The 53,947-nt window shown below is 59.6% G+C and carries 59 protein-coding genes and 3 pseudogenes (1 of these 62 cut by a window edge); 32 read left to right on the plus strand and 30 right to left on the minus strand.

From position 1 onward, the window contains the following. Nucleotides 1–310: 310 nt before the first annotated feature. Nucleotides 311–844, plus strand: coding sequence for a DUF2062 domain-containing protein (locus OLZ32_RS35375; RefSeq protein WP_264424999.1), 534 nt, complete (start codon nt 311–313; stop codon nt 842–844). A 107-nt stretch (nt 845–951) separates the two neighbouring features. On the opposite strand, the gene nhaA is transcribed toward OLZ32_RS35375, so the two are convergent. Both nhaA and OLZ32_RS35385 read right to left on the minus strand, forming a co-directional pair. After that, nucleotides 952–2,142 (minus strand): Na+/H+ antiporter NhaA, encoded by a 1,191-nt coding sequence (gene nhaA, locus OLZ32_RS35380; protein WP_264395814.1) that lies wholly within the window; start codon nt 2,140–2,142, stop codon nt 952–954. Between the two features lie 296 nt (nt 2,143–2,438). Further along, on the minus strand, nt 2,439–2,753 hold the full coding sequence (locus OLZ32_RS35385) for a hypothetical protein (RefSeq protein WP_017991124.1): 315 nt from the start codon (nt 2,751–2,753) through the stop codon (nt 2,439–2,441). A 165-nt stretch (nt 2,754–2,918) separates the two neighbouring features. Here OLZ32_RS35385 and OLZ32_RS35390 point away from each other — a divergent pair, with 165 nt between their 5' ends. The 3 genes from OLZ32_RS35390 to OLZ32_RS39520 all read left to right on the plus strand — a co-directional run bounded on the left by OLZ32_RS35390 (nt 2,919) and on the right by OLZ32_RS39520 (nt 4,411). Next, entirely contained in the window at nt 2,919–3,143 is a 225-nt protein-coding gene (locus OLZ32_RS35390; protein ID WP_157626704.1) for a hypothetical protein, read from the plus strand. Nucleotides 3,144–3,259: 116 nt separating this feature from the next. After that, on the plus strand, nt 3,260–3,814 hold the full coding sequence (locus tag OLZ32_RS35395; protein ID WP_003547714.1) for an SH3 domain-containing protein: 555 nt from the start codon (nt 3,260–3,262) through the stop codon (nt 3,812–3,814). A 279-nt stretch (nt 3,815–4,093) separates the two neighbouring features. Next, nucleotides 4,094–4,411: a hypothetical protein gene (locus tag OLZ32_RS39520; protein ID WP_157626702.1), complete on the plus strand. Its 318-nt coding sequence runs from the start codon at nt 4,094–4,096 to the stop codon at nt 4,409–4,411. Nucleotides 4,412–4,435: 24 nt separating this feature from the next. On the opposite strand, the gene OLZ32_RS35405 is transcribed toward OLZ32_RS39520, so the two are convergent. Continuing rightward, entirely contained in the window at nt 4,436–4,735 is a 300-nt protein-coding gene (locus tag OLZ32_RS35405; RefSeq protein WP_017991121.1) for a hypothetical protein, read from the minus strand. 275 nt (nt 4,736–5,010) lie between these two features. On the opposite strand from OLZ32_RS35405, the pseudogene OLZ32_RS35410 reads away from it, so the two are divergent. From OLZ32_RS35410 to OLZ32_RS35425, 4 genes and pseudogenes are all read left to right on the plus strand, one after another. Then, nucleotides 5,011–5,396 (plus strand): annotated as a pseudogene (locus tag OLZ32_RS35410) (trehalose-6-phosphate synthase); the annotation flags it as partial. Between the two features lie 240 nt (nt 5,397–5,636). Continuing rightward, entirely contained in the window at nt 5,637–6,131 is a 495-nt protein-coding gene (locus OLZ32_RS35415; RefSeq protein WP_003547710.1) for an invasion associated locus B family protein, read from the plus strand. Between the two features lie 627 nt (nt 6,132–6,758). After that, nucleotides 6,759–6,998 (plus strand): hypothetical protein, encoded by a 240-nt coding sequence (locus tag OLZ32_RS35420; protein WP_157223180.1) that lies wholly within the window; start codon nt 6,759–6,761, stop codon nt 6,996–6,998. Nucleotides 6,999–7,160: 162 nt separating this feature from the next. Further along, complete coding sequence (locus tag OLZ32_RS35425; protein ID WP_264425002.1) at nt 7,161–7,628, plus strand: MarR family winged helix-turn-helix transcriptional regulator; 468 nt, start codon at nt 7,161–7,163, stop codon at nt 7,626–7,628. A 17-nt stretch (nt 7,629–7,645) separates the two neighbouring features. Here the strand turns inward: OLZ32_RS35425 and OLZ32_RS35430 are convergent, their stop codons facing one another. Next, on the minus strand, nt 7,646–7,996 hold the full coding sequence (locus OLZ32_RS35430) for a hypothetical protein (RefSeq protein ID WP_172643625.1): 351 nt from the start codon (nt 7,994–7,996) through the stop codon (nt 7,646–7,648). Nucleotides 7,997–8,435: 439 nt separating this feature from the next. On the opposite strand from OLZ32_RS35430, the gene OLZ32_RS35435 reads away from it, so the two are divergent. From OLZ32_RS35435 to OLZ32_RS35445, 3 genes are all read left to right on the plus strand, one after another. Further along, nucleotides 8,436–8,693: a hypothetical protein gene (locus OLZ32_RS35435; RefSeq protein ID WP_017991116.1), complete on the plus strand. Its 258-nt coding sequence runs from the start codon at nt 8,436–8,438 to the stop codon at nt 8,691–8,693. A 484-nt stretch (nt 8,694–9,177) separates the two neighbouring features. Further along, the gene (locus tag OLZ32_RS35440) at nt 9,178–9,588 is read left to right on the plus strand and encodes a hypothetical protein (protein ID WP_003547705.1); all 411 of its coding nucleotides are present in this window, start codon (nt 9,178–9,180) and stop codon (nt 9,586–9,588) included. 730 nt (nt 9,589–10,318) lie between these two features. Beyond that, nucleotides 10,319–10,453, plus strand: coding sequence for a hypothetical protein (locus tag OLZ32_RS35445; RefSeq protein ID WP_003547704.1), 135 nt, complete (start codon nt 10,319–10,321; stop codon nt 10,451–10,453). Nucleotides 10,454–10,714: 261 nt separating this feature from the next. Here OLZ32_RS35445 and OLZ32_RS35450 read toward each other — a convergent pair whose 3' ends face one another. After that, complete coding sequence (locus OLZ32_RS35450) at nt 10,715–10,924, minus strand: acetyltransferase (protein ID WP_264425004.1); 210 nt, start codon at nt 10,922–10,924, stop codon at nt 10,715–10,717. A 128-nt stretch (nt 10,925–11,052) separates the two neighbouring features. Here OLZ32_RS35450 and OLZ32_RS35455 point away from each other — a divergent pair, with 128 nt between their 5' ends. From OLZ32_RS35455 to OLZ32_RS35470, 4 genes are all read left to right on the plus strand, one after another. Beyond that, nucleotides 11,053–12,396 carry a chloride channel protein gene (locus OLZ32_RS35455; RefSeq protein ID WP_264395731.1) on the plus strand — a complete coding sequence of 448 codons (1,344 nt, stop codon included), beginning with the start codon at nt 11,053–11,055 and terminating at the stop codon, nt 12,394–12,396. A gap of 188 nt (nt 12,397–12,584) precedes the next feature. After that, nucleotides 12,585–12,962, plus strand: coding sequence for a GFA family protein (locus OLZ32_RS35460; RefSeq protein ID WP_264395732.1), 378 nt, complete (start codon nt 12,585–12,587; stop codon nt 12,960–12,962). 553 nt (nt 12,963–13,515) lie between these two features. Beyond that, nucleotides 13,516–13,881, plus strand: a complete 366-nt coding sequence (locus OLZ32_RS35465) for a MarR family winged helix-turn-helix transcriptional regulator (RefSeq protein ID WP_245488677.1) — start codon at nt 13,516–13,518, stop codon at nt 13,879–13,881. An 88-nt stretch (nt 13,882–13,969) separates the two neighbouring features. Next, nucleotides 13,970–14,386, plus strand: a complete 417-nt coding sequence (locus OLZ32_RS35470) for a hypothetical protein (RefSeq protein WP_017991110.1) — start codon at nt 13,970–13,972, stop codon at nt 14,384–14,386. Between the two features lie 71 nt (nt 14,387–14,457). Here the strand turns inward: OLZ32_RS35470 and OLZ32_RS35475 are convergent, their stop codons facing one another. Both OLZ32_RS35475 and OLZ32_RS35480 read right to left on the minus strand, forming a co-directional pair. Then, the gene (locus OLZ32_RS35475; RefSeq protein WP_003547693.1) at nt 14,458–14,775 is read right to left on the minus strand and encodes a hypothetical protein; all 318 of its coding nucleotides are present in this window, start codon (nt 14,773–14,775) and stop codon (nt 14,458–14,460) included. Nucleotides 14,776–14,796: 21 nt separating this feature from the next. Next, complete coding sequence (locus tag OLZ32_RS35480; protein ID WP_017991109.1) at nt 14,797–15,198, minus strand: response regulator; 402 nt, start codon at nt 15,196–15,198, stop codon at nt 14,797–14,799. A 91-nt stretch (nt 15,199–15,289) separates the two neighbouring features. Here OLZ32_RS35480 and OLZ32_RS35485 point away from each other — a divergent pair, with 91 nt between their 5' ends. Together OLZ32_RS35485 and OLZ32_RS35490 are read left to right on the plus strand one after the other, a co-directional pair. Continuing rightward, the gene (locus OLZ32_RS35485; RefSeq protein ID WP_003547691.1) at nt 15,290–15,418 is read left to right on the plus strand and encodes a hypothetical protein; all 129 of its coding nucleotides are present in this window, start codon (nt 15,290–15,292) and stop codon (nt 15,416–15,418) included. Between the two features lie 332 nt (nt 15,419–15,750). Next, nucleotides 15,751–16,084, plus strand: a pseudogene (locus tag OLZ32_RS35490) (MauE/DoxX family redox-associated membrane protein); the annotation flags it as partial. Nucleotides 16,085–16,730: 646 nt separating this feature from the next. Here the strand turns inward: OLZ32_RS35490 and OLZ32_RS35500 are convergent. From OLZ32_RS35500 to OLZ32_RS35510, 3 genes are read right to left on the minus strand one after another with little or no spacing between them, the layout of a single operon-like run. Further along, entirely contained in the window at nt 16,731–17,903 is a 1,173-nt protein-coding gene (locus tag OLZ32_RS35500) for an acetate/propionate family kinase (RefSeq protein ID WP_264425007.1), read from the minus strand. Further along, nucleotides 17,896–18,249 carry a hypothetical protein gene (locus OLZ32_RS35505; protein ID WP_003547688.1) on the minus strand — a complete coding sequence of 118 codons (354 nt, stop codon included), beginning with the start codon at nt 18,247–18,249 and terminating at the stop codon, nt 17,896–17,898. Before OLZ32_RS35505 ends, OLZ32_RS35500 begins: the two co-directional genes overlap by 8 nt. Then, entirely contained in the window at nt 18,230–19,864 is a 1,635-nt protein-coding gene (locus tag OLZ32_RS35510) for an MBL fold metallo-hydrolase (RefSeq protein WP_264425009.1), read from the minus strand. The genes OLZ32_RS35505 and OLZ32_RS35510 overlap by 20 nt, the downstream gene beginning before the upstream one ends. A gap of 215 nt (nt 19,865–20,079) precedes the next feature. On the opposite strand from OLZ32_RS35510, the gene OLZ32_RS35515 reads away from it, so the two are divergent. Continuing rightward, nucleotides 20,080–20,727: a BON domain-containing protein gene (locus tag OLZ32_RS35515; protein WP_264425011.1), complete on the plus strand. Its 648-nt coding sequence runs from the start codon at nt 20,080–20,082 to the stop codon at nt 20,725–20,727. Between the two features lie 78 nt (nt 20,728–20,805). Here OLZ32_RS35515 and OLZ32_RS35520 read toward each other — a convergent pair whose 3' ends face one another. After that, the gene (locus tag OLZ32_RS35520) at nt 20,806–21,312 is read right to left on the minus strand and encodes an Hsp20/alpha crystallin family protein (protein ID WP_003547685.1); all 507 of its coding nucleotides are present in this window, start codon (nt 21,310–21,312) and stop codon (nt 20,806–20,808) included. A 207-nt stretch (nt 21,313–21,519) separates the two neighbouring features. Between OLZ32_RS35520 and OLZ32_RS35525 the strand changes: the two genes are divergently transcribed. Continuing rightward, a complete protein-coding gene (locus OLZ32_RS35525; RefSeq protein WP_264425014.1) occupies nt 21,520–21,963 on the plus strand; it encodes a hypothetical protein in 444 nt (147 codons plus the stop codon). Here the strand turns inward: OLZ32_RS35525 and OLZ32_RS35530 are convergent. Next, nucleotides 21,926–22,669: a response regulator gene (locus OLZ32_RS35530; protein ID WP_264425016.1), complete on the minus strand. Its 744-nt coding sequence runs from the start codon at nt 22,667–22,669 to the stop codon at nt 21,926–21,928. The two genes, OLZ32_RS35525 and OLZ32_RS35530, sit on opposite strands and share 38 nt — an antisense overlap. Nucleotides 22,670–22,791: 122 nt before the next feature. On the opposite strand from OLZ32_RS35530, the gene OLZ32_RS35535 reads away from it, so the two are divergent. After that, a complete protein-coding gene (locus OLZ32_RS35535) occupies nt 22,792–23,526 on the plus strand; it encodes a helix-turn-helix domain-containing protein (protein ID WP_003547682.1) in 735 nt (244 codons plus the stop codon). Beyond that, nucleotides 23,504–25,423: a hybrid sensor histidine kinase/response regulator gene (locus OLZ32_RS35540; protein WP_003547681.1), complete on the plus strand. Its 1,920-nt coding sequence runs from the start codon at nt 23,504–23,506 to the stop codon at nt 25,421–25,423. Before OLZ32_RS35535 ends, OLZ32_RS35540 begins: the two co-directional genes overlap by 23 nt. Nucleotides 25,424–25,458: 35 nt before the next feature. On the opposite strand, the gene OLZ32_RS35545 is transcribed toward OLZ32_RS35540, so the two are convergent. Further along, a complete protein-coding gene (locus OLZ32_RS35545; protein WP_264425056.1) occupies nt 25,459–26,442 on the minus strand; it encodes a zinc-dependent alcohol dehydrogenase family protein in 984 nt (327 codons plus the stop codon). Nucleotides 26,443–26,607: 165 nt separating this feature from the next. Here OLZ32_RS35545 and OLZ32_RS35550 point away from each other — a divergent pair, with 165 nt between their 5' ends. Together OLZ32_RS35550 and OLZ32_RS35555 are read left to right on the plus strand one after the other, a co-directional pair. Beyond that, complete coding sequence (locus tag OLZ32_RS35550) at nt 26,608–26,907, plus strand: hypothetical protein (RefSeq protein WP_264395736.1); 300 nt, start codon at nt 26,608–26,610, stop codon at nt 26,905–26,907. Between the two features lies 1 nt (nt 26,908). Then, complete coding sequence (locus tag OLZ32_RS35555) at nt 26,909–27,319, plus strand: universal stress protein (protein ID WP_003547678.1); 411 nt, start codon at nt 26,909–26,911, stop codon at nt 27,317–27,319. A 12-nt stretch (nt 27,320–27,331) separates the two neighbouring features. Here OLZ32_RS35555 and OLZ32_RS35560 read toward each other — a convergent pair whose 3' ends face one another. Next, complete coding sequence (locus OLZ32_RS35560; RefSeq protein WP_003547677.1) at nt 27,332–27,703, minus strand: hypothetical protein; 372 nt, start codon at nt 27,701–27,703, stop codon at nt 27,332–27,334. 46 nt (nt 27,704–27,749) lie between these two features. Next, nucleotides 27,750–28,208 (minus strand): pyridoxamine 5'-phosphate oxidase family protein, encoded by a 459-nt coding sequence (locus OLZ32_RS35565; RefSeq protein WP_003547676.1) that lies wholly within the window; start codon nt 28,206–28,208, stop codon nt 27,750–27,752. A 129-nt stretch (nt 28,209–28,337) separates the two neighbouring features. Here OLZ32_RS35565 and OLZ32_RS35570 point away from each other — a divergent pair, with 129 nt between their 5' ends. Next, nucleotides 28,338–29,159, plus strand: a complete 822-nt coding sequence (locus tag OLZ32_RS35570; protein ID WP_264425018.1) for a universal stress protein — start codon at nt 28,338–28,340, stop codon at nt 29,157–29,159. On the opposite strand, the gene OLZ32_RS35575 is transcribed toward OLZ32_RS35570, so the two are convergent. Continuing rightward, on the minus strand, nt 29,125–31,017 hold the full coding sequence (locus tag OLZ32_RS35575) for a heavy metal translocating P-type ATPase (protein ID WP_264425021.1): 1,893 nt from the start codon (nt 31,015–31,017) through the stop codon (nt 29,125–29,127). The genes OLZ32_RS35570 and OLZ32_RS35575 overlap by 35 nt on opposite strands. A gap of 28 nt (nt 31,018–31,045) precedes the next feature. Beyond that, complete coding sequence (locus tag OLZ32_RS35580; protein WP_264425023.1) at nt 31,046–31,369, minus strand: TraR/DksA family transcriptional regulator; 324 nt, start codon at nt 31,367–31,369, stop codon at nt 31,046–31,048. 226 nt (nt 31,370–31,595) lie between these two features. Between OLZ32_RS35580 and OLZ32_RS35585 the strand changes: the two genes are divergently transcribed. Both OLZ32_RS35585 and OLZ32_RS35590 read left to right on the plus strand, forming a co-directional pair. After that, a complete protein-coding gene (locus OLZ32_RS35585) occupies nt 31,596–34,277 on the plus strand; it encodes a cation-translocating P-type ATPase (protein WP_264425024.1) in 2,682 nt (893 codons plus the stop codon). 66 nt (nt 34,278–34,343) lie between these two features. Then, a complete protein-coding gene (locus tag OLZ32_RS35590) occupies nt 34,344–35,177 on the plus strand; it encodes a universal stress protein (RefSeq protein ID WP_003547671.1) in 834 nt (277 codons plus the stop codon). Nucleotides 35,178–35,383: 206 nt separating this feature from the next. On the opposite strand, the pseudogene OLZ32_RS35595 reads toward OLZ32_RS35590, so the two are convergent. The 5 genes and pseudogenes from OLZ32_RS35595 to hppD form a co-directional block, all read right to left on the minus strand. Then, nucleotides 35,384–36,703, minus strand: a pseudogene (locus OLZ32_RS35595) (hypothetical protein). A gap of 363 nt (nt 36,704–37,066) precedes the next feature. After that, nucleotides 37,067–37,699, minus strand: a complete 633-nt coding sequence (maiA, locus tag OLZ32_RS35600; protein WP_264425026.1) for a maleylacetoacetate isomerase — start codon at nt 37,697–37,699, stop codon at nt 37,067–37,069. Then, complete coding sequence (locus tag OLZ32_RS35605) at nt 37,696–38,721, minus strand: fumarylacetoacetate hydrolase family protein (RefSeq protein WP_264425028.1); 1,026 nt, start codon at nt 38,719–38,721, stop codon at nt 37,696–37,698. Before OLZ32_RS35605 ends, maiA begins: the two co-directional genes overlap by 4 nt. A 52-nt stretch (nt 38,722–38,773) precedes the next feature. After that, complete coding sequence (hmgA, locus tag OLZ32_RS35610; protein ID WP_264425030.1) at nt 38,774–40,135, minus strand: homogentisate 1,2-dioxygenase; 1,362 nt, start codon at nt 40,133–40,135, stop codon at nt 38,774–38,776. A gap of 61 nt (nt 40,136–40,196) precedes the next feature. Next, entirely contained in the window at nt 40,197–41,306 is a 1,110-nt protein-coding gene (gene hppD, locus OLZ32_RS35615; protein WP_264425032.1) for a 4-hydroxyphenylpyruvate dioxygenase, read from the minus strand. Nucleotides 41,307–41,436: 130 nt separating this feature from the next. On the opposite strand from hppD, the gene OLZ32_RS35620 reads away from it, so the two are divergent. Further along, nucleotides 41,437–41,916 (plus strand): Lrp/AsnC family transcriptional regulator, encoded by a 480-nt coding sequence (locus OLZ32_RS35620; protein WP_003547666.1) that lies wholly within the window; start codon nt 41,437–41,439, stop codon nt 41,914–41,916. Between the two features lie 49 nt (nt 41,917–41,965). Here the strand turns inward: OLZ32_RS35620 and OLZ32_RS35625 are convergent, their stop codons facing one another. Beyond that, nucleotides 41,966–42,427 (minus strand): Lrp/AsnC family transcriptional regulator, encoded by a 462-nt coding sequence (locus tag OLZ32_RS35625; RefSeq protein ID WP_264425034.1) that lies wholly within the window; start codon nt 42,425–42,427, stop codon nt 41,966–41,968. Nucleotides 42,428–42,550: 123 nt separating this feature from the next. On the opposite strand from OLZ32_RS35625, the gene OLZ32_RS35630 reads away from it, so the two are divergent. Next, nucleotides 42,551–43,342, plus strand: coding sequence for a phenylalanine 4-monooxygenase (locus OLZ32_RS35630; protein ID WP_264425036.1), 792 nt, complete (start codon nt 42,551–42,553; stop codon nt 43,340–43,342). Between the two features lie 63 nt (nt 43,343–43,405). Here OLZ32_RS35630 and OLZ32_RS35635 read toward each other — a convergent pair whose 3' ends face one another. Further along, nucleotides 43,406–45,187 carry a peroxidase family protein gene (locus OLZ32_RS35635; protein WP_264425038.1) on the minus strand — a complete coding sequence of 594 codons (1,782 nt, stop codon included), beginning with the start codon at nt 45,185–45,187 and terminating at the stop codon, nt 43,406–43,408. Between the two features lie 687 nt (nt 45,188–45,874). Here OLZ32_RS35635 and OLZ32_RS35640 point away from each other — a divergent pair. Together OLZ32_RS35640 and OLZ32_RS35645 are read left to right on the plus strand one after the other, a co-directional pair. Then, nucleotides 45,875–47,230, plus strand: a complete 1,356-nt coding sequence (locus OLZ32_RS35640) for a S8 family peptidase (RefSeq protein ID WP_264395744.1) — start codon at nt 45,875–45,877, stop codon at nt 47,228–47,230. Next, on the plus strand, nt 47,227–47,457 hold the full coding sequence (locus OLZ32_RS35645) for a hypothetical protein (protein ID WP_017960086.1): 231 nt from the start codon (nt 47,227–47,229) through the stop codon (nt 47,455–47,457). Before OLZ32_RS35640 ends, OLZ32_RS35645 begins: the two co-directional genes overlap by 4 nt. Nucleotides 47,458–47,538: 81 nt before the next feature. Here the strand turns inward: OLZ32_RS35645 and OLZ32_RS35650 are convergent, their stop codons facing one another. Then, on the minus strand, nt 47,539–48,540 hold the full coding sequence (locus OLZ32_RS35650) for a L,D-transpeptidase family protein (protein ID WP_264425040.1): 1,002 nt from the start codon (nt 48,538–48,540) through the stop codon (nt 47,539–47,541). Nucleotides 48,541–48,659: 119 nt separating this feature from the next. Between OLZ32_RS35650 and OLZ32_RS35655 the strand changes: the two genes are divergently transcribed. Continuing rightward, complete coding sequence (locus tag OLZ32_RS35655; RefSeq protein ID WP_264425042.1) at nt 48,660–49,553, plus strand: LysR family transcriptional regulator; 894 nt, start codon at nt 48,660–48,662, stop codon at nt 49,551–49,553. Between the two features lie 13 nt (nt 49,554–49,566). On the opposite strand, the gene OLZ32_RS35660 is transcribed toward OLZ32_RS35655, so the two are convergent. The 5 genes from OLZ32_RS35660 to OLZ32_RS35680 all read right to left on the minus strand — a co-directional run bounded on the left by OLZ32_RS35660 (nt 49,567) and on the right by OLZ32_RS35680 (nt 52,175). Further along, nucleotides 49,567–49,881 carry a hypothetical protein gene (locus OLZ32_RS35660; RefSeq protein WP_264395747.1) on the minus strand — a complete coding sequence of 105 codons (315 nt, stop codon included), beginning with the start codon at nt 49,879–49,881 and terminating at the stop codon, nt 49,567–49,569. 112 nt (nt 49,882–49,993) lie between these two features. After that, nucleotides 49,994–50,575, minus strand: a complete 582-nt coding sequence (locus OLZ32_RS35665; protein WP_264425044.1) for a BA14K family protein — start codon at nt 50,573–50,575, stop codon at nt 49,994–49,996. Then, on the minus strand, nt 50,572–50,739 hold the full coding sequence (locus tag OLZ32_RS35670) for a hypothetical protein (RefSeq protein ID WP_165422411.1): 168 nt from the start codon (nt 50,737–50,739) through the stop codon (nt 50,572–50,574). The genes OLZ32_RS35665 and OLZ32_RS35670 overlap by 4 nt, the downstream gene beginning before the upstream one ends. Nucleotides 50,740–50,787: 48 nt before the next feature. After that, nucleotides 50,788–51,660 carry a DUF1236 domain-containing protein gene (locus OLZ32_RS35675; RefSeq protein WP_264425046.1) on the minus strand — a complete coding sequence of 291 codons (873 nt, stop codon included), beginning with the start codon at nt 51,658–51,660 and terminating at the stop codon, nt 50,788–50,790. A gap of 116 nt (nt 51,661–51,776) precedes the next feature. Continuing rightward, nucleotides 51,777–52,175: a DUF1236 domain-containing protein gene (locus OLZ32_RS35680; protein ID WP_003547654.1), complete on the minus strand. Its 399-nt coding sequence runs from the start codon at nt 52,173–52,175 to the stop codon at nt 51,777–51,779. A gap of 847 nt (nt 52,176–53,022) precedes the next feature. Here OLZ32_RS35680 and OLZ32_RS35685 point away from each other — a divergent pair. Continuing rightward, nucleotides 53,023–53,947, plus strand: the 5' portion of a protein-coding gene (locus tag OLZ32_RS35685) for a sensor histidine kinase (RefSeq protein ID WP_003547652.1). It continues 464 nt past the right edge of the window; 925 of the gene's 1,389 nt are visible here — the first part of the coding sequence; the start codon lies at nt 53,023–53,025; its stop codon lies off the right edge, out of view.

A 53,947-nucleotide genomic window follows, 5' to 3' on the forward strand; every position in this document is an offset into this window, starting at 1 on the left:
GCAAACGCCGTTGCCTCCAGGATTCGAGACGAGGATGGCGTGGCGACCGCAGTCGGCTTCATTGAGGCTGCTGCCAACAAACTTCTGGCACAGCCTTGACCTCCATGAATGGCGCCCTGCCCGATCGAGAGCCCTGGCTTCGTGCCAAACGGACAAGATCAGGAGAAGCCGATAAACTACAGCGGTGCCGCAATGGGCGGGCGCGAAAGATATGCTCGCCTGCACAGATCGATGGCTTGCATTTCAAGTGCGGTTCTCTCGATATATCTATCGATTGTAGGTCCAAGCGCTCATGCGGAAAGGTCAAGGAATGCTGTTTAGGAGACGGAAGCCGCTCTCACTGACTCAGCGCATCCGCTCCGTCTTTTGGCCATCCAAGGGGTTATTGCGGTCCATCCGCTACATTGCCATTCGAGTGCTTCGATTGAAGGCTACCCCTCATGCCGTTGCGGCTGGCGTTGCAGCAGGGGTCGCTGTGTCCTGTACGCCCTTCTTGGGCTTTCACTTCATGATGGCGTTTTGTTTAGCTTTCATCCTGAGAGGCAATATGATCGCGGCTGCGCTCGGGACGGCGTTTGGGAACCCTCTTACCTTTCCGCTGATCTTTGCCGTCGCCTACCGAATCGGCGTCTTTCTGTTGGGCCGGGCACCTGAGAGGGTGGGTGAAGCCAATCTGTTTACCCTGCTCCGGCACCTCGATTTTGCACCGCTTTGGCATCCGATCCTAAAACCGGTGCTTATCGGTGGCCTTCCGCTCGCTGCGTTATGCGGTGCGGTTTTTTATGTATTGACTTGGCAAGGCGTTCGCTTGTTCCAGCTGCGAGGAAAGCGGCGGACTTTGTGAAATCCGCGAGCCGCAGACCCGCGGTCGAACGGGCCGTGTATGTCCGGGGAGGCGTCGCCGCGAGGGGCAATCCACACCGGAGAAACGAAAGGCAGGTTCGTTGATGCCTACGGCCGGCCGATTTTCCTCCGGCTCGCCATCAGCACCGCGGATCCGGCCACGCCAGAGATTGCCGAACCGAGCAGAATGCCGATCTTGACCTTGTCCTGCACGGTTGGATCGTCGAAAGCCAGAAGACCGATAAAAAGGCTCATGGTGAAGCCGATGCCACACAGAAGCGCCACACCTGTCATTTGCGTCCAGTTTGCCATTGCCGGAAGCTGTGCAAAGCGCAACTTCACGAGGAGACGGGCGACAAGGAGAACCCCGAGCAACTTGCCAACAAACAATCCCGCAGCGACGCCAAGCGTATGAGGATCCGCTAAACTCGAGATGGACGTGCCGAGGAAGGAAACGCCGGCATTGGCAAATCCGAACAGTGGCACGATAACGAATGCTACGGGTCGATGAAGGAGGTGTTCGAGCCGGTGCAGAAGGGACTCCGCGTCGCTGGCCTCCGGAGCGCCAGGGGATAGTTTAATTGGTATCGTCAAGGCCAGCAGCACGCCTGCAAGCGTGGCGTGGATGCCCGAGATGAACATCAACACCCACAAGGCGACGCCAAGTGCGATATAGAGCGACAGAGTTCTCACGCCGGCTCGGTTGATGAAAAACAGGAGGGCCAGAACTGCGGCAGCTCCAGCAAGAGCCGGGAGATTGAGGCCGCTGGTATAGAATAGTGCAATGACAAGGACGGCGCCCAGGTCGTCGATAATGGCAAGCGCCGCCAGAAAGATCTTCAGCGACGCAGGAACCCGGCTCCCAAAGAGCGATAGCACTCCGAGGGCGAAGGCAATGTCGGTGGCCGTCGGGATCGCCCAACCGCGGAGGTTTGCTGGCGTACCGGCATTGAAAGCCAGATAGATGAGGGCTGGGGCGAGCATTCCTCCCGCCGCAGCGGCACCGGGAAGGATTCGCCTGCTCCAGGTCGAGAGCTGGCCGTCGAGCATCTCGCGCTTGATCTCAAGACCGACGAGCAGGAAGAACACGGCCATGAGGGCGTCATTAATCCAGTGCTGCAAGCTCAGTGGGCCGACGTGGAGATGTAGGGCCTCGAAATATGCGCCGGCCAGCGGCGAGTTCGCGACCGCAAGGGCCAGTGCAGCGGCGGCCATGAGAACGATGCCGCCAGAGGCTTCGCTATCAAGAAATCGGCGAAGAGTGGATTGAATGCGACCGGTCGCGATCGGCAAGGACATGGTTTCGCGCTCCCTTCTGGAAGGTTGATCTTTGTCTCCGTCGATTTCGGGGAAGCCCGCAGCGCACGCAGCACACGCCATGGCGCAAGGGATAACGAAAAGCATCATGGATTTCCAGACTCCCTCGCCCGCTATATCCACGTCTCAAAACAGCCGACGGCTATAGAAACCCTGTCTCGGTCAGCGCTTCTCGCAATTGCGCTATTGGAAATGGATCGACCGGGAGTTGATCATCGCTCCGCCACCGGATAGCTGCAGGTCACAACAGGAGATGGAACTCGAACAACGCACGGTTATCACTCCGGCATTTCTTCCCACGCGGGCGCAGATCGGCAGAAAAAGCCCGCTCCAGCGGGGAAGCAGGGAGTGAGCCAGATGCCTTTGGCGTTCAAACGCCTCAGCGCGGCGGCCGCCGAAACCCGTTCGCCTCGGCGCACCGCTCGCCCGATCTCGATCAAGCCCCTCAACTCGGCTGCATTTTCGACAAGCCCGTCCAACATCTCCGCTAACGGCAAGGGCAGGGTTTCGCCGCCCACGACCACGACTTCACCGTTTTCGTCGTTAACGCCCCGCAATCGAAGATGCTCAAGACAACTTGAGAGCTCGACCACTTTTGGCGTTCTTTCATTCCATTTCCTCTACTTCGCAGGTCTGCCTTTCCATCCTGGCGGAACACTTCCAATTCGTGAGGGGGTAACGCGTTCTCCGTGTTTTGGGATTTTGGAAGATGGGCAGTTTTTCTAGGGTCATGGATTATCGGCTTGGAGCGAAGGCTCATGATTGACAACATTGACAACGCCGGAATTAGCATCAAAATGTCACAGCATGACATAAAGCGGGAATTGGAAATGGGGCGGATTGCTTTTCTGGCAGCAACATTCGTTGGCTATGTGGCTATAACGTTTACGTTAGCGATAATACGTGCATCTCCGCCGCCACAATCTGCAGGCGCGATTGGCGTAGAAAAAATCAATTATCCGACGTCATCGAGAGCAGTCTGACGCTCTAAGAAGTGACTGTTGCAGCGCGCTCCGCTTAATGATCGACCGGCCAAAATCTCCGCCCGCCATATGGTTCAAGATCGGATACAAACGCGATTTGATTTCAGAGAAAACCAATGCTGTATGGCAAAATACTTCTGCAATACCTGCTGTCCATCGCCGCGATTGTATCATATCACGGGGATTCATATGCAACACCTTCCGCACCGGCGTCGTCAGCTTTGATAAAAAAGGGACGCGAAACCGGTCTTCCCATTCCACGATTCGTGTCGCTGAAGACGGCCCGGGCGCGTATGCGGATCGGCCCGGCGTTCGAATACGCCGTCAAATGGCTTTACCAAGCACCCGGTTTGCCATTGGAGATCACAGAAGAATATGGAAACTGGCGACAGGTTCGCGACAGCGATGGCGTCTCCGGCTGGATGCACCGGTCGCTGCTCTCCGGCAATCGCACGGCGATGATCGGTCCATGGCTCAAAGAGATGACAGCACTGAGAACACAAGCACGGCAGAACAGTTTCGCAAAAGCCGAACTCGAACCCCGGGTGCGCGTTCTGATCCTTTCATGCACACTTTCGTGGTGCAATGTGGCCCTCGACAAGGATCATATTAGCGGCTTCGTTGAGAAGTCCGCTCTCTGGGGTGTGTACCCTCAGGAGGTCGTCAATTGAATGCATCCGAGTAAGGAGGGCAGAGAAAAGAACGAGACGGGGACCACCACGACGGCTAGGAGCCTGTGCTGATCGATCGGGTGGGGCAGCAACGATCCGGTGGGTATGTCATCCGCAACAATGGCTCTTCCTCTCGAGCCTAGCCAGTGGCGCACTGCAGCTTCGCGACGTCAGCCGCGGTGTGACAGATCTGGATAACGTCGCTGGCAAAGTCGCTGCAAGATTTTGCTCCTAGCGAAGCGCTCTCGACAGCTTCCCTCTGAGGAAAGTCATCTCCTCGTGAACGATTGTATCGTCGGCGCCCAGGGCGGCTCGCCAGACCCGATTGCCAAAACAAACCAAAAGCCTACGGAGGCCCTCGTTCTCTTTCGAACCGGTCTCCATCGTGACGGAAATCAACTGCAGCTTTCGATATCTGCGATAGTCCGAAATCGAAAGGCCGAATCGTTCTGCAACGACGGCATCGTTCAAAGTCGGTTCGCTGTCAGACACGCTTACACCCCTCTTCCTTCCTCGAGTACGCTGACCCGTGATGAAAATCGCCACAAAATCAGCTTTGAAGTCGGCGGCTATTCCAATGCCAAGCCGCCAACTTGAAAACAGCTCGATGGCACCTTCTGATTACGATATTTTCGATTTAGCCTCAGACAAGGATTGAGTGGGTTTCAATTCATCCCAATCATCGACCGTGCCAACGCCGCCGCTGACGAAAACATCGCCGCCCTTATTGATCAGCGCGCCCCGGACGATCCCGTGCACAATTGCGACGGCTCCGCGTTCGACGACCAAATCGTGATCGACGACACCATAAAGTTCGAAGCTGCGGCCACGAGGGACGGTGACGGTGCCGGCAATGGTGCCAAAGAAACGAACATCCCGCTCGAAGGCTATCGAGCCGTCTATCTTGATGTCCAGATCCACCACTTCAGTTCCTTTCGTCAATGAGGAAGCTCGATACCAGCGATTACGGCCTTTGCGTCCGACATCTGCCCTTATGATCTAGGTCCGCGATCAAAGGCACTCACCGATTCATCCTTCAATGCACAGGCTTCAGACGTCCCGTTGGATCAGGAATTCGACAATGACGGCGAGTGACTTCAACTCGATCGCGGACCTCCTCCCAAGCACACACGATCATATGTCACGGCATGATATAAATAAAGCAGAAAGTTGTTATGGCGTCAGATTTGCAGAGTTCGAACTCTGTGCCGGATAGTCTCTATTGCCTTGCGGCAATCGGCCCGATAACGCGCGTTGCGCATGGGATGAACATGGTCGCGAAGGAATATGTCGCAGCACAAGATCCGATCGGTGTCCCGGTACTCTCCAGCTTTGCGGGAGCAGCCCGAGAGTCGAAAGGTGCGCTGCATATCGATCTCTACGATGTCGAAGGCACGGCCAACGCGCTTGCTAGGCCATCCAGTCGAAGAACGCCGCGAACGCTGGCGGGATGATGGATCATCTGCTTGAATATGACGTATCTCACTGGTGCGATGGCAGGGACATTTGGCGGCAAGCCTGTTTACATCACCGACGTTTCCGGAAAACGCGTCCGGCTTGTCGGTCCCCGCTTTTATCCTGATCCAGCACGCGGCCTACCCCTTCGCGGCCGATCGTCCATCCTGCAGGCCATTGCTGCCGAGCGACACTGAGGAACTGCCAGAGCGTTTTGACCAATGCTCCGATAGTAACGTCGCCGTGATTTGGCTCAGAAAAACAGCTTCCATTAAGATATCGGTAACCTCGGCCTTTTTGAATGTTGGATATGCCGCCGGCCTATTTCAAAGCCACCACCTCTCAACATTGTCATCGGAAGTACCTCATGAAGCGATTGATGTTCGCCCTTATTCTCACGCACTTATCGATGGATATTGCCAATGCTCAGCCGGTCATGCTCAAGCAATTCGGCGACTGGGGCGCCTTCTCCTATCGAGACGGTACAAAGACCCTCTGCTACATTTTGACCACCCCGGTGACATCGGAGCCCGCTAATGTCGATCACGGCAAGAATTATTTTATTGTCGGTCCCGGGCCTGATCCCCTGATCAAATATGAGCCGCAGGCACAAATGGGCTATCAACTGAAAGACGATTCAAGAATCAAACTCGACATCGGAGATAAAACTTTCTGGCTGTTCAGCAGGGGAAATAACGCCTGGATGCAAAATGAAAGTCGCGAGCCGGAACTCGTCGATGCGATGCGAGCAGGCAGTGACATGGTTTTGAGCGCAACGTCCAAGCGTGGCACGGCGACGCGATACAATTTTTCTCTCAGCGGCGTCAGCGCGGCGTTGAAGCGTATCGCCCAATGTCAGTAATCGAGTTGCTACGCTCCCATGCTACGGCCAGACCAAGCCGCCAGATGTTGCTTGATTGCGAGCACGGGTGTCTCGATCCGAGAGCCGTCGCGATGGGCGAAATAAGCCATTCCTCTGCTGCGAGACCATTGCATCGTGTCTTTTGACGCATCGTCCGGCTGGTATAGCGCTCGGCAAACTTCCTTTGTGACTTATTGGCGCTGAAGACGGCCGGCGACAAACGCGCGCGGCGCCTTGCTGCATGAGGTACACTTTGACTTTCGCAAATTAATCATCCGGTTCGACTTCAGTCGGAATCAACCCGGCATTCCCTCCGTGGAGGCCTGCATCAAGCAGAGGAGAACGCTGGGCCTTACTTATCGACCAACGTCATTATTTGTCTTTCGTTTAAGATATGACTCGCCACCGCCAACGGGCCGAAATGGCGCATCATCGACACCACCAAACAGCCAATCGCCAAAGTCGCACAAAAGGAAAACAAGAATATCTTGAAGCTTCGGTTCAGTAGCCGAGACCCGTGTCTCAAGCCCGAGATATAGTCCATCAAGTGCCCTCCCCAATCGACCGTAGCTCAAAGATATGCCGGGGAGATCGAGTTTTTGCAACTCAATTACAGGGGTTCATTCAATGAACCCTTTCCCGGCATATCGCGGGCGAATGAAGATCGAAGGAGGCAACCCCAGCGCGCTACAGAATACGGGGAGAAATAAAGGCCGTCGAAAGACTGGAATAAAAGCCTTTAAGGACGCCAAATACGACTTCTTTTTGATGGCGCGAATCGTTCTGTGGTCGCAACCGTTTCGCGGGATGATTGCGACAGCAAAGCGGGCGCTATCGTTTGACTGGACGGGCGCCGAGCGGTTGTGATCCCATAGTGCAATCTGTTGTCCAACAGATGCCGCCTTTCATTGCAAAGATCCATGGTGGTGGCGAGCGCGTTGCAATACGACACCGAATAAGCGCTCGCGAATCTCCTCTTTTGTCGACGACACATGATATATCATATTAGGATAAAGCGAGGATCCGAACATGTCAGCGACCAGGAGCGTACCGGTTGCCGACGAAGGCTCTCAGCTTCCACAGGGAGTTTTCGAAAGCCTTGCCGGCATTAGGCTTGCGATGCGCCGCTTCCTCGCCTTTAGCGAAGCGCTGCTTTCGCAATGGGATGTGACCTCCCAGCAATACCAAGCAATGCTGGCGATAAAGGCTAGCGCCTCTGGCCAGATGATGGTCCGTGAGCTTGCCGACATCATGCTCCTGCAGCATCACGGCGCGGTTCAGCTTGCAGACAGGCTAGCAGCCGCGGGGCTGGTGGTGCGCGTCCCGTCGTCGGAAGATAAACGCAGTGTGCTGATCGCCCTGACATCCGCTGGAGACGAACTTCTTACCTCGTTGGCAAAGGTCCATTTGCACGGAATGCTCGCCAACGAACCCCTTTTGGTCGAGTCGCTGGCGCGTCTCGGCCGACTTGCGGAGCTTGGCTCGGGGCTTGTTTAGTTCAAGGGCCGCACTGGCTATGTCGGTTGAGGAACTCTTCTCGAGGTCACGCCGTTCCCGATTGCACAGAGCTGTGCGGAGTCCATGCCTGGAACACTATGATAGGCGAGGCCGCGGCAGGTCGCCGTATAGGGAATGTTTTCGTCGGGAACTTCGGGATCGTAGCGCCAGTTCTCCTTTCCGGTCTTGGGGTCCAGCGAAATGATGATGTTCTTTGGAGTGCAGAGATAAAGGGAATCTCCCACTTTCAATGGGGTTGTTTCCTCTGCGATGGAATCGGCGTCCGCCGCGTCAAGGCAGATGCCGTTATGTCGTTCCGTTGCATAAATGAGTAAAGGGTATCGACAAGCGTCGCGGCTGGAATTCACGGCACCGTGTTCCGCTGTTGATCGAACTTCTTCTTGGTGGTTCGCCGCTCCGCGTGCGCATTACATCATAGGACGGGCCAAGCCGGGTCAGCGGGCGATTCATTCGGCTTGAGATCAGGAGTTTCAACGCCGCGACAGATGGACTCTGCGTCGAAAAGGTGGTTGGCCGCAATGTATTTGGTCCGCCCCCCGGCTGAGTCGAAGTTTGGCGTCTGAGCAGTGCATCACAGCCTTTTGAATGGGTTTCTCCAGCTCCAACCACCTACGGCTAAGCCATTGTTCTCCTGTCAAGATTGATTTTCTCTGCGTCTCGGGCCGCAAATTATGCGTCTGTTCATCCTGTATTCAGAATTGACACAAACCGATTTGCACGAATAATGTCACGACATGATATTTTGTACGGCCGTTGAGCCAATTTTTCATGCAGCGGAGAAGAGCGATGCTCGAGTTCCTTAAGCGAAAGAGATCGGCAATGGACCCTGGTGACCTCGTTGCCCTCAGCGTGTTGCTTGATAAATGGTGCAGAGGGCATGGATTCAAACAAGCCGATGCGATGACGCAGGCGGCTGTGACGCGAATGATTGAGTTGCGCGCCAATGGCGGCACGATCGAGGACCTTAAGGCCACGCTGTCGCCCCATAACAATCAGTCTGCGCCGCCGATCCAGCCGACCGATCTGGTGACGGAACCGCTCTAGCGACTGCCACACCATCCGACAGGACAGAAAAGAATGACGGTATATAGATTTGACTTGGTTTCCGAACAGTCTGCCGGGGAATATCCAGGCCACATCATCTGTGTAGGAGGAGATCGCGAGCGGATAACTGGAACCCTCACGCCCTACGGGCAGGTGCCGGAACTGTCCGAGCAAGCGTTGGAATCTGCCATCTACCGCGCCCTTCTGTTCCGTCAAAGGGACGCACGCCCCATTGGAATCCGAGACAATGGACGATTATGGCCGCGGCGATTGGGAGCCGTTATCCCGTGGGAGCCATCAGAGGGGGTGTAAGCGCGTTTCTGTTTTGCCAACCGCATGATCTCAAAGACGTGGACGGCCATTTTCAGCACCTCATTGAACAAGCTGAGCATCTCGTTGCCTTAGATGGAAAGCAGATCAGGCTTGTATTTTCGCCGAATTATTTATATCATGGCATGATATAAATAAAACAAGGAGAACAGCTATGCCGGACTCAAACGGCTGGTCGGCCTACCGACCCTCCAAGACGCTCTGGATATGGTCGATCGTCGGGGCTTCTGCCCTGACAATGGCGGTCGGCTTCACATGGGGCGGATGGACGACGTCTGGGAAGGCTCAGGTCATGGAAGAAATCGCTGTCCGCAATGCTCGCGCCGAGCTCGTTGCTGATATGTGCGTGCAGAAGTTCATTGCTTCCACCGACGCGGACGCCAAGCTCGAAGCCTTGAAGGCTAAATCGTCGTGGGAACGGGATGACTTTATTCAAGACGGCGGCTGGACAAAAATCGCCGGTATTAAGGACACGGTTCCAAACGCCGCGGAGACCTGCGCAGATCGGTTGATTGACATGAAGGACCTTGCTTCGCCGAATGCGCCCCCCGTGACAGACAGCTAAATGTTCGGCTCGACGTGGTGAGATGTCGTGCTGGAGCGGGCCTGTCCGAAATGATTTCGGGCAGGCCCTTTGCTACCCGTCATATCGGAAAACGCTCTTCGCCAACTCGCAGGGCAGCGGCATCCTGCAGGCGCACAGGCTGATCCTCGCCGGTTCGGAGCGAATATTGCGGCGGCCCTCAATAACCGCTCGTGCATCGTCTTCTGCTGATAATAGAACGGCTGCGTGCCAGGCTCGAAAGCTTCAGCAGCCCGTCCAATGGATCGAGTGGCGTTAACGCCTGGGCGACTTGCGCCCTGTCGGCGTTCGATGTTCTCACACTAAGGCCTCCAGTTTTTTGGCATGCGTTCTCAAATGTCCAGTTTAAGCCAGCTCAGCCACGAGCTCTTCACGGCTCTTGGCCTCATCGCTTCGCAGTCCATCCGCTCCAGTGTCTGTGATGGGTGGTGCTGGCATCGATCGGGCGCGGGGCCAAGTCTTCAATCCCGTCGCGCTCGCATTGCGCGGCTCAACCGACAGGCAGCCAGCACTGCGAATGTCAAAAGCGCAGCTGTCTGTCGACGCGAAGACCACCCTTCCACATCCGCTCGAGCACTGGATCCAACCTCTCCATGTTGCTCCGGCTTCGTTTCGAACTCGATCCCACGACCATCTAACTTGGCGATAGCGACACCCGAGGCGATTGAACCAGGATCCTCAAGCGCTACTTCAATAGAGGAGGAGAATTGCCATGAGTAAAAGGTCGAAAATCCTTCTGTTCGCCTATTCGATCTGTGTTCTGATCTGGTCGGGCATCGCTGTTGTCGGGCTGTCGACGCTCAATGACCATGATGATGTGACCTTGGCCTCCGGCACCGAGCAATGATGTTGTCGCGGGGACACCGGCCCAGTTTCGTAACACCTGTGATTCCTGATAGATCCATATCCATGCTGCAGCGACATCGGGTTACGATGAGCCTTTTCATCGGATTGCTCGCTTTCCGGGTAGCATGGTCTCAAGCTCGCGGGAAATCGGAATCTTTTCGGGTTCGCTCGCCGCGGGTCTCGCGGGGTCCGTGCTGATGGGCTCGGCACGGAAGCGACCAGACTTGAAACCTTGGGTGGCCCGCAGGGTCTCCGGACAGCGTCAGTTCGGGGAAGCAGGAAGCTCGCGCAGACGGTTGCGGTCGGTCACACCGATCCGAAACCTTTTGAGCAGTTCACGCGCGACGTCCCGCGCTACTTCTCTGTCCGGTCTGTTGGCATTTGTCCGGAAGTGTTCCTTCACCAGGCTTTGAACCATGGCGTCGTCGTCCGGCCCGAGGGACGGCGACCCTATTCCGAATGCGTTGAACATGACACTCTCCGCGCTTCGGCATACCTGCGATCCTACCCACATCCGAAATGTTTGGAAATGAAGGGGTGATCTTCCGGCGCTTTTGGCATTAGAAGAGTTCCTGATCTGTGTCATGTATTGAGTCCATCATGCCCATTCCCTATCGCTATTCAAAAGTTCTTCGCCGCTCCCGTGTTCTCTGGGGTTCCTTTTCCCTGTGGCGGCCGAGGCTGGTGTTCTGGTGTGGGGCCTTGGCGATCGGAGTGATCAGCGTTGGCTTCGCCAAGCTTGCGGATTTGGCGCAGAAGGGCTTTGAGTCTCTTACCTCTTCCGGTGAATGGGCCTTCCTGCTCCCACTAGCGCTGACTCCGCTCGGCTTCATGCTGTCGGCCTATCTGGCGGCGACGCTGTTTCCGAATTCTGGTGGTAGCGGCATTCCGCAGGCGATCGCCGCCCGACATCTGAGGAACGAGGAAGATCGGACGCGGCTGCTGTCGCTGAAGATCGCTTTCGGCAAGATTGTGCTGACGGTGCTCGGGCTATTCTCTGGCGCCTCGATCGGCCGCGAGGGTCCGACCGTGCAGGTCGGCGCGTCGATCATGCTCGCCGTCGCCCGGTTCAGTGGCATGGCGCAGGCGCGCGGGCTGATTCTGGCCGGATCGGCGGCGGGCATTGCGGCCGCCTTCAACACCCCGCTTGCCGGTATCGTCTTCGCCATCGAGGAGATGAGCCGGACCTACGAGTCTCGGGCGAACGGGCTGGTGCTCACGGCAGTCATCCTCTCCGGGCTTGCGGCTCTTGGGCTTTCTGGAAGCTACAACTATTTCGGCATGGCATCGGCTGCCCCCACCGAGCTTCGCGACTGGGGGCTGGTTCTGACCTGCGGCATTGGCGGTGGTGCGCTTGGAGCGACCTTCAGCGGCTTTGCTCTGCACTTTGGCCAGAAGATCCGCCGCTGGGCGCAGCCACAGCCGCTGAAGCGCATGTTGGCGCTCGCGGGCATCTGCGGACTGGCGATCGCGGTCATCGGCGTGGTGTCGGGTGGCACGACCTTCGGCACCGGCTACGAGCAGGCACGAGGTGCGGTCGAAGGCAACGCCCTGCCTCTGCTCTTCTTTGTCGAGAAGCTCGTCGCCAGCTTCCTGTCCATGCTGTCAGGTATTCCGGGCGGGATCTTCGCGCCGTCGCTTGCAGTCGGCGCTGGTTTCGGCAGCACCGTCGGCTCCCTGCTCGGCACCAGCATCGCGCTGGCAGCCATCCTCGGCATGGCCGGCTATTTCGCGGGCGTTGTGCAGGCACCGATGACGGCCTTCGTCATCATCCTGGAAATGACCGGCGACCACCAAGCCGTCATCCCGATCATGGCCGTTTCGATGATCGGCTACGTGACGTCGCGCATTCTTTCGCGTGAGCCGCTTTATCACGGCCTTTCGCGGGTCTTCGTTGCTGCGGCGATCCGGGCGCGGCGTGCGGTCGAAAGGGAATCGGAGTAACCCCTAGGTTCCACACAGACGACTGGCCAACATGCGCGCGATTATCTACTGGGTGGTATGCTGCGCGCGTAGGACCTGACGCATGATCGACGCAGTTCGATCTGTCCAGCGGCCTCGCGGGAGCAGCTCCGAAATAGCTATCGGGTCATGCTGTTGCTTTGTCAGATATATTTTGGGGGGAGCACGGGATGAAACGAGCAGCCAGTTGTTCATGCGGCCAGCTTTCCATCTTCGCCGACGGAGAACCCGTCAAAATCTCCGTCTGCCATTGCCGGGCCTGCCAACGTCGCACCGGCAGCGCGTTCGGAGTTGCTGTCTTCTTCCACGCAGATCAAGTGGAGACGTCCGGAGAGTCGAGCAGCTACGTGCGGTTGGGCGAGAGCGGAAGATCGATCGAGTTCAGGTTCTGCCCGACATGTGGGGCGATGGTTTTCTGGATGCCGGAGTTCAGGAAAGATCTCGTAGCCGTCGCTTTGGGATGCTTCGATGAACCATTCTCGCTGGTGCCAACGCAAAGCGTCTACGAGGAAAGTCGCCTGGAATGGGTATCGCTCGATTTCACCTAGCTAGGCGAAGGCGCGTTCACAGTTACGGCCTCTTTTCTCCACGCCACACGCTAGTGCCAGCCTCAACAGTCGTATTGGGCGACCGCGCTCGAAACTGCTGATCTAGCGACCAGGCCATGTCCAACCTGCCAACCAGAACCGCTCGAAACCGCAATCCACAGCTCTTCAGCTTCGGCGGTACGAGGCTCTGTATTCTGCCGACAGCCGGTGAGCGTCGGCTATTGCCAACAGTGTCGTTCAGTTGGTCTGTCTCGCGTGGCACCGCTCCGGATCCATATCCTTAAAAGTCGATAGAATTTTCTCGCGAAGTCACGAAATTGGCACAGTTTTTTTAGCAACATCGGGAGAATATGGCTCGCGAGCTACCGTCGACGCCGTTGCGACCCAACACCTACGGCATCGGCTCAACTTGCGAACCGTTTTCCCAGCGTGCGCCACTGTTTATATCGCATCATGACATTTGAGAAGGACTATTCGTATGCCTCGATCGGGACGCCGGACTTCTGGCCTGACTGACGACGTCTATGAAGGCCTGGCGGGATTCCGGCTAGCCATGAGGCGGTTTTTGTCGTTCAGCGAGGCGGCCCTTGCCGAGGCTGGTGTCACCTCGCAGCAATATCAGGCTCTCCTGGTCGTGCGCACGGCGCCGGGCTGGCAGATCAGGCTTCGCGACCTCGCCGAACAGATGCTCATGCAACACAACAGCGCCGTCCAGCTTGTGGATCGGATGTGCTCGGCAGGCCTGGCGGAGCGGATACCCGCAGAAGATGACAAGCGCAGCGTGCTGATCGGCCTGACGACGAAGGGCGAGCTGACCCTTGAATCCCTGGCGAAGGTTCATGTTGAAGCAATGCTTGCGCACGAGCCGCTGCTGGCTGAATCCTTGTCTCGGCTTCGTCAGGTGACGGAACTGGCCTGACCGTCACTCACCATTTCTTGATCGCGACGCGCTTGACCTCCGAACGCCCTATTGTATCATGGCGTGATATAAAAGGAGGAGAACAGCTATGCAAAGCGGCGAAGGTGGCTGGTCCAGCTACCGACCGTCCAAGACCCTATGGGCCTGGTCCATCGTCGGGGCCTCGGCATTGACGATGGCGCTTGGCTTCACCTGGGGAGGATGGACGACTTCGGGAAGGGCGAGGGTGATGACCGACATCGCCGTCCGAAACGCGAAGGCGGACCTGGTCGCGGGCATCTGCGTCCATAACTTTGTGACGGCGAAGGACGCACAGGAGAACCTCAAGGCCCTGCAGGCGAAGTCGTCATGGCAGCGTGACGACTTCATCACCGATGGCGGCTGGACCAACATCGCGGGGATCGACGGTACTATCACGAACGCGGCGGACGCCTGCGCCGACCAACTCGTGAAGATGAAGGAACTGCCGCAATCGGGAGGAGATGCCGCAGTCACCGACAGCTAGAGTTCAGGCCGGAAGTGATGAGTTATCTGGCCCTCGCGAGGCCCGTCCGAAATGATTTCGGGCGGGCCATTTTACGCTCTGAAATCGCTCGCGCCAGCAGCCCCCGAATCCTGCAATGCCTGCAGAACCTCTCTTGTCATGAGGTGCGCGGCCATCAGGACGGCAGGCGACAACGGTCTGCCGTCGCGCGCGTCCCGGCATATTTTCAGAAGGCCCATCAGCTCGATCGGGTTCTCGATGAATCCGTCCAGCGCGTCTTCAACATCCTTGGGAAACTGCGATCCGTCCTGGGCCACGAGCTCGCCGTCCTCCCTTAGCACTCCCCTACTGATCAGAATGGTTTCCAACCGCCCTATCCAATGACCGAGTTCGGCGCGTCTATCGATCATGTTGTCCCCTCCCTAGTCTGTTCAAGCGAAGAGCCGCATTCCTCCTGGCGGGACGCCTCGTTCGCCTTCGCGGATTGTCCTCAGATATTCGAGAACGTCTCGGATCAAATTTGGATGGGCGGGTTTCGATATCAGGCCGACAACCTTTGAAAGATCGGTTTCAATCAGTTCGGGGCTTCCCGTGACCATGACCACCGAGACGCCGAAATCGCTCGCGAGATACTGCCCGATCCGTGGACCGGTCGCTCCGTCCCTCAGATTGACGTCCACAAGGGCAATCGTGCTGAAGGCGGCGAACTGCTGCGCGGTCTCGAAGCTGTCGGCTATCCCGGAGATCTCATAGCCAAGCGACATAACAATATCCTCAAGATCAGCCGCGATCAGCACATCGTCTTCGACGATCAGTATTTTCTCCCCAGCCATCCGCCCCCCTTTTTTGTTCATGCTGCATTCAGGATTGACAATATGGGCGAACAGCTAAAGAATGTCACCACATGATATAAGGAGCGAACCGATGACCAAGAGCGCCTTCCTCTCCGCCGTGTTCGCCTGCTATGTCGCGGTCATGTTCGCCATCGCCTCCATCCCCGGAGAGACGCCTTCGGAGGTTTCGCAGGCTCAACAGCTACAGGCGGTGAATTGATCTCCGGCGCAGGGTGGCGAAAATCAACTATGGACTGCGGCGTCGGAGTGTAACGATGTCACCGGATAGCAGGTTTTTTTTGGTCGCCGTCGTGCTATTCGTCGCGGCGATATGGGGTGGAGCGATCTACGCCTTCCTCCAGCTCTGAGCCCCAAATACATCATCACGTGACATTTTCTGCTGGAAACGGAACCGTTGCGCGCGCCGCTCATTACTCCTGCGAAGGAGATACCAGATGCAACGCTCGCTGATCCAGCCAGACCACGCCTATGTGTCGCGCGATCCCGGACCACCGCTTTACGTGTCCCGGATCGAAAACGGCATCGTCGCTTATCGCCATGTTCCTTGGTGAGGATTTGCTCGCGCAGCGCTGGGTCGTCTACGCCTATCTCTATCCTTTCGCAGAGGCGCTCGCAGGCGCGCTGATGGTCGCGGACGCTCTCGTCTGGCTTTCCGGCCCCGATCGCATTCTTTATCGGCGCCGTAGGGTCTGGGTCTGTCTTCCAAGCGGTCTACATCGAGAGACGTGAACTGAAGTGCGCCTGCGTTGGCGGCGACAGCAACGTGCCGCCCGGCGTCATCTCGCTTACAGAAAACCTGATGAGGCGATGGCATTGTGGACGATCACAAAATCCGTGGCGCCGTAACAACGATGAAAGGGGTTGAAATGCAGGGCCAACAAGACGAATCCTTTTACGACGTCCGAAGCCTACGGCGCTGCTATGGCATTGGTCGGCACGAGGCGGAGCGGCTTCTTCAGCGGTTTGGCAACTCGAAGCAGGAACTGGATCTGCTCCTTTCCGCCCGTGGCAGGACTCCCAGGCATCGCCTGAAGGAACTTGCGACACCTGAGCAGAGAGCCCCGTTTGGAATAGGTTGAACGCCCTCACTTGCAGTCGGCAACGCGCTCTAGCGCCGCCGTCACCCTATCAGTGAATAGGTATAGGTCGTACGAGTGCCTAGCGCCGACGTCGCATTCAGCGTCATTTGACTGCCGGACCGAACTTCGGGTTCATTGCCACCCCCTTCTCCGTCGGCGCAATCGGGAAATAGTTCTTTCCATGGTCCACATTGGCGGGAGCAGATTCCTCCGGCACCGAAAGCGCGTAGCAAACCCGATATCCGTTTCTCATAAAGGAATACACGCCCCAGTCGCCGCTTTGAGACACCATCCTGGTAGCCGCGTGGGCGGTGCGACGGCAGGTCAACCGATGAATGAGATACGGATAGCCGTGAATAGGCGAAGATGACCGGGCTATCCCGTTAAGATGTCGTCGAACCGCGCGTCGCTGGGTGCAGACATATTTGATCTTCAAAGCTTGTGGCGGCTGATGACTTCGATCGCTTCGTCGGCGATGACCTGTTCCTCGTCGGTCGGAATGACGAGGGCGACGATTTCGCTTTCCCTCGCGCTGATTACGGTCGCGTTCATCTTGTTCGCGGGCTCGCTCAACGAGAGACCCAGCCACCCCAGATGGTGGGCGACGCCATTGCGTATCTCCGGCTGATGCTCGCCGACGCCGGCGGTGAAGACGATGGCGTCCACCCCGCCCAGAGACACGGCCAGCCTTCCTATCTCGCCGGCGATCCTGAAGCAGAAGAGATCGAGGGCTTCCCTGGAGGCCGGATGGAAGTCCTCCAGCAGGACGCGGACGTCGCCGCTTTTCCCGGAGACGCCGAGCAGCCCGCAACGGTTATAGAGGAAATCCTCGAGACGATCTGCGTCGTGACAATTGTTGCGCAGGAGATGGACGACGGCGCCGGGGTCGAGCGAACCCGGCCGGGTCGACATCGGAATTCCGTCCAGCGGGGAGAAGCCCATACTGGTGTCTATACTCACGCCGTCGACCATCGCGCAAAGGCTCGCACCGCTTCCAAGATGCGCGCAGACGACACGGCCAGCGGCCAGGTCGGGATCGTGCTTCCTGAGTTCGTCGGCGACGTACTTATAGGAAAGACCGTGGAAGCCGTATCTCCGGACACCCGCATCATGCAGCGCCCTTGGAATGGCAAGCCGTACGGCAAGACTGCTCTGCGACGAATGGAATGCGGTATCGAAGGACGCCGTCTGCGGTATGTCCGGATATGCGCTCCGGACTGCGTGGACGATCGCAAGCGCCGGAGGAAGGTGCACCGGCGCGAGATGCGTCAGATCTTCCACTTTAAGGACCACCTCGGGCTCCAGCAGAACGGGGCCATCGAAGACCTGTCCGCCGTGGACGATGCGATGGCCGGCCACCACGGGGTCGAATCCTCTGCCGACGATGCAATCGACGACCTGCGAAACTAGCCGCGCGTCGATCGCTGTCCCGGACGGAAGATCGACAGCCTCGTCCCCGCCGGAAAATCGGAAAATGAACGTTGGCTGGTCCCCGAGCGTGGCAATACCGCCTCCCAGCCGGAGTGCTCGACCGTCCTTCAGCCTGAAGACGCCGACCTTAAGGCTGGAGGATCCGGCGTTGAAGGTGACCGCAACCCTATCCATGGCCCGAAGCCCTGGAGCGTGCCGTTTCAGCGGACTTCGCAGCCACCTTCGTTGCAGCCAGCCTGCCTGCCTCCTTGCTTGCCTCTTCGAAGAACTCGCATGCGTACTCGAGGACGGACGTCTCGTCTTCCGACGACAGACCGAACGGCACGCACTGCTCCTTCATGGCCCGCAGGACCTCTTTCTTTAACGCAGCGACCGCAAAGGCATTCTTCGAAGCGAGAACCTCCCGCAGGCAGGTTATAGCGACGACCTCCAGGACGGTAAGCTTGCCTTGCACCTCACCCTGGGTCGGTATCGCGAAGCGTTCTCCGCCGCGCTTGCAGTCACGATCCATGATTAGCATTGCCGTCTCTCCTCCCTTCGACCGCCGAAACATCGTCCGGCTCCAGTGCGCGTCGAAGCCTGCGCAGCACGACCGCGCGGCCCTTCTCGTCGGCGACGGATTTCAGACGATCGGACAGGTCCAGAACGAACCGCTGATAGTCGTTGTTCCAGTCAGGCCTGCCGGGCACGAGCGGCTTGATACGTGCGGGCGTCCTGTCTTCGATGAGGCGTGCACCCGCCGGTGAAAGCTCGTAGGCGTCGTCCAGCGACGGACAGACGACCTTTGCGGAAACTTGCTTCGGGAGCCGCGCGGACATCGCTTCACGAGCGCTCACCTCTCCATGGACCAGGAAGACCGCCTTGCGGATCGGCTCCCGCTCTGCAACCCACGCATCCAGTTCGCTTGCATCCGCATGTCCGCTGTAGGCGTCGAGGGTGGCCATCCTGGCACAGACGTGAATCTCCTCGCCTTGGATACGGACGTCAGTCGCGCCCTCCTGCAAGATACGGCCAAGCGTCCCCGCCGCCTGAAAGCCGACGAACAGCACGGTGCACTCCCTCCGCCAGAGCCAGTTCTTCAGGCGGTGGCGAATCCGCCCTGCCTCGCACATTCCGCTTGCCGCGATGATGATGTGAAAGCCACGGACGAGATCGAGCGCCTTCGACTGCTCGGCCGTCTCGGTGAAGCGGACGTTCGGCGCGTTGAGCGCGCGAAGGAACGCCTTGCCGTGGCTGAGGTCGGCCACATGCTTCTTGAACGCCTCGGTCGCTCGCGACGCGAGCGGCGAGTCGATCATGATGGGGCACCGCGGCACCTCCCCTTCGTCCATGAGGGCGACGAGATCGGTCAGCACCTCCTGCGTCCTCTCTACGGCGAAGGAGGGAATGAGAAGAACTCCGCCGGGGCTGTTCGAGCTCGCCACCACTTCGCGCAGCCGGTTCCGTCGATCCTTCAGAGCGTACTCTTCCCGTTCGCGGTCTCCGTATGTGCTTTCGCAGATGAGGTAATCGATCCCGGAAGGCGCCCGAGGGAGATTTTCGAACAATTTGTTGCTCGCGCCGACGTCGCCGGAGAACAAAATTCTTGTCGCCTCGTCCGCGCCGGACACCTCGACTTCGATCGATGCGGAACCCATCAGGTGTCCAGCATTCCAGTAACGGAACCTTACGCCGCCAACAGTCTCCCGCCACTCGCCGTACTCGACCGCAATGAACTGCGGGAGCATGCCGCGGGCGTCGTCGGCAGTATAGATGGGCTCCACCGTCTCTCGGGCCCGTCTACGATTCCTTCGGTTGAGCTGTCGGACCTCCGACTCCTGGATGTGACCCGAATCCTGCAGCATGATCGTGCATAGGTCGATCGTTGCTGCCGTTGCAAAGATTGGCCCGCCGTATCCCGCCTTCGCGAGCTTCGGAAGCAGGCCGGAGTGGTCGATGTGCGCGTGTGTGAGCAGCACCGCGTCGATCTGCGCTGGTTCGAACGGAAAGGGCTTGTAGTTGAGCTCCTTCTCTGACTTCGATCCCTGAAACATTCCGCAGTCGATCAGAATGCGTGTGCCACCGGCCTCTAAAAGGAAACATGATCCGGTCACCGAGCCCGCGGCGCCGTGGAAGTGAAGGATCGGATTGGCCATGACAACTCCTATGTGTTGACAGGGACTTTAGGGCACCCCGGACGACCGCACGTTGACGAAGGTCAAAGACATGTTCGGTGCGCGCCTGATGTTCGGTCGATTGGGAAGATGCAGGTCGTCGCCGGTTCAATTGACCGAGCGCAACGCCGGAAATTTTGGACGGCGCATCATACTCCGCGAGGCCAACGGGCTTCGGAACCCAACAGGAGGTAGAAATGACGGACTTAGGAATCCAACAGGACATACTCGACGAGCTGGCGTTCGAACCCAGCATCGACGCCGCCCATATCGGCGTCTCGGTGGAAGATGGCATTGCGACCCTCTCCGGTCATGTATCGACCCATGCCGAAAAGCTGACAGCGGAAGACGTTGCAGCGCGGGTGAAGGGCGTCCGGGCGGTGGCTGTAGAGATCGAGGTGCGGTACCTAGGTCACAAGCAGCATGCGGACGACCAGATCGCATCGCGGGCGATCGACATCATCGCCTGGAACACGGCGCTTCCGGAGGGGTCGGTTCATGTAAAGGTCGAGAGCGGCTGGGTGACGTTGTCGGGCGAAGTGCGCTGGCAGTTCCAGAGGGCTGCCGCCGAACGTGCCGTCAGGAAACTCGGCGGCGTGGTCGGCGTCCTCAATCTGCTGACGATACGGCCGTGGCCGACGGTGCCGGACGTCCGCCGTCGGATCGAGGAAGCGCTGAGACGGAGTGCCGAAGTCGACGCTGGCGGCATTTCGGTCAAGGTTCAGGACGACAAAGTCGTTCTCGAAGGTGGCGTGCGCGCCTGGCACGAGCGCGGCGTCGCCGAACGGACGGCCTGGTCTGTTCCAGGTGTTGCCACCGTCGAGAACCACATCCGCATCAACTGAAAAAGAGGGAGGGGTCGCCCCCTCCCTCTCTCCGCGCCCACCTTACGCCACCCCCTCGGCGTTGCGGAGGGTTGACCATCAGGCTGCCTTGACCGTGATCTTCTTGTCGTTCTGCTGCCGCTCGGGCGTCTTCGGCAGCGAGATCTTGAGAACGCCGTTGGAGAAGTTCGCCTCGATCTTCTCGCTGTCCACGCCGCGCGGCAATTCCAGGCTCCGGTGGAATGATCCGTAGCGTCGTTCGGAAAGGTAATAGTCCTTTTCCTTTTCCTCCTTGGTCTCGTTCTTCTCACCCTTGATGGTGAGCACACCGTCGGCGAGCGTGACGTCGAGATCCTTGGCGTCGACGCCCGGAAGCTCGGCCGACAGCTCGAAGGCCTTGTCGGATTCAACGAGGTCGACGGCGAGCATGCCGCGCGAGAACGCGGCCGGCATCCTGCTGAAGGCCCGGTCGAAGATCGACGGGCTTCCGAATTCGCTGAACACGCGGTCGATCTCGGACCGGAGGCTGTCGAGGGGCCACCAGCGCTCGGCCGGCGCCGCCGGCCTTGCTTCTGTCTTTACGGAAAGTTTCGATGCATCTGCCATTGTCATTCTCCTTCACTCAAGAATGCCGTCGTTCGCAGGCGGCGACCCGCACATAGAACAGTCGATTGCATTCGCCGTCTTTGATCACCGTCAATCGCGCTGGCTTTTGTCTTTCGGGCCCTTCCCCCGGAGTCAGGATTGACCTGGGACAAAGCCCCGACCACAGGACCATGCAAACATTCCACTCGATCGACGAGGAAAACCGCCATGACGTCGGAATATTGTGTCCGCCCGCTCCATATGGACGATGCGCTGCGCGCCTACAGCCTAGTCCAGGTGGCGGCTCCGTGCTTTTCTGCCGACGATTGGGCGCAAGTCGTGGCGAGCGCCGATCGGTGGACGCTCGTCTCGTTGAAGGATCCGCCAGGCTATGTGCGCGGGATGGCCGTCTACCGGATCGGCACGCATCCGATCGCCGGGCGATTGATGGATATTCCCCTCTTCGTAGCGGCAAGCGTCATCGACGATGTGACCATCGCGGACGTCCTGTTCACCTCGTTGAGAAGGCGGTCGGCGGGATGCGATTTCATGCGGCTCTGGGGGCGGTTGCCAAGCAATTTCGCGGAGATGGAGAACGAGGACAAATTTCTTCGGTGGGATCATGGCCTGATGGTCAGGGTTGACCGGAAGCAGTCTCCGGCCTTGCTGTGAAGAGATATCCTACTCCACGCACAGATTTGATAAGGCGAGGCTTGGCCGGATCCGTCTCGATCTTGCGACGGAGCCTGACGATCAGCGCGTCGATCGTGCGATCGAAGCCGTCGCGGCCTCGCTTGCGCGTCAGATCCATCAGCATGTCGCGCGTAAGGACCCGGCCGGCATGGGTGGCAAACACGTGGAGCATGTCGAACTCCCCCGTCGACATCGCCACTTCGTCTCCGGCAGGGTTGGTCACCGCCCGCCGTTCCACATCCAGCTTCCACCCCTCGAAGCGGAAAACGTCACCCTCAATCCTGACCGGGTCGCCTGCAGGGCTCCTGCGCCTCAGCACGGTCTTGACCCGAGCCAGCACCTCCCTCAGATGAAAAGGCTTGCCGATGTAGTCGTCCGCACCAACCTCGAGTCCGACGACGCGATCCATGACGTCGTCGCGGCCGGACAGCATGATGATGGGAACGTCCGAACCTGAACGGATTTCCCTTGCGAGCTGGAGCCCGTCGCAGTCTCCCGGCAGGACGAGATCGAGCAGGACAGCATCGAATTTCGCCCCCGCCATTCTGGCGCGCATCTGCGAGCTGTCGCCCGCTACGTCGACGTCGAACCCCTCCTCGCCGAGATACTGCGCGAGCATTCTTTGGATCCGGACATCGTCGTCCACAACAAGTATGCGGGTCCGCCTGACAGTTCCGCTCGTCATCCCAGCATTCTCAAGTTGTTACGGATTGTTACACGATCGCATCAATTCTTACGCTTCTCGCATCCCGGTGTCATCAAGCTCCTGTCAAATCCAGGCCACGCAACGGCAGAGGGAGCCACGACATGCAAGCGGTATCAAACATTCACTCACTCGAACGGCCACGGGCGCACGGAATGATCGACTTCGCGCCGCTGTTCATGCGACAGGCCGTCGAGACTGCACAGTCGGGAACCACGATCTTCTTCGAAGGCGACGCCGCCCGCCATGTGTTTCGCATCGTGCGCGGGAATGTCCGCATATGCCGGTTCCTTCCCGACGGCCGCCGCCTCATCATCGGCTTTCTTGGTGCGGGCGACCTGGTCGGACTGTCTTTTCGCAACCGCTACTTGTTTGCAGGCGAAGCTATCGACGAGGTGGCCTTCACCCGGTTGAACAAGCGGACGCTGGAAGAGGAACTGCAACTCGTGCCTGATTTCCGGCTTCAGCTTCTGTCGCAACTTCGCGACGAAATTTCCGCAGCGCAGGACCACATGCTCCTGCTATCCCACAAGAACGCCGAGCAGCGCGTCTGCACCTTCCTGCTGCATCGGCTGGAACGGAATGAGGGGCGGGACGGCCGGACGATCAGTCTGCCGATGGTCCGCGCCGACATCGCCGACCATCTCGGCATGACGATCGAGACCGTGTCGAGGACGCTTACCAAACTGGTCGCCAAGGGCATACTATTGCCTGTGGAGAAGCATCAGTTCAAGGTTGCCAGCCGGTCGGCACTGGCCCGCACGGCCGACGAAGACCCGGACGACGCCTTCGAAGATATAGACTCAGGAGCACGTTATGCTGGAACACGCTACCAGTGAGACCGACCTGGACCGCATCGTGCGCATGTTCGACGGTGCCAACCTCATCGTCCACGGCTTCGACGGCGTCATCCAGCGCTGGACCTCGGGCTGCGAGCAGCTCTATGGATGGTCCGCCTCGGAGGCCGTGGGAAATGTGGTCCACGATCTTTTAGATACGCAATTTCCGGCCGACGTGGAGGAGCTTCGGACCGACGTGCGTGACAAGGGGTTCTGGACCGGACAGGTGGGGCACCGGCGAAAGGACGGGGTCAGACTGGCGATTGTGACGCGGTGGACCGCTCTCGAACTTGGCGATCCGGATACGCTCATCGTCCAGTCCAACAACGACGTGACCCTCATGCAGCAGGTGGGGGACGAGCTGCGGGAGCGCCAGGCACACCTGCAGTCCATCCTAGCCACGGTCCCCGACGCAATGATCGTGATAGACGACAAGGGTTTCATCGCCTCGTTCAGCACCGCGGCGGAAAAGCTCTTCGGCTACTCCGCCGACGAGGCCATCGGGCAGAACGTCTCGATGCTGATGCCGTCACCCGACAGGGAGGCGCACGACGGATATCTGGATTCATACATCCGGACCGGACGCCGCCGGATCATCGGCTACGGGCGCGTCGTCGTCGGTCTCAGGAAGGACGGAACTACCTTTCCAATGGAGCTCTCGGTTGGCGAGGCGGTCGCCGGCGGCAAGCGGATCTTCACGGGCTTCGTCAGGGATCTGACGAGCCGCCACCGCGTCGAGGCTGAGCTGCGGCAGTCGCAGAAAATGGAGGCGGTCGGACAGTTGACCGGAGGCCTCGCCCACGACTTCAACAATCTGCTGGCCGTCATCAGCGGCAATCTCGAAATGCTGGAGGCCCGCCTTGCCGAACCGGGGCAGTTGTCCCTGTTGCGGGAGGCGCAGTCAGCGGCCGACGACGGCGCGAGACTGACCTCTCAGCTTCTGGCGTTCGGAAGGCGGCAGGCTCTCGCACCGAAGGAGTTGGACGTCGGCGCGCTCCTTGGAGAGTTTTCAGACCTCGTCCAGCGAACGCTCGGCGACTCCGTCGAACTCCGGACGATCATTCCTGGGCGGCGGTTGAGCGCAATGGCCGACAAGGCGCAGCTCCAAAGCGCGCTTCTCAACCTTTCGATCAACGCCAGAGACGCGATGCCTGCCGGCGGCCGTCTGACGATCGAGATTTTAGGCGTCGAGATCGACTCCGACTACGCCGGGATTTATCCGGCGATCCGCCCCGGCAGATACGTCCTCATTTCGGTCACCGACACCGGCACCGGAATGACGTCCGCGGTGAGGGAGAGGGCTTTCGAACCGTTCTTCACCACGAAACCGACGGGCTCGGGAACGGGGCTCGGACTCAGCATGGTCTACGGTTTCGCCAAGCAATCCGCAGGGCATCTGCAGCTCTACAGCGAACCTGGCGAGGGGACGACAGTGCGCCTCTTCCTTCCGCGCGCCGATGGTGGAAAGGATTCCCATCCGGACGAGCAGCAGGTCAAGGACGCCCCCTCTCATGGCACCGAAACCATCCTGGTCGTCGAAGACGACGCGAGAGTTCGCAGAGTGACGATCAGCCGTCTGCAGACGCTTGGCTACGCAGTGATCGAAGCGACGAACGGGATCGACGCGTTGAAGGAGCTGGAGGCGGGGCATGACGTTGCACTGCTGTTTTCAGACGTCGCCATGCCCGGCATGAACGGCGACGAACTGGCCCGCAAGGTCCGCGAGCGCTGGCCGTGGGTGAAAATCCTTCTCACCTCGGGCTTTTCGGAGCCCCATGCTGCGGAGAAGGAGATCGAAGCCGGCGCCGGCTGGCTGAAGAAGCCGTACACGGCGTCGGAGATGTCGACCCGTCTCAGGTTGCTGCTCGACGCGAGGCATGATGGCGCTTCTGCTTGACGGCGGGATTCCATCCTCGTCAACGAGGACGGTGGCTATGGAACGATGACGGCTGCGCCGGTGAGGCGGCCTGCGCGCAGGTCGTCGAGGGCATCGTTCGCGTGCTCGAGAGCGTAGACGCTGGTGACGCATCGGACTCCGGCCGCCTTCGCGATCGAGAAGAATTCGGTTCCGTCGTTCCGGGTCAGATTCGCCACGGAGACCACACGCCGCTCGCCCCAGAGCAGACGGTAGGGCATGCTCGGGATGTCGGACATGTGGATACCGCCGCAGACCACCGTTCCGCCCTTCCGCACTATGTCGAGCGCCATAGGCACGAGTTCGCCGGCCGGCGCGAAGATGATGGCGGCGTCGAGCGGCACCGGCGGCCTTTCACCGGAGAACCCGGCCCAGACGGCGCCAAGGTCAAGCGCGAACGTCCGCCCGGCCTCGTCTCCGGCACGCACGAATGCATACACGCTCTGGCCTCGATGCTTGCATACCTGCACGAGGATGTGGGCGGCCGCGCCGAACCCGTAGATGCCGATCGTCCTCCCCTCGCCCGCCATCTTCAGGGATCGCCACCCGATGAGGCCCGCGCACAGAAGAGGAGCGGTCGCCACAGGGTCCGTATCGTCAGGCAGTTCGAGCGCGTAGCCCGCCTCGACAACCGCATGCGTCGCGAAGCCGCCGTCGATGGTGTACCCGGTGAAGCCAGGCTCGTCGCACAGGTTCTCGCGACCCTCGCGGCAATATTCGCAGTGCCCGCAGGTGTGGCCCAGCCAGGGTACTCCAACTTTTCGACCGACAAGACGACCAGGAGCGCCCTCGCCGGTTGCGATCACGGTTCCCACAATCTCATGCCCCGGAACGAGAGGAAGCTTTGGCTGGGAGAGGTCTCCGTCGCAGACGTGAAGATCGGTCCGGCAGACGCCGCAGGCCTCCACCTTGACGACGACCTGGCCGGGCGGCGCTGGCGGGTCCGGCAGCTCCACGAGACGAAGCGGACGTCGCACCTGTTCAAGTACCATCGCCCTCACGTTTCCCTCCATCGGCATGTGCCACCGCCATGGTCGTATCACCACCTTCCCGACCTCGACTTGATCCCGGTCAAACATCCGGATTGATGCTCGTCAAAGACGGAACACCTCAGGGCAGATAGGCTCCTGGACACGGCGCCACGACCTCATCCAAAGGAGAAGGACATGCGCGAACAAGAAAAGGTACGCAAGACAGCAACCGATGTAGCCACGACCGTTCCTCCGGTCGAGCGAATGTCCGCAGACCTTGTTCTCGGACGTCGAGACGAGGATCGCTGGGAGGTGACGGCGGCGACGCCGCGAGGCCAAGCATGGGCGAGAGACCATTTCTGTTGCGCGCTCCGGCAATCCTTCCCTGGCACCATGTGTCTCGACATCATGAGCGCCGATCGGCTTCTCAAGGAAGCGCATGGCGATGGACTGACCACCGAGTTCATCAGCCTGTCTGGAAAGGACATATACTGACATGTTCGCCACAGTCGTCTGCGCCATCGGCCGAGGATCCCGGCAACGCATGCTCCAGCTCGTCGAAACGGCCCGCGCGCAGCTCGCTCCCAACGGAAGCCTCCACCTCGTTCACGTGGTAGAGGGCCTGCCCTCGTCGGCCTCGCCGGACAGTTGGGCGGTCGAGGTGATGGCCGCCGCCGAGACCAGACTTTCGGAAGCTCTGCGGTCGACCGACACTCCTGCTTCGATACACGTCCGCGTGGGCAACCCGTCTCAGGTCATCGTCGCCACCGTGAAGGAGACCGTCGCGGATCTCGTCGTGGTCGCCTCTCACCGGGATGACGTGCTCGACCGGATCTTCGGCTCGGTCGTGGACCATGTCGTGCAGCGCGCACCATGCTCCGTGCTCGTCTTGCGAACGACCCGGTGACCGCCGCACGCTTCACACGACCGTCTTCGCTTCAGCCTCCCTGACCTGACCGGCCGCGACGTCACGATATAGTTCGGCTGAGTGTGACAACAGTCGTGACCCTGTCTCAAAGAACCGTGCCACCTCCACGGGATATTCCTCCAGCTCGCTCTCGACGAAGTCCGAAAGAACCGCGACTGTATCGCCGTTGTCGATACTGCAGGCGAGTCGCGCCAGGAATTCAGAGCATCGAAGCCCGCGTCGAGCAGCGGACGCCGTCAAATCCGTGGTTACCCTGGCCGACGCGGCGAAGATCTCGTCTTGAATCAGGAACCCCGTGCGAACGATGGGTGCGAGGTTGGAGGTGAATATGGCGCTCGGATGGAGACTGGGGAAATATGGCATGTGATGTTCCGTTTGTGGGATGTGGTTTCGGCTCGAGCATTGACGGTCATTCCGTTCTGATTGCGCCCCGTCCCGACACGGCCGTGACGGCAATGCCGTAGAAGACGTGAGGAGAACCGTCGGGCATGGGGACCTCATGGGGCTTCATAGAGCCGATCTCCCACCAGTCCGAATACTTTTGGAGAAGCGACCACGCATGGAGCCTTTCGCTTCGTCGCGCGTCGCTGTCAGGAAACTCCTCGAACCTGCCTTCGACGACGACGCTCGTCCACCCGCCGGCGCTCGAACGCTGCTCGACGTGAAGGCAGACCTTGTCGTTTCCCCGCATCCAGTCGAGCTTCTTGCCGGGCATGGTGAAGCTATAGGCGACGCCGCTGGAAAAGGCGAAATAGATCGCCGCCACGTAAGGCTGTCCATCCTTGCAGCATGCCAGATGACCGAAGCGCTCATTCTCAAGGATTCGGTAGCACTCACCGGGGTTGATCTCCGTTAGCTTGATCGTCATGGCCGTGTCCTCCAGCTTTAATGAAGGCACGATCATAGGAGCTTCGTTGCGCCGCGGCCTTGACAAAGCTCAATGCGAACTCTCTCTGCGGCATGCACCATGACGGCAGTTTAACCTCAGGAGGCCAGCATGAAGCCGCAGTTCCATCTCCCGTTATCGACCTATCCCGACCCGAGTTCCTTTACCATAGTCGACAACGCGATCGACCTCGCTCGGCAGAACGACGCCGATCTTGTCGCCAGCATCCCGCAAGTCCGGATCCCCCAGGTCCATCAGCCCTTTCCCACTTTTATCGATGTCGACACATGGCGGGCACAAGCAGAGGGGTATAGCCGGGACAGCGGGACTTCGCTGCGGGAACACGTCACCGACGCTATTTCGGAAACTGGCTTCGAGGTGCGAATCCATGGATTCGAGGTCCGGGAACCGTTCGTCTATGCACGCTTTTCCGAAATTGCCAGGTGCCACGACCTCTCCATCGTCGAGGCTTCGGAACTGTCCCGACAGCTTTCCGAGACGCTGCTGTTCGGAAGCGGCCGCCCCCTAGTGCTGTTTCCTGCGACCAGCGTCCGCTCTCGTGTGGACACGATCGCCGTTGGCTGGGACGGCAGCGCCACCGCGGCGCGCGCCCTTTCCTGCGCACGCATCTTCATAGAGCGCGCGACCAAGGTGCAGGTCATCTCGATCACCGACGACAAGGAGATCGACGAGGCGAACCGCGCGCTCCTGATCGCCTCGTTGAAACACTCGGGATTCGACGTGGAAGACGTTTCGATCCAGGCAGGCGGCGATACCGCGACAGCCGCCATCCAATCGGCCGCGCTGGAACGAAAGGCGGACCTTCTGGTCGCGGGCGGGTTTGGCCATTCGCGGCTTCGTGAATTCATCCTTGGCGGCGTTACTCGGGAACTGCTCGTCAAACCCGAGCTGCCGGTGCTTCTCGCCCATTGAGGGCGCGAAGGGCGTTGAGAATGACCGCCACGTCGATGGCCTCCTGAAGCAATGCGCCGCCGACTGGCGGAAGGTATCCCGCTCCCGCGAACCCCATCGCGAGGAGCGAGAGACCTATGCCGGCATAGATGCTTTGAAGCGCGATCTTGCGCGAACGACGCGCAATGCCGATCGCCGTCGCTATCTTGGTGAGGTCGTCCCGGACGAGCACGATATCCGCGGCCTCCGCGGCCGCTGCAAGGTTCTCGACGCCTACCGCGATTCCGACGTCGGCTGCCGCCAGCGCTGGCGCGTCGTTCACGCCGTCGCCGACCATCAGCACTTTCCCGTGGACGCGTTCCTTTTCGATGACTGCGACTTTGTCTGCGGGAGCGAGCCTCGCCGCGACGTCGTCCAAGCCCAGCGAGCGAGCGATGGCTGTCGCGATAGCCAACTCGTCACCAGAAGCCAGGACTACTCGAGAGATTCCTGACGCCCTGAGCTGGGTGACGAGTTGGACAGCGTCTTTGCGAAGCCGGTCTTCGAGCGTGATCGTCCCAGCCAGCGTGCCGTCAAACAGCACCATCACACGCATCGCGCTGCCTGACCCGTTAAGCCCGGACGGCGGCGCCTCTCCGAAATACGTGTCTCCTCCGACGCCGACACGCACCCCGTCGACGACCCCGGAGATTCCGAATCCCGCGGTCTCGGTCACCTCCGATGGGCGGCTCAGTACCAACCCACGTCTATGCGCCTCATCCACCAGCGCGCGTCCTACCACATGGCCCGACGCCTGATCCAGCGAGGCGGCCAGCCGCAGGATCCTGTCGGGATGCTCCGGGCCTGCTATCACGCCGACTTCCGGCTGTCCCGCGGTGAGCGTCCCCGTCTTGTCGAACACCGCCACCGTGGCCTGTGCGAGGGCTTCGAGAGGTCCCGCGCCCTTCACCAGAACGCCCTCCTTGGCGGCTTTTGAAGTGCCGGCCGCAAGTGCGACGGGCACGGCCAGGATCAAAGGACAGGGCGTGGCGACGACCAGCACGGCCACGATCCGAGACATGTCGCCTGACATAATTGCCGAGACTCCTGCAATGGCGATGGTTGCGACCAGGAACCAGACCGAGAACCGGTCGGCGAGACGCATCAGCTTCGCCTTGGAGCGCCTCGATGCTTCCACGAGCCTGACTATTCCGGCATAGGTGCTGTCCTCTGCACGGCTCACAACGCGAATTTCAATCGCGTCCCCCTCGTTCGTAGCGCCGCTCGAAATGTTGCCACCCTTGGCGATGCGCACCGGGAAAGGCTCTCCGGTCAGCACCGACTGGTCGATCGTCGCGACTTCGCCGACGAGGGCTCCGTCGGCCGGTACAACGTCGCCCTTGCGTATTAGGAGCACGTCGCCGACCGCGACCTCCTCGATCGGAATTTCTTCGAAACCGGTTCCGGCAAGCCGCAGGGCCGTCCGCGGTACCTGCGCCAGCAAAGCGGACATGCCCTCGTCAGCGCGACGATGTGCGTATGCCTCCAGAAACTGACCGCCGGAATACATGAGACCGACGATCGCTCCGGCAAGATATTCGCCGAACCACAACGACGATCCCATGGCCATCGCCGCGATCAGATCCAGGCCGTATTCCTGCTTCCGCAGCTTCTTGGCGATCTCAATGCAAAGAGACAGCAGAATCAGGCTGATGCAACCCACCAGGATTAACCGATACCCAAGGCCGTGACCCGCGAGATAGAAGGCGAATGCGGCCGCGAGCGCAAGGAGCGACAACAGTACCAGAAGACCCGACCGGGAGCCCGCCTTCCTCAGTCGCAACATCCCGCCCTGATGCCACATCCACTTACCACCCCACCAAGCCGCCGCTGTAGCCACCTCTCACCCTCCCATCAATCCAGAAGTCTCAGCGGAACGATTTTGCGCAATCGATACAGAACGGCGTATAGGGAACCGCAGTTAGCCGCTCCTTGCCGATCCGATTGTGGCATTTGACGCATTTCCCATATGTGCCGTCGTTCAGCCTACCGATCGCCGCGTCGATGGCCGCGATCTGGTCGTGCCCCTCGGCTTGCATCTCGCGAAGAACCTCATCGTTTTCGACCTGGGTCGCGCGCTCCTCGCTGTCCTTCTCAAGCGCGGCGCTGAGATCCGCACCGATCGCTCCGAGACGACGCACAAGGTCATCCTTCATTGTCTGCAACACGGTCTGTGCTGAGCTTTTATTCATTTTAGTGCCTTCCAATCTTGCCTAACCAATGCTGGCCCCCACACGGCACCGTCGGAAACCGATCCAAGCGCAGCGTCTTCGAAACGCATTGGCCGCGTAAGCCGCGGTCCACAAAACGTCCGCAGCATATCTCAGTCCGGTCGGAGCTCCTTGATCCCGGTCAATGCCCCGTGCGCGGGTGCACATAGGCTGTTTCAATGAAATCGTTGCGACAAGTCCGGAGCCCATGATGAATCTTACGGCGCAGACACCCGCCCCCACGACGCCTAAGGCGAACGGACTGACGAGCGTCCAGGCCGAGGCACGCCTCGCCGAGCTCGGACCTAACATGCTGCCCGAGCCTGAGCCCCCATCGCCGCTGAAGGTCTTCCTCATTCAATTTCGCAACCCGATCATCTATATTCTTTTGCTGGCATCGGCGCTCTCGTTTGCGACCGGCAGGATCGAAGACGCCCTGTTCATTTTCGTCGTGCTTCTGATCAATGCCTCCATCGGCACCTACCAGGAGTATTCGGCGGATCGAGCGGCCGCAGCCCTTAGAAAGCTTGAGCAGCCGTCGGCCAAGGTCATCCGGGACGGCGTGGCCTGTAGGATCGAGGCCAAACGGCTGGTGGTGGGCGATCTCGTTCTTCTGGAATCCGGCGACCGAATCCCTGCCGATCTGAGGCTTGTCGATGCAAGTGACCTCCGGTGCGACGAGTCGCTTCTGACCGGCGAGTCGAAGCCGGTCCCCAAAGGGCGTATTGTCGAAGGCTCGTCGGATGTAACCCGCAATTCCTTGCTGCTACTCGCGGGCTCCCTTGTGACACGCGGGAGAGCCAAAGGCGTCGTGACCGCTACGGGTACCGCGACCATGCTTGGCGGCATCGCCGTCGAGTTGGGAAGAGCCAGTTCGTCGCAGCCCCCGCTCGTCGCCCGTCTGGCGAAGTTCACGAACGCGCTCGCGGTTTTCGTAGGATTGGCAGCATCGGTGCTGGTCCTCGCGGGCTTCATGCGGGGCCTTGCTCTGCAAGATCTCGTCATGATGTCCGTTGGTCTGGCGGTGAGCGCAGTTCCGGAAGGCCTTCCGATCGCCATCTCCATCGCGCTTGCCGTCAGCATGCGGCGGATGGCCGCCCGCAACGTCATCGTCCGAAGCATGCCGGCCGTGGAGGCCCTGGGTTCGACCACGATGATCGCCACGGACAAGACGGGGACCTTGACCAGCAACGTACAGACAGTGACCGAAATTCGCCTGCCGGACGGAACGGACATCGCCCTGGACGCCCACGCGGATCTCGACAAGTGCGAGATCAGGGCGAGCGGCCTGCACAGCGACCTTGTCCGCGAGAGGGCGCGCAGGCTGCTACGCGCTGCACTGCTCGCAAACGAAGGAACCCTGGCTCGCCGTGACGATCTCTGGGTCGCTGCCGGCGACACGGTCGACGTGGCGCTTCTTGCAGCAGGGCGAAAGGCGGGGCTGGGACAGGAAGAGCTGAACGACCGATACCCGCTGGCGGCAAGGATCGCCTACGAGCCCGAGCACAAATACGCTGCATCCTTCCACCACGGCGGCGATCGGATCCATCTCTTCGTCAAGGGGGCGTCGGAGGTGCTCATAGAAATGTCTGATCGCATGGACTCCGCAGGAAACGTAGTCGAAATCGACCGTGCGTCGCTTTTGGCGCAGAAGGAAGAAATGGCCGCGCGAGGCCTCAGGGTGCTCGCGTTCGCCGAAGGGGAAGTCGGCGCGACGCTCGCCGGAAGCCTCGGACACGGTCACCTTGTCGATCTCGTGTTCTTGGGCCTGGCCGGACTACAGGACCCAGTTCGACCTGAAGTGCCGAACGCTGTGAAAGACTGCCACGCGGCCGGTGTGGAGGTCGTGATGGTGACCGGGGACGACCCGCGGACCGCTGCCGCGATTGCCAGAGATTGCGGCTTGAGTTTTCATGCGGGCCAGGTCGTCTCTGGCAGCGACATCGATGAAGCCGCCCGAGCGGGCGACCAACGGCTGGACGAGATTACGAGAGAGGCCCGCATCTACGCCCGCGTGCAGCCGGCGCAGAAATCGGCGATCGTCGGATCCCTGATCCGCAATGGCCACATCGTCGCCGTGACCGGAGACGGTGTGAACGACGGTCCAGCGTTGAAGAAGGCGCATGTCGGTGTCGCGATGGGGCTCAGGGGAACCGAGGTAGCAAAGGAAAGTGCCGATCTCGTCGTCACGGACGACAACTTCGCATCCATCGTCGCGGGGATCGCCGAGGGGCGGGCAGCCTATCGCAATATCCGCAAGGTGGTGCTGATGTCGGTCGCAACAGGCGCCGCCGAGGTCCTGCTCTTCATGCTCGCGCTACCATTCGGCCTGCCCATGCCACTCCTCCCTGTTCAGCTTCTATGGCTCAATCTCGTGACAAACGGCATCCAGGACGTCGCCCTTGCCGGCGGAAGACCGGAAGGAGACGAGCTGGCGGGGCCGCCACGTTCTCCGCTCGAGCCTGTCCTCGACCGGCTGATGATCCGGCGCGTCGTCCAATCGACGGTCGTCATCGGCGGGGCAGCGTTCCTGGCCTTCCAGTGGATGCTTGCGCATGGATATGGCGTTCCCGAAGCCCGCAACATGACGCTTCTCATCTTCGTGATGTTCGAGAACGTCCAGACCCTGGCAAGTTCCTCCGAAAGACGATCGATATTCTCCGTCGATATCCTTCGGAACCGCTTCCTGCTCCTAAGCGTGCTCGCCGCCCAGACGATCCACATCTCTGCGATGTACATACCGTGGCTCGGCAGAACGCTCGGCCTTTCGCCGATCACGCCTCTTGAATGGGGCCTCAGCATGCTGATCGCTAGCTCCCTCGTTCTCGTGACCGAGGTCGACAAGCTCGTCTCCCGGCGACGCCGCGATCGTTCACCCCACGTTGCTTGACGAAGATCAAAGACGTCGCCGCAAGTGCCGTTATCCTCTCGATATTCAACAAGAGAGGTGATCGAAATGTCCATTCGTACGGTAATGAGCATCCTGACTTCCAAATATTTCGACGAAGACCTGAAGGCCGCCGTGGAGTTTTGCGGAGCCTCCGGAGCCCATCTCAGCGCGGTCGTGATCTGCATGGGCGCATCGCCGATGATGGGAGAATACAACTCCCTGTCGACCGTCTGGCTGGAAGAACGCCAGCGCGAAATCGAGGAACTCGTCAAGAAAGCCGAAGAGATCAAGGCGTATCTCTCGCGCACCGAACTGTCCTACGATGTGCAGGACGTCTATACGGAATATGCCTTTGCGCAGGAGGACGTTGCAGAACGGGCGCTCTATGCCGACGTCGTCCTCGTCGGCCGCCAAGCGTGCAAGGACGAGGAACTCCAGAAACGGGTCATGGATGGCGCTCTGTTCCGGACGCCGACGCCGGTCATCATCAACCGCGGACGGCGGCCGCTCTCTTCCACTTCCAAATCGATCGTGCTGGCGTGGGATTCGAGCGATGAGGCATCGCGTGCAGCAAGGCAGGCCCTAGACCTGTTGAAGACGGCGGACTGCGTCTACGTGACCATGATCGATCCAGTCTCGCGAGAGCGGGTGAATGGAGAGGAGCCAGGCGCTGACATCGCGAGCTTCCTCTCCCGTCACGGGGTCAAGGTTCAGGTAGATCGTGTGGCCAGCGGCGGAAACAGGGCTGACGAGATCCTGAGGCAGCATGCGACGGACGTGAATGCCGATCTGATCGTCATGGGCGCATACAATCACCCTCGCTGGCAGCAGACGCTTTTCGGAGGCGTGACGCGCAACATGATCGAGCAAAGCAGCATGCCGATATTCATGGCTCATTGACGGCGGGGAGAACACGGCCGCGCTCCGTGCGCGGCCTTGCCGGAGTGGCAGCATGCAGATGGCGACGTGCGGCTGCGTCACCCCCACCACAAGACACTTGACGGCTGCTAAGCCCCGTCTTCGCTTGACGGCGGTCACCACAATGACCGCCCGCCTTCCTTTAGGCAAACTACCGCACCTCGCCGGCGGACCGGCGATCCTTACTTCTAATACCTACGGGAATTGGCATCGCATTTGTGCCATTGCATATCCATTCCGGCTTCATCCTCATGGCCATAACACCAGTCGACGCGATCGAGCAGTGGACCGATCTGATCGCGCCGTTTGCAGGCCCGCTCCGTCTCGATGCCGTAGCGATCGGTGCTGCCGCGGCAGATGTCGTCCAGTCCTATCCACGGATGGATCAACCGATCCGGCGCTTTGGCACCTTTGTCCGTGACGATCACCTTTCCGGTCTCGGACTCGATCTGCAGGAAGCCGTGTTCCACAAGAAAGAGAATTCCGCCATCCCGGCGGAAGTTCTGCCCGTATCCCGGTTTCGGGCAAACCACTCGACAATCCCCGACATTTCGCATTTTCCGGCGCAACTGGCAGTCACGGAGCCGGGTTTGACGCTGTATATGCGCTCCGGCCAGCGTCGGGCGAAGGCCGCCTAGTCCTTTAAGATGACGTCTTTGTCGACCGAGTTTCCGAAGAAGGAGACCTCGTCGGCATAGACGCCCTTCATAAAGGCCAACGCCGAGGCACTGTCTTTCGACCATTCGTCATTGTATCGGTTGACGAAATCAACCGCCTCGGTGGTCAGGTCGCCGGGTTCGGAGGCAGCCACCTCCTCGGAAGCGCTGGGGTCTGACGGCATGCGGCGGGTGTTGCGCTCACCTGCGGCGCAGCATCCGGCGGTGGCGGCGCGCTTGCCGGTGGCGAGGGCATGTTCTCGGGCTTGTTGATATTCCACTCTCGCATTTCCGCACCGGTAAGATACCGTATATCGTCGCTGTCGATCGACAGGCTGAGCCGCAGCAGAATGGGGCTTACCCCCATGTGGGTAAGATATCCGATGATCTCGCCGGTCAGCGATTGAACCGACGAGACTGCCAATTTGTTGTCCATGGCGACATCGTAGGATAGGGAAACCCGATGCACGCCGATGGACCCCGGCTCGGCAAACCTTTGAACGCCACCGGCGAAGGCGAATACGCAAGCCGATGCGCATTCCGCGGCTCTGATCTGGATCGTTCTTGCATTCAGCGCGCGGTACGGCCGAACTCGATCGCGGCCATCACGTTTCCGCCGGGCGAGTCAAAAGTAATATAGTCCGGTTGGAACTGCTCGTATTCGTCGACAAGCGTCTTCAGATCGTCGGAGATTTCGAACACACCCTTTATCGCAAGGCCGCGCTTCCCCGGCGCGCCGTCGAGACGTTGGTAGGAAATTGCCGCATGCCCCTCTTGCGCCAGGGCGACGAACGCCAGCAGCATCGATATGAACGAGAGGGATTTCCGCATTCTTCTCCTGCCTTCGAGCACGTATGTTTCTCCTGTCGTCACTCGCAGCATTCTTGCGCGCCTATCTATTGCTGGGGGCAATCATCGAATCTTTGCGATGAGCCCGCCAGCCTTCAAATGCGACCGAGCCCGTGTCCATCACGGGTGCGACGATCAACAGCTTTGACGAGAACATTTCAGACTTACCCCAATCATCTGATCAATGCACAAGGGGCAATCTTCTGGCAAGCGGCACAATCAGAAGTGTTGATACAAGGTAAACGTCGGTTCCTCGCCGCGATCGTGAGATCCCAGTCCACGCGATCTGATGCGTGCCGGCCACGGATGCGGGAGCCGCAGGAAGAAGGGAACGCTTCTTCGGATTTCGTCCCGGCTGGTCTGCCGTTACGGTTTCACGCGGTCGGGATGCGCCGCCTGGAAGGCCGGCAGGTCTGCGCATCTGCCGTCGATGTCGACGATGCGTTTGAAAGCGGTCATATCAACGCCCCAGCGGCGGGCGTTGTAGACCTGGGGAACAAGGCAGAGGTCCGCCATGGTCGGCGTGTCTCCAACGCTGAACGCGCCGTCGGCTTTGCCGATCATCGCTTCCAGTTTGCGCAGTCCGTCTGAGATGAAATGCTTCATCCATTCCTCGCGAGCATCGGGCTTCTCGGTCATGCTCATCAGATGCGACACGACATGCATGTTGCAGATCGGATGGATGTCCATGGCGACCGCATATGCGAGGGTGCGGACTTTCTGGCGATCGGCGATATGACGCGGCAGTAGTCCGCTTTCCGGCTGAAGCTCGGCCAGATATTCGATGATTGCCAGCGACTGCGTCAGTGTTTTCCCGTCGATCACCAATGTCGGCACCAGTCCCTGCGGGTTGAGCGTGATGTAGTCGGGGGTCTTGTGCGCCCCTTCTAACAGGTTGATGGACACCGTCTGATAATCGACGCCCAAGAGATTGAGTGCGATGCGGACGCGATAGCTCGCCGATGATCTCCAGTAGTCGTAAAGAACGACCTCGTTCATTGCGGGTCGGCTCCCCGGTATTTTTCGACCGTCTGCTCGATCGCCCCGAAGATCGAATGGCCGGCATGATCCTTCATCTCGATGCGGACCTGATCCCCGAACTTCATGAAGGGGGTTCTCGGCGAGCCGGCCTCGATCGTCTCGATCATCCTGAGTTCGGCGATGCAGGAGTAGCCGTCTCCTCCCTCTTCCACCGGTTTGCCCGGGCCGCCGTCCAGCTTGTTGGACACCGTTCCCGAGCCGATGATCGTGCCGGCCGCGAGATTGCGGGTTTTGGCGGCGTGGGCGATCAGCTGGCCAAAATCGAACGTCATGTCGATGCCGGCGTTGGCTTTGCCGAACGGCTTGCCGTTCAGGCTGACGAGCAGCGGGAGATGCAGCTTGCCGCCATCCCAGGCATCTCCGAGTTCGTCCGGTGTCACCGCGACCGGAGAAAATGCCGATGCCGGCTTCGACTGGAAGAAACCAAATCCCTTTGCCAATTCGTCCGGGATCAGACCGCGCAGCGACACGTCGTTGACCAGCATCACCAGGCGGATGGCGCCGCGCGTGGCCTGCGGGCTGGACCCCATGGCAACGTCGCCGGTGATGACGGCCACCTCGCCCTCCATGTCGATCCCGTAAGCCTCGTCGGCCATCGCGATCGGGTCACGCGGTGCCAGGAAAGCGTCCGAACCGCCTTGATAGATCAGCGGATCGGTCCAGAAGCTTGCCGGCATCTCGGCGCCGCGCGCCTTGCGCACCAGTTCGACATGGTTGACGTAGGCGGAACCGTCGGCCCATTGGTAGGCGCGCGGCAAAGGTGACGTTGCGTCATGTTCGTGAAACCGGATCGTTGGCTGAGCGCCGGTCTCGACGCCTTCGGCAATAAGCGCGAGCCTCGGAGCCACATGCTCCCAGTCGTCGAGTGCTCCCTGCAGAGTGCGGGCGATATGACCGACCTCGGAACAGCGGGTCAGGTCACGGGAAACGACGACGAGCCGGCCGTCCCGCGTGGAGTCTTTTAACGTCGCAAGCTTCATGTCCGAAATCCCGTGTCGGAGGATGACTTCAGTTGATGCATCACTTGATGCATCATTTGATACCGGGGGTTCCGTCGAACTTGCGTTCCAGGCCCTCCCAGCATTCGAGGTAATTATCCTGCAGCGTCTCGAGCTCGGCTGCGTATTTCGTCAGTTGCTGCGGGTACCGGGTCTCGAACATGAAGGCCATGGTGTGATCGAGCTTCACGGGTTTGAGCTCGGTATTGGATGCCTTTTCGAAGGCGAGCGCGTCCGGCCCGTGGGGAAGCATCATGTTGTGCAGGCTCATGCCGCCCGGCACGAAGCCCTCTTCCTTGGCGTCATACTGGCCGTGGATCAGCCCCATGAATTCGCTCATGATGTTGCGGTGGTACCAAGGCGGCCGGAACGTGTGCTCGGCGACCAGCCAGCGCGGCGGAAAGATCACGAAATCGACATTCGCCGTACCCGCATCTTCGGTCGGCGCGGTCAGCACCGAAAAGATCGACGGATCGGGATGATCGAAACGAATGGCGCCGACCGGAGAAAATGTCCGCAGGTCATACTTGAACGGGGCATAGTTGCCATGCCAGGCCACCACATCCAGCGGCGAATGGCCGATGTCGGTGACATAGAATTTCCCGCACCACTTCACATGAACGCGGCACGGCGTTTCCTTATCCTCGAAAGCGGCAACGGGCGTCTTGAAGTCGCGCGGGTTTGCCAGGCAGTTGGCGCCGATCGGCCCGCGGTCCGGCAGCGTGAATTTCGCGCCGTAGTTCTCGCAGATATAGCCACGCCAGACCGTTTGCTCGCCGCCCGTCATAATCTTGAACATCATGCCGCGCGGGATCAGGCATATTTCCAGTGGCTCGACGTCCATGATGCCCATTTCGGTGAACACTCTGATGGCGCCGAGCTGCGGCACGATCAGCAATTCGCCATCAGCATTGAAGAAGTAATCGTCTACCATGTCCTCGTTGAAGACGTAGGCATGGGCAGACATGCCCACCTGGGTGGTGGCATCGCCTGCCGTCGTGATGGTCCGCACCCCTTCGAGGAATGTCAGTCTCTCCGAGGGTGCGGGGATGGGATCCCAGCGAAGCTGGCCGAGGGGAAGCGAATGTTCGTCGAGGCATGGCGCCGTTTTCCAGAGCGGATAGGACGCGTCGGAGAAGCGGCGGGTGTGACGCACGCTCGGGCGGATGCGGTAAAGCCAGGATCTTTCGTTGGTCCCGCGCGGCGCGGTGAACGGCGAGCCGGAAAGCTGCTCCGCATAAAGACCGTAATTGCATTTCTGGGGGCTGTTCTGCCCTTGCGGCAAGGCGCCGGGGAGCGACTCGGTTTCGAAGTCATTGCCGAACCCCGGCATATATTTCAGCGTGTTTGCCGTCGCGGCTTCACCATCCGACGCCTGGATCGATGTCTGGTCCATGCTCACTCCTCCCCGAAAACTCCAGCGCCGCGCGTCTGAAAGATGCGCGGCGCTAAAGAGTTTACTCCGCTGCAGTCCCGATGACACCACGCTTGATCTGATCGGCCTCGATCGACTCAAAGAGAGCCCGGAAGTTGCCTTCGCCGAAGCCCTCGTCGCCCTTGCGCTGGATGAATTCGAAGAAGATCGGGCCGATGACGGTCTTGGAGAAGATCTGCAGCAGGATTTTCGTCATGCCGCCATTCACCACACCTTCGCCATCGATGAGGATGCCGTGTTTCTTCATGCGTTCGACAGGTTCACTATGGCCGTTCACGCGTTCATAGGACATGTCGTAATAGGTCTCCGGAGGACCCGGCATGAAGCGCAGGCCGTTGTCGGCAAGCCTGTCGGTGGCGTCGTAAATATCCTCCGTTCCAACGGCGATGTGCTGAATGCCCTCGCCCTTGTACTTCTTCAGATACTCCTCGATCTGGCTGGTGTCGTCCTTCGATTCATTCAGCGGAATGCGGATTTTGCCACAGGGCGAGGTGATGGCTCGGCTGACCAGACCGGTGATGCGCCCATCGATATCGAAGAAGTGGATCTGCTTGAAATTGAACAGGTTGCGGTAAAAATCCCACCACTTGTCCATGTTGCCGCGGAAGACGTTGTGCGTCAGGTGGTCGAGATAATAAAAGCCGATCCCTTGGGGATGCGGGTCACGCTCGCCGAGCCAATCGAACTCGGCCTCGTAGGCCGATCCCTTGGCCCCATAGGTCTCGACGAAATAGAGTAGCGAACCGCCAATGCCGACAATCGCCGGGACATCGAGCATCTTGTCATCCCCTTCATAGGGAACGGCGCCTTTTGACACCGCGTGATCGAAGGCGTGCTTGGCGTCGACGACGCGCCAAGCCATGGACGGGGCGCAGGGACCGTGATTTGCGACGAAACGCGCGGCATGACTACCGGGCTCGGCGTTCAGGACATAGTTGATGTCACCCTGTCGCCAGACGGTGATATCTTTCGTCTTGTGTTTGGCGACCGCAACATAGCCCATTCGTGTGAAGAGTTCGCGCAGCGTCTCGGGTTCAGGATGGGCGAATTCGACGAATTCGAAGCCGTCGGTGCCGGCCGGATTGTCGGCGGTGATTTCCGAGGGCGGCGCATCATGCGGGAACGGACCCATTTTCTTTCCTCCAGAGGAGATGGCATTTGATATGCAAAGTGTGGCCCAAAACGCGTGCAAAGTTCTTGCATTCTTTATGCTTCGCGAAGATATTATGCACGATCCGTGAGTGTATTGGAGATTTCGTGCAATGGATGAGCCGCTCGACAAATTGGATTTGCGCCTGCTTCAGGAACTTCAAAAGGACGGCAGGCTGACGAACAACGAGTTGGGTGAGCGGATTGCGCTTTCGCCGTCGCAATGCTCGCGCCGGCGGACGAGACTGGAGGCTGAAGGATATATCCGCAGCTACCGCGCTCACCTCGATCGGCAGAAGCTGGGTCTGGATATGCTAGTGGTCATTTCCGTGACGCTCGCGACCCACAACAGAGACAATGCTCGCCGATTTTCGCAGCTGATCAACGGATTGCCGGAAGTTCTCGAAGCCTATGCGCTGACCGGTGAAATGGATTATCACCTGACGGTCGCGACCCGCGGGCTCGCCGACCTCTCCAAATTCGTCAACGACGTGCTGTTGCCTCACGAGTCGGTGCAGCACGTGAAAACGTCGATCGTCCTCGATACGCTGAAGACATTCGAGGGCTTTCCGGTGCTGATGCCGGGGCACTGACATGGCGACTGCGCGATGATGTCGATGGCATCGCCCTGCGCAGTCATATCTAGAGCGGCAATTCGGTCGAGAATTTCAGCTCGCGCAGCACAAAGCTCGAGACGACCGTGCGCACATGCGGGTTGCGCATGAGATAGCGGGTCATGAAGGCTTCGTAGCTTTCCACGTCGCTTGCCCGGATCTTCAGCATGTAGTCGAAGGCGCCTGACAAGGCGTAGCACTCCATGATCTCCGGCCGTTCCAGCACCACGGAAGCGAAAGACGCGACCGCCTCTTCGTGGTGATCCTCCAGCGTCACATGCGCGATGACGCAGAGCTTGAGATCGAGTTTTCCGGGATCGAGCAGCGTCACACGCTTGCGGATGACCCCGTCGGCTTCCAGTTCCTGGATCTTCCGCCAGGCCGAGCTCTGCGACATGCCGGCCTTTTCCGCCAGGTCGGCCAGCGACAGGCTGCCGTCGGCCTGGACGAGCTGCAGAAGCTTGCGGCGAAAATTCCTAGGTTCTTTCATTTTTGGCGGCACTTTCGGGAATATTTGCCACCATTATGGCGACAGCCAGCATGAAAGAAAAGAAAATCCTCCAAACTCGGATCATAATGGCAGGAAAAGCGCCCTGCTCGGGAGGATCAGCACATGACCAAGGAAAGCAGCTACACCGCCAAACTGCCCGGCCCAGACGGTTTGTACGACTACACCCCGGATGAAGATGTTATCTGGGGTGAACTCTACCGGCGTCAGATGAAGCTGCTGGCCAATACGGCCTGCCGCGAATATCTGGACGGCGTCAAAATGCTGGGGTTGAAGCCCGATAAGGTGCCGCAGCTTCTCGACGTCAACAGACGCCTGAACGAGACCACCGGCTTCGGCGTCGAAGGCGTGCCGGCGCTCATTCCGCCCTCGCGCTTTTATGAGCTTCTGTCGCAAGGCAAATTCCCGCTCGCAACTTTCCTCCGCCGTCGCGAGCATATCGACTATATCGAGGAACCGGACCTGTTCCACGAGGTTTTCGGCCACTGCCCCATGCTCACCAACCAGAGCTATGCCAATTTCGTCCGGCATTTCGGCGAAACCGCCGTCCGCCTCGGCAAGGGCTATTCCTGGCACCTGTTCCGGATCTTCTGGTTCACCGTCGAATTCGGCCTGATCAATACGCCGCAGGGACGCCGCTGCTTCGGCGCGGGCATCGTCTCATCGCCCAGCGAAGCGAAGGCGGCAATGGAAGGCAAGGCGTGCGAATTCCGGCCGTTCGATCTGCTGAGCGTGCTCCGCACGCCCTACCGGATCGATATTCTCCAGCCGATCTACTATGTCATCGACAGCTTCGCCGATCTGGAAGCGATCGTGGAGCAGGATATCGAGGCCACCATCCTCAAGGCAAAATTGCTGGGTGATTTCGCCCCGGCTTTCGAGGCCAAGGCTTCGTGAACCCCGATGATAGGGCGGCTTGCCTCGCCGCGGTGCGGCGAGGCAAAATAGTCTTGCGAGCACTTACTGCATGACCGCCGCGAACCGCATCCACTTGGCGATCGAGTCGATCGGCGTGTTGTCTGGCATCTTGAGAGGGCTCTGACTGGGCGTGAATCCACGCGAAAGAGCCGAGTCCGGATCCGCAAGCAGCACGCCCACGAAGGTCGACGCCACGAGACAGCTCCCGACTTCGCCCAATCGATTTCCGCCTGCAGCCTCGGCTTCGGCCAGAATGTAGAACCAGAGCGGTGTACGTTCGTGGAAACGCGATCCTGTGCCGGCGAGGAAGTTCTTCAGATCGGGCTTCGCGGCGAACAGCGCTGAGACATCTTGGATCGGCGAGGACTGCACCGCGCCAGTCTGGTTGAGATGCTTGTGTAAAGCCTGACCCGTCGGGAGCCTGAGATTGTAGCCCCGACGAAGGTTCCGCCTTGCCAGGTTCTTGAACAACTCCTTGAGCTGTTGGTCGGCCTGGTCCTCCCCCTCCTTGAACAGGGTATGCAATGGCGGAGCAAGTTCCGTATCGATCCTCCTGGCAAGACGGGCCGGCTCCCCATCGCTCGCATCATGGGGATCGGCTCCGGTAAAGCGCGTCCAGTCGATTATCCAGTTCTTGGGCAGCTTCTTCGCGTTATCCAGCCTGCCGCCGCCGCCAGTGAATTCGAAAAGCAACTGCAAGGTGGCGCGCGGTAGAAAACCTGTACCCGGCCGCCCAAAGTTCTTGTTGTAGTCGTAGAAGGCTCTGACCATGGAATGACCGAACCGATAGGCCGCCGTGGAGAACTCCAACGGCAGAGCGTTGCCGAGCCGGGTATTCTGTCTCCGGGCATCGAACTCGGCTCTGAATTTAAAGAAGTGAGATGCCCGATCGTTGACGACGCGGTCCACCACAACCGGATCGCAAACGCCCTTGAGGTATCCTTCTACAATCAACCATTGGTAATGAAGTCTTGTCAGAGCCTGCGCCGAGCTGAAATCGGCGATCCAGCCCGTGTCATGCGATGCAAGATAGTCGACGGCCTTGTTATGGAACCGGAGAAAGCTCAGATGGAACTGCGCGACGACGAGATTTTCATCGTTGCGATTGTCCCCGATTATCGCCCGCTGGGGCAAGCTATCAGAGAATTTCTGAAACGCCTCGGGAGTCATCGCGGCCTGAGCCAGACGTAAAGCCGCCTCCCGGACAGACGACTGGACCTGGCCGTAGCGAGGGAGGTCGCGATGTTCGTCGAGGTTGTCGGGAAGCGGCCCCGGATCGACGGCTGTCCCGACACGCATTTTGTTTTTCAGCGTGGGGTGGCGAAGGCCGGAGATCACTTTGACAACATCCGCATCTATCCCCTCGCCGACGGCAGATCCGCCGTAGACACTATCCAGATCGAAACGGGGCGAGCGAGCATTTCTGAACTGGCTCTCCACTGTCGACGAGGCGACAGGCGGGTGTGCGTTGACCATGCTCGAGATCGCTCCTTCGCGATCAGTTCGGGCCGTCAGCTCGTGATCCAGGAATTGTCCCCAATATGTGAACACAGGCGGGAGCGTGGAATCTTCCGTCGGATCCTCGCTCGTCGGCGTCGCGACAACATCGATCATCATTTCGCCGAGCTCATCGAGCTCCCCAAGCGTTTCCGCCGTGTTGGGAAGGTAATTCTCTGGCGCATCTAATGGCGGTACGAAATAACCGAAGTCAGCTTCTTCATCGACCGCGACGTCACCCGTCGCTGGCCGCCCGGCCCGAACGCTCGGCCCTGGAACTGCGCGCTCTTTCTCCGCACCCCCGTGCGATTGAAAAACGATTGCCATTGGCAACACCCTCCGTTTTCCAGCCCGCGGGATAATTCATACACCTAGAACGCGAAGTCAACTAATCATATTGGGCTATTATTCATCTTAAAGTTGGTAAATTACCGGTAAAGCTCAGTCGATGTCTGTGCGGTTTCAGCGCACTCGTTTTTGCGCATCGGATTCCCTGCCCCGCGGTTGGCGCCTCGTTGTAAGCGGTGCCATTGCCGGTATCGCTGGCGCTTTTCGCCGCAAGTCCGTTATTGCAAGGCAGTATCGATAATCGGACAGAGCCACCTCAGGCACAAAAATAGCGAGGAAATACAATGGGGAGGAGATGTAGAAGTATAGGCTACCTGAAAAGCAATGAAACGCCGGCGAACGACCGCTAGAATTTTCATTTGCTAACTCAACAATAAGATGTATATTTGCCGCCGAGATTTCGGCCAGGGGAAGTACATCCCGAAATCGACCTACAAGGTACAATTTATTATGCTTGCTTGCCGAATGCTCCAGTTTTCGGTTGGCGAAGCTTTGAGTTCTGGCGGCAAGTCAGCGGAAAAACATCTGGTCAATCCGCATCGATCCACCAGCAGCTCCGCCGCTGTCCCGAACCCGAGTTTCGGCTCGATTAACGGGGTATGCCGCGCCAAGCTTGCGGCTTTTGTATTGCTTTAAAACCGTGAAAGATGGGGGAGAGTTGGTATCATGGCGAAATCAACGCGAGGCAGGGTCAACGCACAAGGCGACGGCACATCGGGTCTTGGCATGGTGGTGCGATTTACACCCAAAGCAAGGAGCGAGGGTGTACAGCAACTCGAAAAAGGCGGCTTCCGTGTCGCATCGTCCAAAGATTTTCGCAGCGCCGTGGCGGTGCCAAATGATTTCGATGGCGCTGATGTTCAGTACTTCGAACGTTTCGGGATCGCAATTGTGCGCCGGGATGGCGAGAGACTGAAGCCCATGTTGCAAAATGCCATGCAGCAGAAGGTCGTCAGCGCGGCCCGGCCGGAGCGATCCTATCGTGCCCTCGGCGGTCCGCTGACGAAGCGGCTAGACCTCGCACAGGCAACGGTGGGCGGCGTTGCAACCTCTTTGGACCGTGACTACCTGCTCGGCTATCGTGACGCCGTGAACGAACTGGTCGATCGCTTATTGGGCAAAACGGGGCCAGAGGGGCTTGTGGCCCGGGCTGCCTTTGACGAGACCAGCAACACTTGGGGACTGCAGGCTATCAGGGCTATCGAAGGTGACCTGAGCGGGGTCGGCATCAAGGTAGCAATACTGGATACCGGATTTGACGAAACTCATCAGGATTTTGTCGGCCGTTCCGTCACCAAGAAGCTCTTTGCAACACGCAGTTCCGAAGGCGATGTTCACGGTCACGGAACGCATTGTATCGGCACGGCATGCGGTCCATTGCGACCGACCAGCGGCCCACGCTACGGCATCGCCCATGAGGCGGAAATCTACGCCGGAAAGGTGCTGGGTGACGATGGCTTCGGTACTGACCGGTCGATCATTGCCGGCATGGAATGGGCGCTGGATGAAGGCTGCCATGTTATTTCGATGTCGCTAGGCGCTGCAACGCAAATTGGAGATGCGCCGAGTGACGACTACGAGCAAATTGGGCAGGTATGTTTAGACGCGGGAACCTTAGTTGTTGCCGCCGCTGGGAACGAAAGTTCTCGTCCTCAACAGATTGCGCCAGTTGGTTCTCCGGCGAATGCGTCCACGATCCTGGGAGTTGGCGCCGTGGATCGCTCCTTCGCGCCGGCATCGTTCTCATGCGGCGGTTTGAATCCTGGTCAGGAAGTGGACATTGCCGCTCCTGGCGTCGACATTTTTTCGAGCTTGCCCGATGACAAGTATGACCGGTGGGATGGCACCAGCATGGCGACCCCACATGTTGCCGGCGTTGCGGCTCTTATTGCTCAGTCTGATCCGAAGTTTCGCGGATGGGCGCTATGGGCGCGCTTGATTCAGCTTACAAAGCCTCTATCTTCCTCTGCTAGGGATGTTGGCAAGGGCCTGCTCCAGGCAAGAGGAAGCGGCGAGGTATGACGACCGATAAGATTGAAGTTACCATTCGGATCGACAAAAACGAGGCCCGCAGTTTGGGAGAGGTCGTCGGCGACTTGAAGTCGCAAGGCCTCGAACAGGTGCAAAGCCACGAGCGCTTCATGATTGTCAACGGTACTGTCAATCCTGACGCGCTCGATGCGCTTCGCGCGGTAAAGGGAGTCGCTTCGGTTCGGCAAGATGCCGCATACAAGACTCAAGCAAACTGATCATGCAGGCGGCACGGCCCATGCGCTGGGCCGGAGGTGTCAGTGACAAGCAGAGAAGAGTGGGATTTTCAATATACTCCCTCACTTCGGCGTGGCCGAACTTCGATTGACGAAGTCCACCACGACCCCTGGCTTGACCATGCCGGCCAGCTCTTCGACATCCCAATTCGTCAGCCGCACGCAGCCATGCGATCCCACCTTGTCAATGAGCTTCGGCTCCGGTGTCCCATGTATCCCATAGGTCGGCTCGGTCAGGTCGATCCAGACCGTACCAACAGGACCGTTCGGCCCTTTCGGGATCGTCAAGACCTTGTCGTTCTTTCCCTGCTTGAAGTTGCGCTTCGGGTCATATCTGTAGACCGGCATCCGCGCGACACCCTTGACCTTGTGCTTGCCTGACGGCGCCGGATTGTCTTCGCTTCCGATCGTTGCGGGATAGACTGCAAGCAGCGATCCATCCGCGGCATAGGCGAGCACCTGCCCCGTCTTCCTGTCAGCCTCGATCATCTTGACCTTTCCTTCCCTTGGAGGACCTGGGTTCACCACCCACACCGTGTCGCCAGGAGCAAACTGCGAAGCCGGATTGAGCCCATGCACGAGATCGATACCCATGTGGAACCGCTCTGATAGCTTCTCGGCAACGCTCGTATATCCCAAGCTCTGCATCTTTGCCTTCTCGCCATAGTCTTCAGGGATCTTCTCAACGAGACCCGCGGCATCCTCTGGCGAGACGACATAGCTCTCAACGACAGAAGTATTGCCTTCAAGGCGGGAGGCGACCTCTGGATCCAGCCTCCCATCGACAGGAAGATTGTTCATGGCCTCAAAGCCGGCCACGGCCTTGTCGACGTTTTCGCCGGAGAGGCCATCGATCACGCCGGGAGACGAGCCTGCACGGTCGAGCAGAACCTGAAGACGGACGATCGCCGGGTCCGGATCTCCCGACCCAGATCTCTCAGTCCCGATGGACGCAATCGACACGGTATTGATGTCTTCGGGTCGGAGTTCCCGCGCGGCGGCACCGCCAACGGAGAAGGCCAGAGCGAGCAGCGACATCGGCAGGGCTGTTTTCATGGACGACAAATGGCCGGCGGCGCAACTTGTTCCAGTGCGAACAGAGCCAGGCGGGTGTTCACGATGATTTCAATGTCCAGCCTCAGCAAATTCAGTACAACGGCCATTTGATCCGAAGGAGCTCGTGAATGCCACGCGAGAGCGTCAATGACCTGATGGCTTTTCTGGCGGTCGCCCGAGAGAAGAGTTTTACGCGAGCGGCTGCGAAACTGGGCGTGTCTCAATCGGCGCTCAGCCACGTTGTCCGCCAGCTCGAGACGCGGCTCGGAATCCGGCTGCTGACCCGTACCACGCGGGCCGTTTCGCTCACCGACGCCGGAGAGCGGTTGTTTCAAGGCGTGGGGCCTCATTTCGACGAGATCGAGGCGCAACTTGAAACCCTCACCGAATTCAGGGAAAAGCCAGCCGGGAACCTCCGCATCACGGCATCAGACCACGCAATAAGGTGGATCATCTGGCCGAAACTCCAGCGCTTCCTACCGAACAACCCTGACATCAAGGTGGAGCTGATACGCGAAAACGGGCTGTCTGACATCGTGACCGAGCGCTTCGACGGCGGCGTCCGGATGGGGGAGCAGGTGGCGAAAGACATGATCTCGACACGCATCGGGCCTGATTTCCCTTTTGCCGTCGTCGGCGCACACTCATATTTCGAGGGCAAGGGGGTTCCGCAGCATCCGCAGGACCTCGTCCGCCACAACTGCATCAACGAGCGCCTGCCCACATATGGCGGCTTCTGGGCATGGGAGTTCGAAGACAACGGGAAAGAGATCAGGATCAGGGTCGAGGGACAGCTTGCCTTCAATAACTCCTATCAGAGTGTGGAAGCGGCGCTGGACGGACTTGGCTTGGCATACGTACCGGAAGACGTCGCGCTACCTCATATCGCGGAAGGCCGTCTGAGACGCGTGCTGGAAGCCTTTTCCCCACACTGGGATGGCTACCATCTCTACTATCCCAGCAGAAGGCAGTCCTCTCCGGCTTTCGTGGCGCTCGTCGACGCCCTGCGCCATCGAGGCTGACGAGGTGACCCTCTCAATGAATTGTTTTCGATCGCTTCTCGGTATGCGAAATGTCATCGAGCGTCGCTATAAGCTTTTCGAACTCGTTCAAGACGCGATTGAACTCGGCGTCCTGCATGTTGGCGATTTCCGATATCGTCGAGGACACGGACGCGATCAGCTTGTCGATCCAAACGCAGCGCTCGGCCGGCACATGTCCGAGAACCTCTCGCCGATGCGTCTTCAGCTCGCGGAGAATGCGAACGATAAGGGCTCCCCGGTCCGCCCGGCTCAAGAGCGGAAGCCTTGTCTGTGCCTGCTGGATTTCCGTTATCAGCGCCGTCGCCATCCCCGCTCTCCAAGCTCTGAATGCAACCAGGTATCACAACCGTAGCGTTTGCAACACGGACTTTAGTCCGACTGACCAGGTCGTGCAATCGGGTGCGGACCGCGCGACCACATCAGTTGCTCGCCGCTACGAGATCCGACACGTCGCAGCTGCGCCGCGGTCCGTCCCATGGTTGATACGTATTGTCTTGCGGTCGATACGACTTGTAGCGAGCGGCGCACCGGGCTGCCGCCTGTGCATTCACTTTCGTGCCAACGCCTTCATCGGCCCCGGCGACGATCCGCCGGAACGGCGAAACGCACTCGCGCGTCTCTCCGCTATAGGATCGATAGCTGTTGGTCGCGGGATCGAAAGAGCGGTAGCGGTCCGCACACCAGGCAAGATGCTCGACCGAAAATTCTGGCTGGGGTGTCTGACGTTCGGCCGTCGGGCGAACGGGTTCCGGCCTCGCCCTTGCGGTGATGACGGGCGATGCCTCGGTGACGTAGCTGGAATAGAGAGGCGCAATTCGTTCATAGCGCTGCTGCCGAGGATCGACTTTCACCGGCGTCGTCGTCCAGAGATCGGGCGCTGCAAGGTCATTGAATGCGTGGGACTCGGAATCCGCCACGACTTGGGACGCGACAGACACAGCAGCCATGCAAACCCCGACCGAGCTTAAGATTCCAAAGGCAACGGATGCGATGGCTTTCATTGTCCCGACCCCTGCTGGTGAGCCTGTGGAACCCAGACGCGGCCGGCAGTACTGTCATGTCGGTCGCCAGTGGCGACAAGCACGCCGAGAATACCGGTCATTGCCAGCAGGATGACGATCAGCGGCAAGGCCAGACCACCGGATTTTTCTTCGGAATAGATCATGTTCCTCTCCTGGGCCCGGCGGCCGAGGTCGCCGCCGGGCACCGTCCGTTATGCCGAAATGATGTAGACGATCGTGAATGCGGAAGGATCGACGATGACGATCCGGCCATCCGCGAGAAGGAAGAAACGGTAGGCCTTGTACTGCGGTACAATTTCCACGATCCGCGGCGGCAGCGGCTCGAGCCTGATCTTCTTCGGGATGGTGGTGCCGACGGTGACCGTGAAGTCCGCCTCCCGCACCGGCTCGACATGAACCTCCTTCACAACGCTGCGGATTTCCGTCTGCTGTTCGACGGAGATGTTCACGTTGGTCGTATTGCTCGTCTCGGTCTTCGTGGTGTTCTCGGTGTTACTGTTGACGGATGTGTTGTTGTTCTCCACCTTCGTCTTGCCGTTCGACTGGGTCTCAGTCGAGCCGCTGGAAGACTTGACGTCGCCGGACTTCTGGGTTTCACCGGAGCCGGTCGACGTGCCAGTGTCCTGGCTGCCGGCGGGCTTCTGGCTTTCCGTCGACGACTGTCCCGACTTGGAAGATTTCGAACTGTCCGGGTCTCCGCCTGAGGCGTCTGTACCTGCAGCACCGGAGCCGGTTTCGGTCGAGCTTCCGGGCTGCGTCTTAGCACCGGGCTGGGTTGTCGTCTGATCGGAGGATCCCTCAGTGGAGGTTCCGCTCGACGCACCCGACGAGCTTCCGTCGGAGCCGGAAGGCTGCGTGGCTTGCTCGCTCGATACTCCCGCGCCGCCCGAGGAGGCACCGCCCGCATCCGGTTGCTGGGTCGCGCCCCCGCTGGATTGGTCGTTTTGAGCAGCACCCTTCTTGGGAAGAATCGGTGCATCCTGCGCCGTAGCGGACATGATGCCGACCGGCGAAACGCCGATCGAGAGTGCCGTCATCAGTACGGCGAGTGTCTTGGTCTTCATAACAATCTCTCTGCTTTTTGGCCGCACGACGACGCTATCGTCCGTCGTGCGGCGGTTCTCAGGTTCTGACGATGATATTGGGAGGCAAGACGCGGCAGAGACCGCGTAGGATCAGGTCACTTGATAACCTGGATCACCTTGCGGGACGACGGCTCGACGATGACACGTTCATCGTTGACCACTGCATAAGCATAGGTCGGGTCATCCGGAATAGGCGTCACGACGACCGTCTCCGGCAGGGGCTGGCCGACGACAACCTTCTCCTTGACGACCACGCGCGCCGACGGGGCCGGAGCCTCGCGGACATAGGTGATGACCTTTTGCGGCGGCGGATCGATCGCCGTACCAACGACTGCACCGGCAACGCCGCCGACAGCAGCGCCGACGGGGCCGCCGACGATCGCGCCGGTGACCGCGCCACCGGCGGCACCATTGACGGTCGAGGACTGGGCGAATGCGACGCCCGACATCAGGGTCGTGGCAGCTACTGCACCGACGATAAGCTTGGAGAGCATTTTCTCCTCCTTCTGTTTCGAGGCGGCCTTCTTGACCGCTGGCAAACCAACTAGCTGGAGGCAGGGTCGTTCCACGCCCCGGACCTCAGTCCGATGGAGCCCGGCCTTTGGTCCTAAACCCTACTGCAGGATCGAGAAGCCCCGTGACCGCGGGCATAGGGAGGGGATGACGGAGATGGCGCGATCCAACGGGACGCAGGCGCCTGGGGATGCGTCAGAAGTACGCTCTGGAAGTCTCGCCTGGAAGAAGGCCGCCACTTGCGGGAAAGTTGTGGCAGCTCTTCCAATGCGAGCCGTTTCGCCTCTTCCCTCGAAATGCTGAGACTTGCCAGGAGCAATTCAACGATATCGGCACCGGCGTCACGCCAAGTCTTGTGCCCCTCAGGAACATCGTCGGAGACCGCGAAATTCAGAAACGTCAGGGGCTGTCCGGTGAGCCGCGGTTGATCCCGGCGGCGATTGCCATCTCCGAAGCATAGGGTTCGACGCCTTCCTGCTGATGTCTACGGGGTTAGACCTTGGTCCCAACCTCTGTCGGACCGAAGTCCCTGGGGTGGAACGCGCGTCGGACTTACGCCGTTTCGAACGATATTGAAGGAGATCCAAACATGAACCAGAGTCATAGATCCCGAGTGAATGACGCCTGTAACGCGTCCGTCTTCGCCCTTGTTATCGTTTTGGCCGCTCTTCTCTATATCTTGGGCGCAGCCATGTCCGGTGACACCGTCGGGTTGACCCAAAGCATAAGAGGCGCCGAGGTGTTCGACACCAGGAATGTGCCCTGATGCTGTTTGGAAAACTCTAAAGACGCGGTAGCTTAATTGGGCAGTCTCTTACCGGTATCAAAATGAATTGGCTTCGCCGCTGGAATGCCCGCTCACTCGCCTCCCAGTTCTTCATCGCGGGTGGACTCATATCGATTGCCGCCATGTTCGTGGTCGGCTTTTTTGTGAGCCATCTCATAGAGGAGACCGTAATCCACAATTCGGGCGCGGCGACGGCGCTTTACGTGGACAGCGTGATCGCGCCGCTACTTCCCAATATGCAAACCGAGTCACTGCTGGACGATGCGAGTTCCCAGGCTCTGGACGAAACGCTCGGCCAGGGTGCACTCGGCAAACGCCTCGTTTCGTTCAAGCTGTGGCGAAGCGACGGCACCATCCTCTATTCGAACGAGAAGGAGCTGGTAGGCAAGACGTTTGCGGTCAGCGACAAGCTGCAGAGGGCATTCGCAGGATCTCTCGTCGCGGGCTACGAAATCGCCAGCGATCCGGAAAGCGACAAGGAGCGCGCGCTCGGCAAGCCGCTGATGGAGATCTATAACCCTGTGCTCCAGCCATGGTCCGGTCAGGCGGTCGCCGTCCTTGAGTTCTACGAGACAGCAGAAGGATTGGGCGATAGTCTGGCGCATGCCAGGCTCCGGAGCTGGGGCGCCGTCGCCGCTCTGACGGCGACCTTTTTCCTTGTTCTCTCCGTTCTGGTGTTCCGGGGTAGCCGCACGATCGAGGCGCAGCGCAAGGATCTCAAAGAACGGGTCACCGAACTGTCGGCGCTGCTGGCGGAAAACCGCGGACTTCAGCGGCGCCTGCAGCGCGCCTCCCAGCGTGCGGCAGCGCTGAACGAAACATATTTGCGTAGCATCGGTGCCGATCTGCACGACGGTCCGGCCCAGCACATCGCCTATGCCTCATTGCGCCTGGACAGCGACGTGTTGATCAATGCGTCCACCCAGCCCGAAGCGCGCGAAAAGGAACTTGCCTGGATACGCTCGA

Origin of the sequence: Rhizobium acaciae, assembly GCF_025941625.1 — a bacterium.
In the GTDB taxonomy this organism is placed as follows: Bacteria; Pseudomonadota; Alphaproteobacteria; order Rhizobiales; family Rhizobiaceae; genus Rhizobium; species Rhizobium acaciae.

Bases quoted from the DNA above. Each gene is read 5' to 3' on its own strand.
- OLZ32_RS35445 (WP_003547704.1), top strand. From the start codon at position 10,319: ATGAGTAAAAGGTCGAAAATCCTTCTGTTCGCCTATTCGATCTGTGTT.
- OLZ32_RS35505 (WP_003547688.1), bottom strand. From the start codon at position 18,249: ATGCTAATCATGGATCGTGACTGCAAGCGCGGCGGAGAACGCTTCGCG.
- OLZ32_RS35670 (WP_165422411.1), bottom strand. From the start codon at position 50,739: ATGATCTATTCCGAAGAAAAATCCGGTGGTCTGGCCTTGCCGCTGATC.
- OLZ32_RS35435 (WP_017991116.1), top strand. From the start codon at position 8,436: ATGCTCGAGTTCCTTAAGCGAAAGAGATCGGCAATGGACCCTGGTGAC.
- OLZ32_RS35565 (WP_003547676.1), bottom strand. From the start codon at position 28,208: ATGACGATCAAGCTAACGGAGATCAACCCCGGTGAGTGCTACCGAATC.
- OLZ32_RS35655 (WP_264425042.1), top strand. From the start codon at position 48,660: ATGCCACGCGAGAGCGTCAATGACCTGATGGCTTTTCTGGCGGTCGCC.
- OLZ32_RS35590 (WP_003547671.1), top strand. From the start codon at position 34,344: ATGTCCATTCGTACGGTAATGAGCATCCTGACTTCCAAATATTTCGAC.
- OLZ32_RS35560 (WP_003547677.1), bottom strand. From the start codon at position 27,703: ATGCCATATTTCCCCAGTCTCCATCCGAGCGCCATATTCACCTCCAAC.
- OLZ32_RS35550 (WP_264395736.1), top strand. From the start codon at position 26,608: ATGCGCGAACAAGAAAAGGTACGCAAGACAGCAACCGATGTAGCCACG.
- OLZ32_RS35395 (WP_003547714.1), top strand. From the start codon at position 3,260: ATGCTGTATGGCAAAATACTTCTGCAATACCTGCTGTCCATCGCCGCG.
- OLZ32_RS35540 (WP_003547681.1), top strand. From the start codon at position 23,504: ATGCTGGAACACGCTACCAGTGAGACCGACCTGGACCGCATCGTGCGC.
- OLZ32_RS35450 (WP_264425004.1), bottom strand. From the start codon at position 10,924: ATGTTCAACGCATTCGGAATAGGGTCGCCGTCCCTCGGGCCGGACGAC.
- OLZ32_RS35375 (WP_264424999.1), top strand. From the start codon at position 311: ATGCTGTTTAGGAGACGGAAGCCGCTCTCACTGACTCAGCGCATCCGC.
- OLZ32_RS35635 (WP_264425038.1), bottom strand. From the start codon at position 45,187: ATGGCAATCGTTTTTCAATCGCACGGGGGTGCGGAGAAAGAGCGCGCA.
- OLZ32_RS35660 (WP_264395747.1), bottom strand. From the start codon at position 49,881: ATGGCGACGGCGCTGATAACGGAAATCCAGCAGGCACAGACAAGGCTT.
- OLZ32_RS35580 (WP_264425023.1), bottom strand. From the start codon at position 31,369: ATGAATAAAAGCTCAGCACAGACCGTGTTGCAGACAATGAAGGATGAC.
- OLZ32_RS35470 (WP_017991110.1), top strand. From the start codon at position 13,970: ATGCAAAGCGGCGAAGGTGGCTGGTCCAGCTACCGACCGTCCAAGACC.
- OLZ32_RS35440 (WP_003547705.1), top strand. From the start codon at position 9,178: ATGCCGGACTCAAACGGCTGGTCGGCCTACCGACCCTCCAAGACGCTC.
- maiA (WP_264425026.1), bottom strand. From the start codon at position 37,699: ATGAACGAGGTCGTTCTTTACGACTACTGGAGATCATCGGCGAGCTAT.
- OLZ32_RS35645 (WP_017960086.1), top strand. From the start codon at position 47,227: ATGACGACCGATAAGATTGAAGTTACCATTCGGATCGACAAAAACGAG.
- OLZ32_RS35585 (WP_264425024.1), top strand. From the start codon at position 31,596: ATGATGAATCTTACGGCGCAGACACCCGCCCCCACGACGCCTAAGGCG.
- OLZ32_RS35605 (WP_264425028.1), bottom strand. From the start codon at position 38,721: ATGAAGCTTGCGACGTTAAAAGACTCCACGCGGGACGGCCGGCTCGTC.
- OLZ32_RS35455 (WP_264395731.1), top strand. From the start codon at position 11,053: ATGCCCATTCCCTATCGCTATTCAAAAGTTCTTCGCCGCTCCCGTGTT.
- OLZ32_RS35420 (WP_157223180.1), top strand. From the start codon at position 6,759: ATGAACCCTTTCCCGGCATATCGCGGGCGAATGAAGATCGAAGGAGGC.
- OLZ32_RS35460 (WP_264395732.1), top strand. From the start codon at position 12,585: ATGAAACGAGCAGCCAGTTGTTCATGCGGCCAGCTTTCCATCTTCGCC.
- OLZ32_RS35515 (WP_264425011.1), top strand. From the start codon at position 20,080: ATGACGGACTTAGGAATCCAACAGGACATACTCGACGAGCTGGCGTTC.
- OLZ32_RS35680 (WP_003547654.1), bottom strand. From the start codon at position 52,175: ATGCTCTCCAAGCTTATCGTCGGTGCAGTAGCTGCCACGACCCTGATG.
- OLZ32_RS35425 (WP_264425002.1), top strand. From the start codon at position 7,161: ATGTCAGCGACCAGGAGCGTACCGGTTGCCGACGAAGGCTCTCAGCTT.
- OLZ32_RS35525 (WP_264425014.1), top strand. From the start codon at position 21,520: ATGACGTCGGAATATTGTGTCCGCCCGCTCCATATGGACGATGCGCTG.
- OLZ32_RS35500 (WP_264425007.1), bottom strand. From the start codon at position 17,903: ATGGATAGGGTTGCGGTCACCTTCAACGCCGGATCCTCCAGCCTTAAG.
- OLZ32_RS35520 (WP_003547685.1), bottom strand. From the start codon at position 21,312: ATGGCAGATGCATCGAAACTTTCCGTAAAGACAGAAGCAAGGCCGGCG.
- OLZ32_RS35640 (WP_264395744.1), top strand. From the start codon at position 45,875: ATGGCGAAATCAACGCGAGGCAGGGTCAACGCACAAGGCGACGGCACA.
- OLZ32_RS35625 (WP_264425034.1), bottom strand. From the start codon at position 42,427: ATGAAAGAACCTAGGAATTTTCGCCGCAAGCTTCTGCAGCTCGTCCAG.
- OLZ32_RS35465 (WP_245488677.1), top strand. From the start codon at position 13,516: ATGAGGCGGTTTTTGTCGTTCAGCGAGGCGGCCCTTGCCGAGGCTGGT.
- OLZ32_RS35530 (WP_264425016.1), bottom strand. From the start codon at position 22,669: ATGACGAGCGGAACTGTCAGGCGGACCCGCATACTTGTTGTGGACGAC.
- OLZ32_RS35480 (WP_017991109.1), bottom strand. From the start codon at position 15,198: ATGGCTGGGGAGAAAATACTGATCGTCGAAGACGATGTGCTGATCGCG.
- OLZ32_RS35390 (WP_157626704.1), top strand. From the start codon at position 2,919: ATGATTGACAACATTGACAACGCCGGAATTAGCATCAAAATGTCACAG.
- OLZ32_RS35510 (WP_264425009.1), bottom strand. From the start codon at position 19,864: ATGGCCAATCCGATCCTTCACTTCCACGGCGCCGCGGGCTCGGTGACC.
- nhaA (WP_264395814.1), bottom strand. From the start codon at position 2,142: ATGTCCTTGCCGATCGCGACCGGTCGCATTCAATCCACTCTTCGCCGA.
- OLZ32_RS35555 (WP_003547678.1), top strand. From the start codon at position 26,909: ATGTTCGCCACAGTCGTCTGCGCCATCGGCCGAGGATCCCGGCAACGC.
- OLZ32_RS35570 (WP_264425018.1), top strand. From the start codon at position 28,338: ATGAAGCCGCAGTTCCATCTCCCGTTATCGACCTATCCCGACCCGAGT.
- OLZ32_RS35630 (WP_264425036.1), top strand. From the start codon at position 42,551: ATGACCAAGGAAAGCAGCTACACCGCCAAACTGCCCGGCCCAGACGGT.
- OLZ32_RS35485 (WP_003547691.1), top strand. From the start codon at position 15,290: ATGACCAAGAGCGCCTTCCTCTCCGCCGTGTTCGCCTGCTATGTCGCG.
- OLZ32_RS35620 (WP_003547666.1), top strand. From the start codon at position 41,437: ATGGATGAGCCGCTCGACAAATTGGATTTGCGCCTGCTTCAGGAACTT.
- OLZ32_RS35675 (WP_264425046.1), bottom strand. From the start codon at position 51,660: ATGAAGACCAAGACACTCGCCGTACTGATGACGGCACTCTCGATCGGC.
- OLZ32_RS35415 (WP_003547710.1), top strand. From the start codon at position 5,637: ATGAAGCGATTGATGTTCGCCCTTATTCTCACGCACTTATCGATGGAT.
- hmgA (WP_264425030.1), bottom strand. From the start codon at position 40,135: ATGGACCAGACATCGATCCAGGCGTCGGATGGTGAAGCCGCGACGGCA.
- OLZ32_RS35535 (WP_003547682.1), top strand. From the start codon at position 22,792: ATGCAAGCGGTATCAAACATTCACTCACTCGAACGGCCACGGGCGCAC.
- OLZ32_RS35475 (WP_003547693.1), bottom strand. From the start codon at position 14,775: ATGATCGATAGACGCGCCGAACTCGGTCATTGGATAGGGCGGTTGGAA.
- hppD (WP_264425032.1), bottom strand. From the start codon at position 41,306: ATGGGTCCGTTCCCGCATGATGCGCCGCCCTCGGAAATCACCGCCGAC.
- OLZ32_RS35665 (WP_264425044.1), bottom strand. From the start codon at position 50,575: ATGAAAGCCATCGCATCCGTTGCCTTTGGAATCTTAAGCTCGGTCGGG.